Here is a 49,613-nt window from a genome sequence, read left to right as displayed (position 1 = left end):
CTGCTAGCGGCGGGCAAGCCAAAGAAACTCGTCCTCGGTGCCCTGATGCGCAAGATCCTGGCGATTGCCTACGGTGTACTGAAGTCCGGAAAGCCGTTCAATCCCGCACTTCACGCTTGACTTGCGAGACAGTATCTACATCAATCGGCCTTGATCTGCGCGACGCGGATGATGCGCTCCCAGGTGGCGCGCTCGGTGGTGCCCAGGGTGGCGAGTTCGGCCGGCGTCATCGCAATGGCCTTGGCGCCCTGCTCCTCCGCCTTGCGCCTGAACTCGGGCGTCTCCACCACCTGGCGCACCGCGGTCGACAGCTTGTTCTGCAGTTCGGCGCTCAGGCCGGCGGGCCCGTAGACGGCGAACCAGGAGGACGCCACCAGCGGCACGCCCATCTCGGTGGCCGTGGGCACGTCGGGCAGCGCCGGCAGGCGCGCCTTGCCCGTGACCATCAGCGCCTTGAGCTTGCCCGCGCGGATGTGCGGCAGCAGCGGCGGCGGCGTGGTGATGGTGAGGTCCACCGTGCCGGCGAGCAGGTCGGTGAGCGCCGGCCCCGTGCCACGGTACGGGATGTGCGTCATGTAGGTCTTGGTGAGGTCCTTCAGCAGCTCGGTGGTCACGTGCTGCAGCGCGCCGTTGCCGCTGGAGGCGTAGTTCACCTTGCCCGGATTCGCCTTCACGTAGGCCAGGAACTCCTTGAAGTTGTTCGCCGGGAAGCCGGGACGCACGACCATCACCTGCGGCGCGTCGATCAGGTGCCCGATCGGCTTGAGGTCCCTGGACGGGTCGAATCCGGCGACCGGTTGCAGCAGCGGCGTGATCGACTGGTAGCCGGAGTACTGAACCAGCAGCGTGTTGCCATCGGCCGGGGCGCGCGCGACCAGCTGGCCCGCGATGTTGCCGTTGCCGCCCGCGCGGTTGTCCACCACCACCGGCACGCCCAGGATCTTGCCCAGGGGCTCGGCCAGCATGCGCGCGGAGATGTCGGTGGTGCCGCCGGGCGCGGAGCCGACGATCAGCGTCACGGTGCGGCCGCCTTGCGCCAGCGCGGGAAAGGCCAGGGATGCGGCGCCGAGGGTGGCGGCGCTGACGAACTGTCTGCGGGAAAACTGCATGGTTGGTCTTGCGAAGTGGAATCAGGAAAGGGCAGCGGCGCGCAGCTCGTTGACCGCGGCGGGCACGGGATGCAGCTGCGTCGTCGGGCCCGCCTTGGCAACCTGGCCCGGCACCTCGTGGCCGACGATGGCGGGCAGCGCGCGCGCCACCTGCAGCAGCTTGTCGAGATCCACGCCGGTGTCGTAGCCCATGGCCTGCAGCATGTGCAGCGCGTCCTCGCTGCTGATGTTGCCGCTGGCGCCGGGCGCGTACGGGCAGCCGCCCAGGCCGCCGAGCGAGCCGTCGAAGCGGGTGATGCCTCTTTGCGCGGCGGCCAGCACGTTGGCCAGGCCCATGCCGCGCGTGTTGTGGAAGTGCAGCGTCAGCTGCAGGCCGGCAAAGCGCTGCTGCAAGGCATCGCACATGCGCGCGACCTGCGCCGGGTGCGCCATGCCGGTGGTGTCGCAGATGGTGAGGCCGCGCACGCCGAGATCGGCGAAACGCTGCGCCCACGCCAGCACCACTTCCTGCGGCACCTCGCCCTCCATGGGGCAGCCGAAGGCGGTGGACAGCGACACGTTGATGGGCGTGCGGCCGTCGACGAAGCGGATCACTTCCGACAGCGCCGCGAAGCTCTTCTCGCGCGGCATGCGCAGGTTCGCCAGGTTGTGCGTCTCGGAGGTGGACATGACGAGATTGAGTTCATCCGCCCGCGACTCCAGCGCGCGCTCCGCACCGCGCAGGTTGGGCACCAGCACCGTGTACTCCACGCCGGGGACGCGGCGGATGCGGCCCATCACCTCCTCGGCGTCCCGCAGCATGGGGATGGCCTTGGGCGAGGTGAAGGAGGTGACCTCGATCTTGGCGTAGCCGCACTCGCCGAGCGCGTCCACCAGCGCCACCTTGGCGTCGGTCGAGATGAACTCGGGTTCGATCTGGAAGCCGTCGCGGGTGACGACCTCGTTGAAGAAGATACGTGTCATGCCTGTCCCTTGATGACGCCGCGGCTCTTGAGCCCGGCGATCTGTTCCTCGGTAAGCCCGAGCTCGCGCATCACCGTGTCGGTGTCCTGGCCGATGCCGGGCGCATTGCGCCGGTGGCTGCCGGGGGTGCGCGAGAGCTTGGGGATGATGCCCGGCACGGTGAGCAGGTCACCGTCTTCCAGGCGCACCTGCTGCAGCATGCCGCGCGCCGCGTAGTGCGGGTCGGCTGCGATGTCGGCCACCGTGTAGATGCGACCGGCCGGCACGCCGGCGGCGTCGAGCGCGGCCAGCACTTCGTCGACCGTGCGCGTCTTCGTCCAGGCGCCGATGGCGGCGTCGATTTCCTCCACGCGCGCGACGCGGCCGGCGTTGTTCGCGAGCCCGGGGTCGTTGCCCAGGTCCTCGCGGCCGATGGTGGTCATGAGGCGCTTGTAGATGCTGTCGCCGTTGCCGGCGATGAGCGCGTAGCCGCCGTCGCTGCAGAGGTAGGCGTTGCTCGGCGCGATGCCCGGCAGCGCGCTGCCGCCCGGGCCGCGCACGGCGCCGAAGGCGCTGTATTCGGGCAGCAGGCTTTCCATGCAGTTGAACACGGCCTCGTACAGCGCCACGTCGATCACCTGCCCCTGGCCGGAGCGCTGCCGCTCCTGCAGGGCCAGCAGGATGCCGATGACACCGTGCAGTGCCGCCAGCGTGTCGCCGATGCTCACGCCCACGCGCACCGGCACCCGGCCCGGCTCGGCGGTGAGGTGGCGCAGGCCGCCCATCGCCTCACCCACCACGCCGAAGCCGGGGCGGTCGCGGTACGGGCCGGTCTGCCCATAGCCGCTGATGCGCAGCACGACCAGCCGGGGGTTGGCCGCGATCAGCTCCTGCGGATCCAGGCCCCAGCCCTCCAGCGCTCCGGGACGGAAATTCTCGATCAGCACGTCGGCCTCGCCGGCCAGCTTGCGCACGATCTCCTGCGCGTCCGGGTTCTTGAGGTCCAGCGCCACCGAGCGCTTGTTGCGCGACTGGACCTGCCACCAGACGGAGGTGCCGTTCCTGAGCAGGCGCCAGTTGCGCAGCGGGTCGCCCGCGACCGGCGGCTCGATCTTCACCACGTCGGCCCCGAAATCGGCGAGCGTCTTGGCGGCGAAGGGGCCCGCGATGAGCTGGCCCATCTCGATGACCTTCAGCCCCGCGAGGGGGCCGCTCTGTGTGCTTGTCTCCATGGGCGCGCAGTGTGCGCGCGGGTCGGCCGGGCGTCTATTGCTCTTTGCGGCGGCGAGCTTTCGCCTTTTGCGAAGGCTCGGCGGCGAGGAAGCGCACCAGTTCCTCCACGGCGGGATCCCGGCTGCCGGTACGCGTCGCGACCAGCAGCCGGCGCGTGGCCCAGGGGTCCGAGAGCGCGCGCCAGCGCAGCTTCATCGCGCCCACGATCGGCAGGGCCGCGGTCTTGGGCAGGATGGCGATGCCCAGGCCCGAGGCGACGAGGTGGCACACGGCGTCGAAGCTGCGCACCTGCATGCGCAGCTTCAGCGGCTTGCCGGCGGCGTGCGCGGCCTCCTGCTTCTTCTGCAGCAGTGCCGCGCCATCGCTGAGGCTGATCCAGTCTTCATCGAGCGCGCTGGCAAACGGCACCGCGCCGCGCCCGACCAGCGCGTGCCGCGCAGGCAGCACCAGCACCAGTTCGTCGTGGCGGAACAACTGGCAGTCCAGCCCCTGCGTCTCCACGCCTTCGACGAACACGCCGAGGTCGGCGCGTCCTTCCCGCAGCGCCGCCACGACCGCGGAGGAGACCTGCTCCTCCAGGTCGACCCGCACGTCCTCGCGCAGCTGCGCATGGCGTGCCAGCAGCGGCGGCAGGAACTCGTTGATCGCGGCGGTGCTTGCGCACAAACGCACATGTTTGGCGATGCCGGAGCGCAGGTCGGCCAGTTCGGCGGCCATCTGCTCGAGGTTCTGCAGCAGTCCGACCGCATGTCGGGCGAACACGCGGCCGGCGGCCGTGGGCAGGACGCCACGCCCGTGGCGCTCGAACAGCGGCTCGCCGACGGCGTCTTCCAGTTCCCGGATGCGGCGACTGGCCGCCGCCAGGGCCAGGTGCGCCTCCCGGGCGGCCGCGCTCAGGCTGCCGTGCTGCACGCAGTCCACGACGAGGCGGATCGACACCAGGTCGAAGCGGGCAAGGTTGGTGCGGGGCGCGCCGGTGCTCATGCGCGGATGGTAAGGGGGCGCTTACGCAAGCTCGACAATATTGCGCCTTTCTGACGGGACGGGCGCGCCGGCGCGCGCACGCGCGGATTCCTGCCACCATGCGAAGCGTGAGTGAACCCGCCCTGCCCCTGGCGCTGCTCGTCGAGGACGACGAGGCCATCGCCTTCGTCCTGCGTTTCCTGCTGGAGCGCCTGGGCTGCCGCGTGGTGTCCGCGAAGGATGGCGTCGAAGGAATGCAGGCCATCGAGTCCGGCGAGGTCACGCGCCTCGTGCTGCTGGACATGATGCTGCCGGTGCACGACGGCCTCACGCTGCTCGGTCGCCTGCGCAGCCTGCCCCGCTGGGAGGGCGTGCCGGTCGTGATGCTCACCGCCAAGGGCGACCAGGGCTTCGTCGACCGCGCCTACGCCGCGGGGGCCAACGACTTCGTCCGCAAGCCCTTCAATCCCACCGACCTGATGGAGCGGCTGAAGCCGCTGCTCGCCGCGGCCTAGCGGTACACCCTCACCTCGAATCCCTCGTCGGCCTCCGGCGCCTGGAAGAACGAGGAGATCGCTTCGAACTGTTCGGGCGTCAGGTGGTGCGAGCCTTCGGGCCGTTCCACGTTGCGCACGTCGATGCGCGCGAGACAGGTGTCGTCGGTGCTGTCGACCCAATGCAGCAGGTGGCGTGCACCCGCTTCCTCGCTCACCGACCGGAACCACGCCCGCGAGGCCCTGGTGTTGGCGGGAAAGTCCAGCACCACGTCACGGCCCGAACGAAGCAGATCCACCACCAGCGGCCCCACCACCGTCTTCAGGCGCTGCGAGCACCTGCGGTAGTCGTCGAAGGTGTGCATCTGCTCGCCGTACAGGCGCGCCAGCCAGACGTCCTCCGGGATCAGCGTCGCGCCCTCGGATTGTGCGACACGCTTCGCCAGCGTGCTCTTGCCGGCGCCGGCCTTGCCGCAGAAGAAGTGGAGGCATGCGTTCATGGGCGGATTGTGCGTACCCCGGCGCTAGGGAGAGACCAGGACGACGGCACCCTCGCCCGCCTCCAGCAACTCGATCGCCGCCGCCGCGGCCTTGCTGAGGTCGATGATGCGGTCACGCACGCGCGGGCCGCGGTCGTTGATGCGGACGTCCACCTCCATGCCGTTCTGGACGTTGCGCACGCGCACGAGGGTGCCGAAAGGCAAGGTGCGGTGCGCCGCCGTGAACGCGTTCATGTCGAAGCGCTCGCCGCTGGCCGTGCGCCGGCCGTGGAAGCCCGGTCCGTACCAGGAAGCCTTGCCGCGCGCGATTTCGGCGCCGGGCGCCTTCCACGGGACGGCCGCCTCCGGCGGTGGGCGGACGCGCTCCGGTGGGGTGGCGCATCCGGCCAGGACCGCCAGCGCCGCCAACATCAACCCGACACGACTGTTCATGGCCGGCATTGTAGAAAACCGGCCATCCCGGGTTCCGGCGCAATAATTCGCCCATCCCCCCCAGGTCCGGGAGCGCGCCATGAGTGTCACTGTCGCCGAACTGCAAGCTTTCGCGGAAGCATGGAACCGGCACGATGCCGATGCGCTCATGGCCTTCATGAGCGATGACTGCGTGTTCGAAGCCTCCGCGGGGCCTGAGGTTTGCGGATCGTCGGCCGTGGGCCGCGAAGCCGTCCGGGCCGCATTCTCGGAGGTGTGGAAGACCTATCCGGATGCGCAGTGGCGATCGCCGCGGCATTTCGTCTGCGGCGATCGCGGCGTGTCGGAATGGACGTTCACGGGGACCCGGGCGGACGGCAGCCGCGTCGAGGTCAACGGGTGCGACGTCTTCACGTTCCGGGGCGGCAAGATCGCGGTGAAGAACTCCTACCGCAAGAACAGGCCGCCGCTTCCCGCCAGGTGAGGACAGCCGCAACCCGCGACCGCGTCAGGGCGCCGCGCCCATCACCAGGCCTTCGATCTGGTGCTTCTGCACGATGGGCTCCAGCCGGTCCACGACGCGGCAGACCAGGTGCTCGCGCGCGATGCGGGGCAGCGACTCGTGGTAGTCGCGCGTGACCATCATGTCGTGCAGGGCGGCGTGGCCGGCGCCGGGCGCATCGACGCCGATCACCAGCACCGGACGGCAGATCGGCGACGGGTGCTCGGTGCCGCGGTGGATGGTCAAGGCCGAACGGCAGCTGATGTCTCCGGCTTGCGGATACTTGCGCACCGCCAGCGCGTTGTAGCGCGGGAACTCGCTCGCGGGCGGGAACATCCCGGCCTTCCAGTCCGCGCCCTGCTCCCATTGGGTGCCGTGCGCGACTTCCAGCGGCCCCATGTCCTGCGTGACGTCCACGCCGGTGACGTTGAAGGCCAGCGAGGTGATCCGCCGCCCTTCATAGGTCTGCGGCGGCGAGGGGAAGTCGCGGTGCCAGGGCTGGTACTGCGCGCCCTGGAAGGGCACGTCGAGCCCGATTTCCACGATCTGGTACCGCGGGCCCAGCACCGCTTCGCACATGCCGACCACCCAGGGATGGCTCACGAGGTCCGCGAAACCGCGGAAGGCCTGCGGATGCGCCTCCACGTACCAGCGCCGCGGCCCGCGGCCCACCGCGCCGCCGGGGCGCTGGATCGCCTCCCAGAAGGCGGTCATCATGTCCTCGCGCAGCGCTTCCACCCAGGCACGCGGGAAGGCGCCCTTGCACGCCGTGATGCCGTCCTCGTACAGCGCCCGCACGCCCGCATCCGTCGCCGGCACGGGCGGCCTGTCCTGCAATTCGTTCATGCGCGCGACGGTAGCAGCACCGGCGGCGCGACAGCCTCATCCGTTGCCGCATTTGGCGGCGCTTCGTGAAAATGCACCGCCACAGTGACGAGCCCGGCTCGGGCAGCCGGTCACGGCCGCGGCGCCGCGCCCTCCGCCTGCGTGTGCAGCCAGGCGATGAAGGCCGAGGTATCGCTCTTGCTGAAAACCTCGTCCGCGCCCAGCCTCTTGCAGTGCGCGGCGATCGCCGGGCTCGAATAGCTGCTGAAGACGGCGATCCGCCCATGCGGCGACTGCCGCCGTGCGTGCGCAATCACGCCGACGCCGGAGCCCTGGTCGAGGACGAGGTCGATGATGGCCAGGTCCCAGGCGCCGGGGTTGTCCTCCAGCCAGAGGGTGGCTTCGCCTTCCCCGGCCGCGGCGGCGACGATGCGCAGGCCTCCGACTGCCGCGCAGACGTCCTCCATCAGGTCACGCATGTTGTGAAGGTCTTCGACCAGGAATACACGAACTGCCACGGCGTACTCGCTGACTGCCTGTTTTTTGTGCATTTTCTGGTGGGTGACGGCTAGGACGTACGCCGTGTAGCGAAAAGGGATTCCAACTGACGGCCAGACCCGCGCTTTTCCCGGAGGGACTTGCCTGTCAGCCTACAAACGTCGCGCGACACCCGGACGCGACGGCGCAGCCAGGAGCGTCCGCGCGGACGGTACACTTTGCCGCGCCAGCCCAGGTCCTCACGCATGCCGCCCGCCAGACTCTCGCTCTTCGACTATCTCAAGGCACAAGAGGCCTTGATCGAGCACGAGAAGCGGCTCGCCGACATCGCCCAGCAGGTTGCCGCGGGCAAGTTGCCGGTGTCCGCGCTCGACCAGGAAAACCTGATGGTTCAAGCGCACCGTGAACTCGTCAAGGTGGTCCTGGAACGGGTGCTCGCGGACATGCGGCAGCCCTGAGAACGGGTGGTGCTCCGGGGATTTCCGCACCATTTCCTCAATCCGACGGCGTCTTCTGCACGGATCCCACCAGCGGCGTCTCCGCCGCGGGCCCCGTCTTCCCCGCCCGCGCGTTGAGCACCATCTCGCCCATCCAGTGCACCAGCAGCGAGGTGTAGTTCTGCTGCCAGGACTTCTCGGACAGTGCGTGGTCGGCCCCGGCGATGACGCGGTACGTCACCGACTGCGCCTCGGCGAAGGCCTTCTTGTAGTTCTGGATGGTGGGGTGCGGCACCAGGTCGTCATGCTCGGACTCGACGATCAGCACGTCGCCGCGAAACTTCGCGCAGGCGGCGAGCGCGCGGTTGGCCTGCGGGTCCAGGTCGCGGCGACGGTAGGCCTTCAGCCGCTCGCGGTCCAGCGAGTTCTTGGGCGCGTCCCACTCCGCGTCCTCGTAGAGAGCCGGCACGCGCAGCCCGAGCCAGCGGACTTGCCGCAGCGACGTCGCGATCGCCGCAAGGTAGCCGCCGTAGCTGCTGCCGACGATGGCCACGGCACCAGGATGGACCGCGGGGTGCGCGACCAGCACGTCGTAGGCCGCAAGCAGGTCGCGCAGGTTGTCTTCGCGCGTGACCTTGTCCCGGTCCGCGTGGTGGCGCACGTGGCCGCGCAGGTCGAACGTGAGGCAGATGCAGCCCATGGCCGCGATCTCGTGCGCCCGCGCGATGTACTGGTCCTGGCTGCCGTCCCAGCCGTGCACCAGCAGCACGCCAGGCACCAGCGTGTCGGGCCCGACCAGGGTGCCGGCAAGGTGCTTGCCGTCCACGGCGATGTCGAGGCTGTTCGCGCGCGTGGTCATGCGGCTTGCAACACCGTGTACTTGGCGAGGGGGCCCACCCGCGGATCGACACCGCGGTAGTGGACGGTGGCATCGGGCGGCGGATCGAAGCCTTCGCCGAACACCTCGCGGCACGAGGCCTGGACCACCTGGCACCGCGCGTCCGCCTGCAGGCGCTCCAGGCCGGCGAGCTCGGCGCCTGTGGCGCCGCCCACCCGCCAGGACTGCTCCAGCACCGCGGAACGGACCGCGCCGGCCGCGTCGCGCCCCAGCAGCACGTCGTAGTTGCTGCGGGACGCATAGAACTGCGGGTAGCAGGCGCGCACCGCGGCATCGTAGCGCTGCGCCTGCGCGATGGCGCGCGCGGTGTCCGGCCCCGGACCCGAGTCGACCAGCGCATCGAAGCCGCCCCGCACCACGGTCAGGTCGGAGCCGCCGTAGACGAGCAAGCCCCGGTTGTTGTGCGTGTTGTGCTGCACGCCGAAATAGCTGGCCGTGATGCCGGCCACGCGCACCTGACCGATGCTGAACGTACGCAGTTCCTCGAGGTTTTCCTCCAGCACGAGGCCGTGCGCCGCGAGCTCCTGCGGGTCCATGGCCGACAGTGCCTGCTGGACCTCGCGCTCGTCCCGGGCCACGGACTGGCCGCGGCTGCCGCTGGCACGCACGGGCTTGAGCCGCACCGGACCCTGGGCCAGCAGGCGCTGCCCCGCCGCGCGGGCGTCGTCGATGTCGAAGGCCGTGTAGCCCCGCAACACGCACCCTGCGAGCGCCTGGCTGAGGCCGATGCTCCACCCGGGCACGGCCGCTGCCTCGGCGCCGACGAGGCCGTGGCTGATCGCCTTCGTCGCCACGAATGCGTGCGGGACGACGCCGCCGAACAGGTCATCCGGCCCCGTGATCCCGAGCGCCTGCGCCTGCTGCGCCGTGAGCGTCTGGTGCGGGATGAAATACACGGGGCCGGAAGGCGGCGCGCTCCCCGTGTGGAAGCCCCCCGCCCTGGCGCCGCGCAATGCCGCGACCTGGCGCACGAAGGCCAGCAGCGTGCAGCTTTCGTGCTCGCTGAGTCGGGCAGGAGCGTCTGGCGCGAGCGCGAGCACCACGCCTGCGCTCCTGGTCTGCGCATGGGAAGGCACGGGCGCTTTCCTCGTCGGTTCGCCTCAGGATGGCGCCGCACGGCCGGGCCGGCTGTCGGACAATGCGCCAATCGGCCCACGGGAGAAAGCAAGTGAAATTCCTCTGCCTGGCCTATGGCGACGAAGCGGGGTGGAACGCGCTGAGCCAGTCCGAGAAGGACCGGCTCCTCGCCGCCGACAAGGTGATCCGGGACCGCGGCAACCTCGTGTCCGCGGTCCGGCAGGAAGTGCGCACCGTGCGCAACCGGGATCGGCTCGTCGTCACGGAAACTGCGTACGCGCAGCACGGGCTGCCCCTCGCCGGCTTCTCCGTGATCGAAGCCGCTTCGATGGACGAAGTGATCCAGCTCGTGGCGCAGACGCCTTGCGCGCGCGCCGGGGGCTGCATCGAGATCCGCGCGTTCTGGGATACCCAGGGCAGCTGACGTCGCGCACTGACGCAGATCAAGGCTCGCGCCGCCCGCGCGCAGCACCATCTCCCCACGCCCACCGCCGGCGCACGTGGAGATCCCCATGGACGAACCCCTCAGGCAGAAGATCCTGGCCCTGCTGGCCCAGCACCGGATCATGACCATCGCGACCCTGCGCCCCGACGGCTGGCCGCAGGCCACCACCGTAGGCTACGTCAGCGAAGGCCTGACGCTGTGGTTCCTGTGCGGCCGCGAAAGCCAGAAGGCCGCCAACCTCGCGCGCGACAACCGCGTGTCGCTCACCATCGACCACGACACGCCGGACCTGATGGCCATCACCGGGCTGTCGATGGCCGCGCGCGCGCACCGCGTCACCGACCGCGCCGAGGCCGAGATGGTGCTGCGCATGCTGCCGCTGAAGTACCCCGACGCGCCGCCCTCCACGGCGAACATGAAGCTGCCCGGCCCGGACGAAGTCGCGATCTTCCGGGTGCAGCCGGAGATCGTCTCGGTGCTGGATTACACGCGCGGCTTCGCGCATACCGACCTGGTGACCTGCTGAACGCGGGAAGGCAGCCAGCCTCCTACGCCAGCGGGATGTGCAGCAGCGTGGAGTTCTTCACCTCCTCCATCACCGCATAGGTGCGCGTCTCGCGCACGCCGGGCAGCTGCCACAGCACGGTCCCGGCGAAGGTCCGGTAGGCCTCCATGTCCGCCACGCGCGTCTTGAGCAGGTAGTCGAAACCGCCCGCGACCATGTGGCACTCCAGGATCTCGGGATGGACCTGCACGGCGGCGCGGAACTGCTCGAACACGTTGGGCGTGGTGCGATCCAGCAGCACCTCGACGAAGACCAGCATGCCGGCACCCAGCAGCCTGGGATCCAGGCGCGCCTCGTAGCCGACGATGTAGCCGTCGCGGGTGAGCCGCTGCACGCGCGCAAGCACGGCGGTGGGCGACAAGGCGACCGCTTCGGCCAGCTTCAGGTTGGAGATGCGGCCGTCGGCCTGCAATTGCTGCAGGATGCGGCGGTCGGTGCGATCGAGTTCTTCGAGGCTGGGCATTCTGCTAGTGATTTTCTCCGCGCAGACGGGAGAAAACGAAACAATATCCTAGCCAAATCGCGGACCATTGCGGATGTCACGTCCACAACGGCAGTCCATGAGCACCACCCTCGCACCGCCCCCGCGCATCTTCCAGGCCTTCCACGAACCCTCGGATGCCGCGGCGACGCCGCTGCGGCGCGCCATCACGCAAGCTACTCGCATCGCCGAGCCCGAGGCCGTCGCGAACGTGCTGGAAGGTGCGCGGCTGCCGCCCGCCGAGGCCGGGCGAAGCCAGGCGCGGGCGCTGCGGCTCGCGCAGAACCTGCGCACGCGCAAGGCGTCCGCCGGCCGCGCGGGCATCGTGCAGAACCTGCTGCAGCAGTACGCGCTGTCGTCGCAGGAAGGCGTTGCGCTCATGTGCCTGGCCGAAGCGCTGCTGCGCATTCCCGATGCCGCCACGCGGGACGCGCTGATCCGCGACAAGATCGCGCAGGGCGAGTGGAAGACGCACCTGGGCAAGAGCCCTTCCCTGTTCGTGAACGCGGCCACCTGGGGCCTGCTGATCACGGGCAAGCTGGTGGCGACCCACAGCGAGTCGGGGCTGTCGGCATCCATCGGCCGGCTGGTCAGCGTCGGCGGCGAGCCGCTGATCCGCAAGGGCGTGGACATGGCCATGCGCATGATGGGCGAGCAGTTCGTCACGGGCGAGACGATCGCCGAAGCGCTGGAGAACAGCCGGCCGCGCGAGCGCGAAGGCTTCCGCTACTCCTTCGACATGCTGGGCGAAGCGGCCATGACGGCGCAGGACGCGGCGCGCTATCTGCGCGACTACGAATCCGCCATCCACGCCATCGGCAAGGCATCGGCGGGCCGCGGCATCTTCGAGGGCCCCGGCATCTCCATCAAGCTGTCCGCCCTGCACCCGCGCTACGGCCGTGCCCAGTACGACCGCGTGATGGCGGAGCTGTACCCCGTGCTGGTGCGCCTGGGCGCGCTGGCCAAGCGCTACGACATCGGCCTGAACATCGACGCCGAGGAAGCCGAGCGGCTGGAACTCTCGCTGGACCTGCTGGAGAAACTCGCCTTCGAGCCGCAGCTGCAGGGCTGGATGGGCCTGGGCTTCGTGATCCAGGCCTACCAGAAGCGCTGCCCCTTCGTCATCGACTGGCTCGTCGATCTCGCGCAGCGCAGCCGGCGCCGCCTCATGATCCGGCTGGTCAAGGGCGCCTACTGGGACTCGGAGATCAAGCGCGCGCAGCTCGATGGCCAGGACGGCTACCCGGTGTACACGCGCAAGCCCTACACCGACGCGTCCTACCTCGCGTGCGCGCGCAAGCTGCTGGCGGCGCCCGAGGCGGTGTATCCGCAGTTCGCCACGCACAATGCCCATACGCTGGCGGCCATCCACGAGCTGGCGGGGCCGCAGCGCTACACGCCGCTGCAGTACGAGTTCCAGTGCCTGCACGGCATGGGCGAGCCCCTGTACGAGCAGGTGGTCGGCGACCCGGCGCAAGGCAAGCTGGGCCGGCCGTGCCGCATCTACGCGCCGGTGGGCACGCACGAGACCCTGCTCGCCTACCTGGTGCGGCGACTGCTGGAGAACGGGGCGAACACCTCCTTCGTGAACCGCATCGCGGACGCATCGCTGCCGCTCGAAGACCTGGTGCGCGATCCGGTGGACCTCATCGAATCGTTCGCGCGCAGCGAAGGAAAGGCGGGCCTGCCGCATCCGGCGATTGCCCTGCCGCGCGACATCTACGGCTCCACGCGACGCAACTCGCGCGGCCTCGACCTCACGAACGAGATCCAGCTGCGCGCGCTGGCCGGGCAGTTCCGGGCCGCCGCGCAGCAGCTGCCGCACGCCCCGCCGCTGCTGGCCGACGACACCGCGCCGGGAGAACTGCGCGCGGTGCGCAATCCCGCCTTGCACGCCGACCAGGTGGGCTGCTCACGCGGCACCACGCCGGCAGAGATCGAGCTGGCCCTGCAGCGCGCCGCCGAGGGTGCCCCGCGCTGGGCCGCGACGCCGCCGGCCGAGCGCGCGCGCCTGCTGGAAGCCGCCGCCGACCGGCTGGAGGCCGACATGCCGCGCCTCATGGCCATCCTCCTGCGCGAGGCCGGCAAGACGGCGGCGAACGCGGTGGCCGAAGTGCGCGAGGCCGTCGACTTCCTGCGCTACTACGGCCGCGAGATCCGCACGCATTTCGACAACGCCACGCACCGTCCCCTGGGCCCCGTGGTGTGCATCAGCCCCTGGAACTTCCCGCTGGCCATCTTCATGGGGCAGGTGACGGCAGCCCTTGCCGCGGGCAACGTGGTCCTGGCCAAGCCCTCGGAGCAGACGCCCCTCATCGCCGCCGAAGGCGTGCGGGCACTCTGGGCGGCCGGCGTGCCGCGCTTCGCCGTGCAGCTGCTGCCGGGCCGCGGCTCCGTCGTGGGCGCCCGGATGGTGGCGGACGCGCGCGTGCAAGGCGTGCTCTTCACGGGCTCGACCGAAGTGGCCCGCACGCTGCAGGCCAGCATCGCCGGGCGTGTGGACGCGAGCGGTCGCGCCATCCCGCTGGTCGCGGAGACCGGCGGCCAGAACGCCATGATCGTCGACTCCTCGGCCCTGCCGGAACAGGTGGTGGCCGACGTGCTGGCGTCCGCTTTCGACAGCGCCGGCCAGCGTTGTTCGGCGCTGCGCGTGCTGTGCGTGCAGGAAGAGGCGGCCGACCGCATCCTGGAGATGCTGCTCGGCGCGATGGCGGAACTGCGCGTGGGCAGTCCCGATCGCCTCAGCACCGACGTCGGTCCGGTGATCGACCAGGACGCCAAGGACACCCTGGACCGCCACATCGCCGCCATGCAGGCGCGGGGCCGGCGCGTCCACCAGCTCGCGCGGCGCAGCGAACACCCGCTGGAACTGGGCACCTTCGTGCTGCCGACGCTGGTCGAGATCGGCAGCATCTCCGAGCTGGAACGCGAGGTGTTCGGCCCCGTCCTGCACTTCGTGCGCTACCCGCGCGAAGAACTCGACGGGCTGCTGGCGCAGATCAACGGGACGGGCTACGGGCTCACGCTGGGCCTGCACACGCGCATCGACGAGACGATAGAGCGCGTCACCGCCGAAGTGCACGCCGGCAACGTGTACGTCAACCGGAACATGGTCGGGGCGGTGGTCGGCGTGCAGCCATTCGGCGGCGAAGGCCTCTCGGGGACCGGGCCGAAGGCCGGAGGTCCCTTGTACCTGTACCGGCTGCTGTCGCAGCGGCCGCCGGACGTGCTGGCGCGCGTGTTCCCCGAGGGGGTGGGCAGCGCCGTCGTGCTGCCCGGGCCGACCGGCGAGCGCAACGTCTACAGCATCGTCCCGCGGTCCAGCGTGCTGTGCCTCGCGGACAGCGACGAGGACCGCCTGCGGCAGCTTGCGGCGGTGCTCGCGGTGGGCAGCCGCGCCGTCTGGCCGGCGCAAGCGCAGGCGCTGCGCGACCGCCTGCCGCCCGCCGACCAGGCGCAAGTTGACCTGGCGAGCGACTGGACGGCGCCGGACGTCGCGTACGACGCCGTCCTGCTGCACGGCTCGGTGGAGCGGCTGGCCGAAGTGCAGCAGATCCTGTCGCGGCGCGAAGGCCCCGTCTTGAGCGTGGAACGCCTGGCACCCGGCGAATCGGCGGTGCCGCTGGAACGCCTGGTCGTCGAGCGCGCGCTCAGCATCAACACCGCCGCCGCCGGCGGCAATGCCTCGTTGATGACGATCGGCTGAGGGTCCCGCCTGCGGGGAGCAATGCGCGCGCAAGGCGCTCGCCGAGGCAGGGGATCAGTTCGCCAGCATGAAGCCGTCGAAGAAGGCCGCCAACTCCTGGTGCGCCGCGAGCGGCAGCACGTGCGCGATGTACTGGTCCGGCCGCACCACGACCAGCGCCCCCTGCGCGCGGTCGACACCACGCAGCTCGAAGATGTCCCGCTTGTTCTTCAGGTCGGGCGCGAACACCTTCTCGTAGTCGCGCAGCCCGTGCCGGCCCTTGCGGGGCAGCAGCAGCGCGGGCATCGCTCCGATGTCCAGTTCCGCGTGCGGCTGCTGGAAGATGGCCCGCAGGTCGAACACCGCATCGGGGTCCTGGCCGGCGCGCGTGTACCTGCGCACCGGCGACTCGGGCGCGTCCGCCAGGAACTTGCACAGCGCACGCAGCCCCTGCGGCTGCGAACCGGCGAAGGCATAGAGCCGCCAGCGGCCATCGGCCTTGCCCACGTGCCCCAGCTCCACCGGCTTCGCGTCCGCGACCCGCACCACCGGCGCCGAATGGAAGCGCGTGCCGACCACGAAGCCGCTCGCCAGTTGCTGGTGCTTCGCCTCGCCGGTGATCAGCGAAGGCTTGTAGTGCGTGCCCATGCCGGCCGTGAAGCGGCCGTGCCGCTCGAAGTACTTCTGGAACTCCTTGGGGTCCACGCCGTCGGTGTCGCCGCTGGCGGCCTGCCTGGCGCGGTCGCTGAACATCTTGGCCCACTCGCGGTCGAAGTCGATCAGCTCCTGCGCCACGACCTGCCGCTCGCTCGAATAGGTGTCCAGCAAGGCGGGGGCGGACTGGCCGCGCAGCACCGCGGCGAGCTTCCAGCCCAGGTTGAAGGTGTCCTGCATGGAAAAGTTCATGCCCTGCCCCGCCTTGGGGCTGTGCGTATGGCAGGCATCGCCGGCGATGAACACGCGCGGCATGCGCGTGCCCACGTCCTGGGCCGGCACCTCGTCGTACTTGTCGCAGATGCGCTGGCCGATCTCGTACACCGACCACCAGGGCACTTCCTTCACCTCCAGGGTGTGCGGGTGCAGGATGCGCTGCGCGGCAGCGACCAGGTGGTCCAGCGTGATGCCGCGGTTGGCCACGCGCTCCTCTTCGCCCAGCTTGTCCATCTCCACGTACAGGCGCACCAGGTAGCCGCCTTCGCGCGGGATGACCAGCAGGTTCCCGTGCGCGGACTGCACGGCGGACTTGTAGCGGATGTCCGGGAAGTCGGTCACCGCCAGCACGTCCATCACGCCCCAGGCCTGGTTGGCGGAGTCGCCCACCAGCTGGCGACCGATCGCCTTGCGCACCGCGCTGCGCGCACCATCGCAGCCCACCACGAAGCGCGCGCGTACCGTTTCCTGCCTGCCTTCGTGGGCGGGGTCCGTGCGTTCCATGCGCACGGTGACCGGGTAGTCGGAGGCGCCCCGTTCCACCGACACGTCCAGCAACCGGCGCGCGTAATGCGGCTCCAGCCGGCCGGGCGCGTTGCGCATGGTCTCCAGGTAGAAGTCGTGCACGCGTGCCTGGTTCAGCACGACGTGGGGGAACTCGGACAGGCCGTCCTCCGTGTCCTGCACCCGGCCATGCCGCACGATGGAGCCGGGCTGCTTCTCGTCGGGCTTCCAGAAGGTGACCTCGTTGATCCAGCAGGCCTCCTTCATCACGCGCTCGGCGAAGTTGAAGGCCTCGAACATCTCCATGGTCCTGCAGGCGATGCCGTCCGCCTGCCCCAGCTGCAAGGGCCCGTCCTTCTGCTCGACGATGCAGGTCGTGATGTCGGGGAATGCGGCGAGTTGCGCCGCGAGCGTGAGGCCGGCCGGGCCGCAGCCCACGATCAGCACGTCGACCTGGGGCGGGACGGCATCGGTGTGCGGCGTCGCTGACGCGGCGGCCTCGCACAGGTGGGGATCGCCGGGCCTGAAGCCGTCCAGGTGGAATTGCATCGCTACGCTCCTCGCGGTGGAATGATAAGTATACATATCAGTTGGACGGTGGCAAGCGCTTGGGCACGCGGTCATCAGGGTCACTGCCGCACGGAGCCCGGGCACACGGGCGGCAGCAGATCCGCGCCGGCAAGGCGCGGCACGACACTTGAGCCGCTGGCCGCTCCTGCGGCAAACTGCGCCGCATGACGCGATCCAGGCGCGGACGCTTCCTCCTGCGGACGACCCTCGTGCTGGCCGTGCTGCTGGCCGCCCTCGCCGCGGCGGGGTGGGCCGTGTTGTCCCAACCCCAGTTCGGCGCGCCCATGACCGGCGCTCGCCTGCAGCGGGCGCTCGCGAACCCCCAGTACAGGGACGGCCGCTTCGTCAACCTGGAACCCGAGACGCCCACCAGCACCGCATCCCTGGGCAACTACATCGTGCGGCAGTTCTCCGGCGACGAGGTGCGCGAGCCACCGGCGCCGCTGCCCGTGATGGCCGTCGACCCGGCGGCGCTGGCGGCACCGCCCGCGGCCAGCGGGTTGCGCGCGTTCTGGATCGGCCATGCCAGCACCTACGTGGAGATCGACGGCCTGCGCATGCTGCTGGACCCGGTCTTCGCCGAACGCGTCTCACCCTTGCCGGTCGGGCCACGGCGCTTCCATCCGCCGCCCGTCGCGCTGGCGGCCCTGCCGCGGATCGACGCCGTCCTCGTCTCGCACGATCACTACGACCACCTGGACATGGACACGGTGCGCCACCTCGCGCAGCGCGGGTCGCGCTTCTTCGTGCCGCTGGGCGTAGGCGCGCACCTGGAACGCTGGGGCGTGCCGGTTGCGCAGATCGAGGAACTGGAGTGGTGGCAGGAGCGCAGGCTGGGGAGCGTGCGCATCGTGTCCACGCCCACGCGCCACTACTCGGGCCGTGGCCTGGGCAACCGCAGTTCCACGCTCTGGTCCAGCTGGTCGGTCCTCGGCCCGCGGCACCGCTTCTTCTACAGCGGCGACACCGGTCATGCGAAAGTATTCCAGCAGATCGGCGCCCGCCTGGGCCCCTTCGACATGGCCTTCGTCAAGATCGGCGCCTACGGCCCCGGCCAGTCCTGGATCGACATCCACATGACGCCCGAGCAGGCCGTGCAGGTGCACCGCGACGTGCGTGCGCGGCGCATGTTTCCCGTGCACTGGTCCACCTTCAACCTGGCGTACCACGACTGGGACGAGCCCATCCGCCGCACCGTGTCGGAGGCGGCGCGCGCGGGCATCGAGCTGGTCACGCCGCGCCTGGGCGAATGGGTGGACGCGGACCGGCCGTTCCAGTCCACGCATTGGTGGGACACTGTGCGCCCACACAAGGAGTGACGATGGAAATGCGCAACCTGGGCCGCAGCGGCCTGAAGGTCCCGGCCCTGTGCCTGGGGGCCATGATGTTCGGCGACCAGGCGGACGAGCAGACCTCGCTGCGCATCATCGGCAAGGCGCGCGAGGCGGGCGTGAACTTCATCGACACCGCCGACGTCTACGCGAGCGGCCGGTCGGAGGAGATCGTCGGCCGCGCGATCCAGGCGGACCGCGACGCGTGGGTGCTTGCCACCAAAGGGGGTTCGCCGCGGCCCGGCCCCATCCCCTCCGGATCCTCGCGCCACTACCTGCTGCACGCGCTGGAACAGAGCCTGCGCCGCCTGGGCACGGACCACGTCGACCTGTACTACCTGCACCGCGACGACGCCACGGTGCCGCTGGAAGAAACCGTGCGCGCGATCGCGGACATGGTGCGCCAGGGCAAGATCCGCTACTTCGGCGTCTCGAATTTCCGCGCCTGGCGCATCGCCGAGGTCGTGCGGCTGTGCGACGAGGCGGGCATCGACCGGCCCGCCGCCTGCCAGCCGCAGTACAACGCCATGAACCGGATGCCCGAGTCGGAGCTGCTGCCGGCCTGCGGCTACTACGGCATCGGCGTGGTGCCGTACAGCCCGCTCGCGCGCGGCGTGCTGACGGCCAAGTACGCAAGCGTCGACCAGTTGCCCGAGGGCAGCCGTGCCGCGCGCAAGGACCGGCGCATCCTGCAGACGGAGCTGCGACCCGAGTCCATCGCGCTGGCGCAGAAGATCCAGGCGCATGCGCAGGCGCGCGGCAGCACGGCGTCGCACTTCGCGCTGAACTGGGTGTTGAACAACGCGCTGGTGAGTTCCGTCATCGCCGGTCCGCGCACGCCGGAACAGTGGGACGACTACCTCGCAGCGCTGGGTCAGCCCTTCACGGCCGAAGACGAAGCGCTGGTCGACGGCCTGGTGCCCCCCGGCCATCCGTCCACGCCCGGATTCACCGACCCGGTGTACCCCGTGACCGGCCGGGTGCCGCGCGGGCCCCGCGCCGGCTGAGCCCGATCAGTTCGTGCCCGGAGGCGCCGAGGCAACCGGCATTTCCAGGGGCGGCACGCCCCCCACCAGCGGCAGCCGGAACAGGAACTCGGAGCCCTTGCCGAGGCCCGGGCTCTTGGCCTGCACGGTGCCGCCGTGCAGCTCCACGATCTGCCGCACCAGCGCCAGGCCCACGCCGATGCCGCCCTGGCGCAGCTCCTTGCCCTCCGGCGCCTGGGAGAACAGCTCGAAGAGCCTGGGCAGGACCGGCGGGAAGATGCCGATGCCGGTGTCCTGCACCCGGCACAGCACCTCGTTGCCTTCGGCGCTCGCGGTCACCCACACCGAGCCGCCCTGCTTGTTGTACTTGATGGCGTTGTGCAGCAGGTTGGTGACCACCTGCCGGATGCGCGCCGCGTCCACGCGCACCATCAGCGGACCCGCGGGCATGATGACTTCGAGGGCGACGTCCTTGAGCGCCGCGCGGTCCCGCATGCCGGCGGTACAGTCCTTCAGGAGCTCGCGCAGGTCGAGCTCCTGCAGTTCCAGTTCCACCCGGCCCAGCTCCAGGCGGGCGATGTCCATCAGGTCGTCGGCCAGCCGCTTCAGGACCGAGACCTGGTCGCGCAACTGGTCGGACACCTTGCGCAGGCGGTCGTCCGTGGACAGGCGGGTGATGATCATCTGCAGGTTGCTCAGCACGGCCAGCGGATTGCGGATCTCGTGCCCCAGCGTGCGCAGGAAGGTGTGGGTCTGGTCGCGTGCGTCGCCGAGCTCCGCCACCTTGTTCTCCATGCGCTCCAGCTGCGTGCGCTGGTCCGTCACGTCGCGCAGGATCTTCACGAAGCCGAGGATCTGGCGGTCGGGGTCGCGCACCGCCGTGACCGTTCCCGTCACCCAGATGCGCGTGCCGTCCTTGCGCACGTGCCAGCGCGAGTCCTCGGAGTAGCGGTCTTCCGCCGCGACGTGCAGCTCGAACCCTGGATAGCCGCTGGTCTGGTCCTCGCCCGTGAAGATGAGGGCGACGTGGCGGCCGATCGCCTCCTCGGCGGCGTACCCGAGGATGCGCTCGGCCGCTCCGCGCCAGCCGGTGATCACGCCGGCCTTGTCCAGCACCAGGATGGCGTGGTCGCCGGCCTGCCTCGACCAGAGGTTGAGCAGCATGTCGGTCTCCGCCTCGCGAAGGCCGGATTGCGGGGGATTCGCGTCCATGACCACGATGCTAGAACGGCCGCAACTTTCCGTGTTGCGGCGACGGCCGCCCCGTCAGTCCGTCAACAGCCGCGCCTTGGCGGTGCGGCCCTTGATGCGCCCCTGGTTCAGCCGTGCGGCCACCTCGCCGGCAATGCTGCGCTCCACGGCCACGTAGGTGGCGAATTCGTTGATGTCGATCTTGCCGATCTGCTCGCGCGTGTAGCCCAGGTCCGCCGTCAGCGCGCCCAGCACGTCGCCGGGCCGGATCTTCTCCTTGCGCCCGCCCTGGATGTGGATGGTCGCCATCGCCGGCAGCAGGCGGCCGCCCGGTGCCGGCGTGAGTTCCGCCAGCGTGTGCCAGGCCGACTCGCGCCCCTGCAGCTGCTCGATGCGGCCCACCGAGCCCATCTCGTCCAGGCTCGCGAGGCTCAGCGCCAGGCCGGTTTCGCCGGCGCGGCCGGTGCGGCCGATGCGGTGCACGTGGATTTCCGGGTCGGGCGTCACGTCCACGTTGATCACCGCGCCCAGGCCGGCCACGTCCAGGCCGCGGGCGGCCACGTCGGTGGCCACCAGCACCGAGCAGCTGCCGTTGGCGAAGCGCACCAGCACCTGGTCGCGGTCGCGCTGCTCCAGGTCGCCGTGCAGCGCGAGCGCGCTGTAGCCCTGCGCCTGCAGCAGCTCGACCAGCTCGCGGCAGCGTGCCTTGGTGTTGCAGAAGGCCAGCGTGCTCGCCGGCCGGAAGTGGTCCAGCAGGCGCGCCACCGTGGGCAGCCGCTGCGATTCGCCCACCTCGTACCAGCGCTGCCGGATCTGCTCGCCCGCATGCTGGGCTTCGACCTTGACGGTGACCGGATCGCGCAGGAACTGCGCCGCGATCCTGGCGATGCCTTCGGGGTAGGTGGCCGAGAACAGCAGTGTCTGGCGCTCGCGCGGACACTGCCGCGCCACCTTGGCGATGTCGTCGACGAAGCCCATGTCCAGCATGCGGTCCGCTTCGTCGAGCACCAGGGTGTTGAGCGCCTCGAGCTGCAGGTTGCCGCGTTCGAGGTGATCGAGCACGCGGCCCGGCGTGCCGACGGCGACGTGGGCGCCGTACTCCAGGCTGGCGCTCTGCCCGCGCAGGGGCACGCCGCCCGCCAGCGTGATGACCTTGATGTTGTCCTCCGCGCGCGCCAGGCGCCGGATCTCGGTGGTGACCTGGTCGGCGAGCTCGCGCGTGGGGCACAGCACGAGGGCCTGCACGGCGAAGCGGCGCGCGTCCAGCCTGGCCAGCAGGGACAGCGCGAAGGCCGCGGTCTTGCCGCTGCCGGTCTTGGCCTGGGCGACCAGGTCCTTGCCCGCCAGGGCGCTCGGCAGGCTGGCGGCCTGGATCGCCGTCATCTCGCGGTAGCCGAGCCGGCGCAGGTTCTCCAGGGTGGCGGGAGGAAGGGAAAGCGTTTCGAAACTTGCGGTGGGTGCCTGGGACATGGCCGCATCATTCCACAGCGCTCCGGCGGACAATGCGTCCTCCACCGATTCCCCGAATACCCCGTGAGACCCTCCTCCCCCTGGCCCGGCAAGATCATGGCGCTGCTGCGCGCCGGCAACCCGGCCGCCGCGGTCGCGCAGATCCGCGTGGCGCCCACGGTCCGCGACCTGCGGGCGCTGGAAAAAGCGATCGCCGAGGCCCGGCTGGCCGGGCGCTGGCGCGACGTCGATGCGGCCATCGCCGAGAGCCTGCAGGCGCTTTCCGCGCCGAGGCTGCACCGGTCGCCATGACCGGACCGGGGAGCGTGAAAAGGCCGTCCGGGGCGAGCGTCCTCTGGAAGTACCTGCGGGCCCAGCGCCGGCTCGCGCTGGGCGCCCTGCTGCTGGCCGCTGCCAGCCAGGTGCTGGCACTGCTGGACCCGATCATCTTCGGCTGGCTGGTGGACGGCTACGCCAACCAGCGCGGCGTGAAGGCCGACGCCGACCTGGTGGACGGTGCCCTGCGGCTGCTGGCGCTCGCCCTGGGCGTGGCGCTGGCCTCCCGCGCCTGCAAGGCCATGCAGGACTACGTGACGCGCCTGGTGGTGCAGCGCATAGGCACCGAGATCTTCAACGACGGCCTGCGCCAGACGCTGCGGCTGAACTACCAGGAGTTCGAGCATGGCAGCAGCGGCGAGACGCTGGACCTGCTGCTGCGGGTGCGGCGCGACACCGAGCGCTTCATCAACACCTTCATCAACGTGCTGTTCGCGTCGGTGATCGGGCTGGCCTTCCTGCTCTGGTACGCGGTCACCAAGACCTGGCTGCTGGTGCCCGTGTTCCTCGTCGGCCTGCTCGTGCTCGGCGGCCTGTCCGGGCTTCTCAGCCGGCAGATCCGTTCGCAGCAGCGCGCGCTGAACCGCGAGACGACGCGCAACGCCGGCTTCATCACCGAAAGCCTGCGCAACGTGGCGCTGATCAAGAGCCTGGGCCTGACCTTCCGCGAGATCCGCCGGCTGGAAGCGCAGACGGAAGCGATCTTCGCGCTGGAGATGCGCAAGGTCAGGCGCATCCGCTGGCTGTCCTTCCTGCAGGGGGCGACGCTGAGCGTGCTCAAGCTGTCGGTGCTGTTCACGCTGCTGTGGCTCATCTTCCGCGACATGCTGTCCACGGGCGAGCTCATCGCCATGCAGTTCATCTCCGTCGGCATCCTGGCGCCGCTGCAGGAACTCGGCACCGTGATCCTGGCGTGGCGCGAAGCCAGTGCGTCGATGGCCAACTTCGCGGAGCTGATGGCCAAGCCGGTGGACCAGCGGCCCAAGGACGCCGTCCACATCGGCCCGATCGAGTCCCTGCGCTTCCAGGACGTCGTGTTCCGGCACCGCGGCGCCGAGGAGAACGCGCTGGACGGCGTGAGCTTCGCCGCGCGCCAGGGCGAGACCATCGCCTTCGTCGGCCCTTCGGGCTCGGGCAAGTCGACGCTGGTGAAGTTGCTGCTCGGGCTGTACCGGCAGTCCGCCGGCGAGGTGCTGTTCAACGAGGTCAGCACCCGGCGCCTGCGCTACAACGAGGCGCGCCGGCAGGTCGGCTACGTGACGCAGGAGACCACCCTGTTCGCCGGCACGGTGCGGGAGAACATGCTGTTCGTGCGCACCGATGCCAGCGACGCGCAGATCCTGCAGGCGATCGAGCAGGCCCAGGCGGCGCCCCTGCTGCAGCGGCTGCCGCAAGGCCTGGACACCGTGATCGGCGAATCCGGCATGCGCCTGTCGGGCGGCGAGCGCCAGCGCCTGTCGATCGCCCGTGCCCTGCTGCGCGAGCCCCGGCTGCTGGTCTTCGACGAGGCGACCTCGGCGCTGGATTCGCTGACCGAGCGCCACGTGACGGAGACGGTGCGGCGCATCTCGGAGCGCCGCACGCAGATCACGCTGCTGATCGCGCACCGCCTCTCGACGGTGCTGCATGCGGACACCATTTACGTACTGGAACGTGGCCGCATCGTGGAACAAGGCTCGCACGCCGAACTGGTGGCCCTCAAGGGCCTGTACTACGCGATGTGGCGCCAGCAGATCGGCGAGCGGCCGCTGCCCCTGGCGGCGGAGACGGAGGACGACGACGAAGCGGCGGAGCAGGACGGGCCGCTGGAAGAGGTGTCCTCCGTGGCGCCCACCGACCCCGTGCGCTAGCGGACGGCGGCGGTGAGGGAGGCCGTGAGCTGCCTGGCCGACTTCGCGCTGGCGGCCTTGCCGGTGATGGCCAGGGCCAGCGGATGGCGCAGCATGCGCTCGAACACGAGCCGCACTTCCTCGGCGCCGATGCTGTCGATCATCGCCACCGCATCTGCTGTCGGAACCACGGCGCCGCTGGCGAACAGTTCCTCGACCGCCTGCTCCATCGTCGCGTAGGTCCGCTCGGAGGCACGCACGCGCGACACCGTCAGCTGGTTCTTGGCCCGCTCCAGGTGGACGGGGTCGATGTTGGTCGCGTGTGCGCGCAGCAGCCCGCCGGTGGCGCCCATCAGCGCGTCGAGCTTGTCCGGCGTGGTGACCGCATGGACCACGAAGCTGCCCCACACGTCGCCGCTTTCCATCGTGGAATGCGCGGTATAGGCCAGGCCCATCTGCTCGCGGATGGTGTCCACGAAGGGAGCGGACATGCCGCCCCCGAACACGTTGGCGGCCAGCGATGCGGCCAGGCGCCAGCGTTGCTGCGGAATTTCGCCGGCGCTGTCCGGTGCGAGCGGATAGCCCATGTTCAGGAACACCTGGGACACCTGCGTGAAGCGCCGTGCCGTGGCGCTGCCGACGTACCTGGCCGGCGTGACGGGCCGGGCATCGTCCCCGCAGGCGCGCATGCCGGCGAAGAGTTCGGCCGCGAGCGCCAGCAGCGCCTGCACGTCGAAGTTCCCGGCCGCCGCGACGATGGTGTTTTCGGCGACGTAATGCGAGCGCACGTGGGCGACCAGGTCCTGCCGGGTGAAGCCCTCGATGTTCTTCACTGTGCCGATGACGGGCATGCCCATGGGGTGGTCGCCCCAGATCGCGCGGTCCAGCAGCTCGCTGGAGCTTTCCTCGGGGTCCTCCTCGTACTCGATCGCCTCCTGCCGGATCACCTCCAGCTCGCGCTTGAGCTCCTGCTCGGGGAAGGTGCTGTCCAGGACGATGTCCGCCGTCATGCGCAGGAACTGCTCCGCATGCCGGCCCAGCCCGGTCATGAAATAGCCGGTCATGTTCTTGCTGGTGAAGGCGTTCACGTCCGCCCCCAGCCGCTCGGCATCGAGGTTGATCTGCTGCACGGTGCGCGTGCTGGTTCCCTTGAAGGCCATGTGCTCCAGCACGTGGCTGATGCCGTTGCTCTCCGGCGTCTCGTCGCGCGAGCCGACGCGCAGGAACACGCCGACGCTCGCGCTCTGCACGTGCGGCATGGGGATGGCCAGCAGCCTGACGCCATTGGCCAGCGTGCGGAGGACGGGCGCGCCCGCCGCCAGCAACCCGGACTGCATCGGTCCCATGCTCACCGGCCTTCCTGCTGCTGCAGCCGGACGCCGACGCCGTAGAGCGCCAGCAGGCCCAGCACGTGCCCGATGGCGACGCCGGGCTCCCCTGCTTCGATGCGCCCGATCGTCTGCACGTGCACCCCCAGCCGCGCGGCCGCGGCGGCCTGGCCTTCGCCGGCGGCGGTGCGGGCGTGCCTGGCGGCCGCGCCCAGGTCCTTGATGGCTTGCAGGGCGGGGTCGGCGATGTCCGCCGAGATGCGCTTTCCTTGGGGCATGGGGGGATTGTGCCTAGCCTGCGGGAACGTCCAGGTGGCGCCGGTTCCACACGGCCCGCAGGCCCTCCACGGCGAGGAGGAAGATGGCCGACCAGATTGCGGCATAGGTGGCCCATTGCGCCGGCGCGATGCGCTCTCCCAGGAGCAGGGCCACCACCACCAGCAACACGGGCTCGACGTAGCTCAGGAGGCCGAACAGCGCCAGGTTGAGGCGGTGGCTGGCAAGGAACATGCAGGCCAGCCCGGCCGAACTGATGAAGCCGAGGCCGAGCACCAGCAGCCAGAGGACGGCGCCATGCGCATCCGGGGAGCGCTCATGGCCTCCCGCCGCCACGAAGGCGAGCCCCACCGGGATGTTCAGCGCCAGGTCGACCCACATCCCGCCGAGGTTGTTGGTCCGGAGCATGCGTCGCAGCACGAAGTACAGCGGATACCCCAGGCAGACGACGAACACCGGCCAGGAAACGCGGGGCGCGAACAGCAGCTCGTTGGCCACGCCGACCGCGGCCAGGCCACACGCCAGTGCCTGCAGGCGCGTGATCCTTTCCCGGAAGACGAAGCGGCCGGTGAGCACCATCGCCAGCGGCAGCAGGAAGTAGCCGAGCGACACGTCCAGCCCGTAGCCGTGGATGGGTGCCCACATGAACAGCCACAGCTGGATGCCGAGGAGGAAGGCGGAAAGCAGGAGCGCCGCCAGCAGCGCCGGCCGGCCACGCACCCTGCGCCAGATGGCGACCACGTCACCCCAATGGCGCGTCCAGGCAAGGTAGGCCCCCAGGAACGGCGCGGTCAGCAGGATGCGCCAGCCGTAGATCTGCTGCGCGTCGAGCGGCTCGAGCAGCGTGACGTAGAAGTACATCGACGCGAACAGCGCCGACGCGGCGAGCGAGTAGCCCACGCCTGCGCGGTGGTCGGGGGGGCCGCCCCTCATGCGCGCTTCAGGACGCGCGCGTCCTGCGCGTGGCAGGCGCACCCGTGCAGCGCCGCAGCGCTCGACTCACCGATCTTCATCCCAACCCTTTTGCTCGACCCTGTCCCTGCTCCAGCAGTTTCCAATGCTTCCTCGTTTGCCAAAGCCCTACGCCCTGTCCGCGCACTCCTGCCCCCGGATGCCGGCACTGTCGGGCGCGCGGATGGGGTGAATCGTCGCACGGATGAGGAAATGTCCTCCGGGAATCCCTGTACCCCGGCGATGCAGGACGCGTGGCAGTGTGCGAGGTGGCAATCCCGCCGTGCAAACAAGGACGCCACGATGAACACCACCAAGAGACTGCTTCTCGCTGCGGCTGCGACCCTCGCCCTCGGCGCATGCTCGAACATGATGGGGGCCATGGGCATGGGCGGCACGCGCCTGGGCGGCACGCTGACGGGCGCGCAGGAAGTTCCGCCGGCGAATACCGCGGGCACCGGGACGCTCGATGCGACCTTCGACAAGGGCACGCGCCGGCTCGCCTACACGGTCACCTACAGCGGCCTGAGCGGACCGGCGACAGGGGCGCACTTCCACGGCCCCGCCGCGCCGGGCACGAACGCCGGCGTGGTGGTGCCCTTCGCCAATGCGGCCAGCCCGATCAAGGGCGAGGCCACGCTGACCGAGGCGCAAGCCGCGGACCTGCTGGCCGGCCGCTGGTACGTCAACGTGCACACCGCCGCGCACCCGGGCGGCGAAATCCGCGCCCAGGTCGTATCGCGCTGAACAGGCCGGCGACGTCGCGCGTGGCGCCGTCGGGCGAACAGGTGCGGGCAGTGCGTTCGGGGCCACGGACGCCTCGCCCGCGCGGCGGTGAGCGAAAGCGCGTGGCACAGGGAACTTCCGCCAGGCGCTAAGCTCAGCCATTGAACCCCTGTTCGCCACGCATGCCCGGACCCCTCCTTCCCACCCGCCGCCGCTTCGTTTCCTTCGCCGCCGCTGCTTCGGTCCTCGCCGCGCTGTCGGCCACCACCCGAAGCGCCTTCGCCGCAACGGGCGCCCGACCGGGCCGCATGCCCGTGATCTTCGTCGGCCACGGCAGCCCCATGAATGCCATCTCCGACAACGCGTTCACGCGCCGGCTGCGCACCTGGGGGGCCGAACTTCCGCGGCCGGCCGCGATCCTCGCGGTGTCAGCGCATTGGCAAACCCCGGGGTCGACCCTGGTCGACGTCCAGCCGCAGCCGCCGACGATCCACGACTTCGGCGGGTTTCCCCAGGCCCTGCACGACATGCGCTATCCGGCGCCGGGCGCGCCGGCCGTGGCAAGACGCGCGCTCGAAGCAGTGGCGCCGCTGCGTGCGCGCGCCGCAGACGACTGGGGCCTCGACCACGGCACCTGGACGGTGCTGCATCACCTGTTCCCGGGCGCCGACGTGCCGGTCTTCCAGATGTCGATCGACTACGACCGGCCGGCCGACTTCCACTACGCGCTGGGACGCCGGCTCGCGCGCCTGCGGGACGACGGCGTCCTGATCATGGGCAGCGGCAACGTGGTCCACAACCTGCGGGCGACGCAGCGCGGCGCGCCGGAAGCGCAGCGCGCGACCGCCGGCTGGGCGCAGTCCTTCGACGACGCGCTGCGGCTGGCGCTGGAAGTTCGCGACGACAAGGCGCTCGTGGCCTACGAGCGCCTCGACGCGGGCGCACGCATGGCGGTCCCGACCCCCGACCACTACTGGCCGTTCCTCTATGCGCTGGGCGCCTCGGACCGTTCCGACGCGCTGAAGACCGCGTACGCCTCGTTCCAGTCCGGCACGCTCAGCATGCGCTGCGTGCAGTTCGGCTAGTTCGCCGGCGCCGGATCCCACGCCTTGGGGCTACGCAACCCCGTGCTTCCGCGCCCGCGACGTGACACCGATGCGCTGTGCGGCTACTGCTTCTTGTAGCCGATCGCGGCGATGAGGCGCCCCCAGCCCGCGTTCGCGTCGCGGATGGTGTCCGTGAACTCCGCCGGACCCGCCCACCGCGGCTCCACGCCGCCCGTGCGGAATTCGCCCTGCACCTGCGGCATCGCCATCACCGTCCGTGTTGCCTCGGCGATCTGCGCCACCACCGCCGGCGGCATCTGCGCCGGCCCGAGCAGGCCCAGCGAGGTGTCGATGTCCATGCCCTGGATGCCGAGCTCCGACATCGTCCTGAGCTCCGGGAACAGCTCGCTGCGCCGCGGCGCGACCACGCCGAGCAAGCGCACCTCGCCCGAACGCGCAAGCGCCTGGGCGGCGGAGGACGAGGCGAACTGCAGGTGCACGCGGCCGGCGAGGAAGTCCTTCGCCACGTCGCTCGCGCCCTTGTAGGGCACGTGGACGATGTCGATGCCCGCCTGGCGGGCCAGCATCTGGCCGAAGACATGCGCCGACGTGCCAATGCCCTGCGACACGTAGTTCAGTTCGCCCGGGTTCTTCTTCGCATAGGCCACCATCTCGGCGAAGGTGGTCGCCGGAATCGACTTGTGCAGGACCAGCACGGTGGGCCCGAGGGCGCACTGCGCCACGGGGGTGAAGTCGCGCAGCGGTTCGTACTTCACGGCCAGCATGGTGTGCGGCAGTTGCACGATGGTCGACGCAGGCGTGTACATCAGCGTGTGGCCGTCGGGCGCGGATCGCACGAGTTCGTTCGCCCCGATCATGGTGCCGGCGCCGGCGCGGTTGTCGACGACGACCGGCACGCCCAGCAAGGGCGCCAGGTGCTGCCCCAGCAGCCGCGCCTGCAGGTCGGTCCCACCGCCGGCCGGATAGCCGACGATCAGCCGGACCGGCCTGCCGGCCACCGGAAACGCCAGCGCCGGCAGCGCCAGCGACAAGGCGGACGCCGCCACGAACTGCCTGCGGTTCAACCCCCGATTTCCCATCGTCCCTCTCCCGGTTTTCGCCTCAATCGATCGTCATGCCCGTTTCGCGGATCAGCGAGCTCCAGCGGGCACGCTCCGCGGCCAGCTTGGCCTTGTACTCCGCCGGCGTGCCGCCGATCGGCTCCAGCCCCATCTGGTGCAGGCGCTGCACCACCGCCGGAACGGCCAGCGCTTCGGTGAACGCCACGGCGAGTTCGTTGACGGCGGCCGCCGGCGTCCCGCCCTTGGCGAACAGCCCGAAGGAAGTGACGGCAATGAAGCTCGGGTAGCCCAGCTCGACGAAGGTCGGGATGTCCGGCGCCAGCGGCGAGCGCGCTTCGCTCGCGACCGCCAGGATGCGCAGCTTGCCCGCCCGGTGGTCGGCCAGGTAGTCCGGCATGATCGACGCGCTGGCCGGGATCTGGTTGCCCAGCAGGTCGGCCAGCAGCGGCGACCCGCCCTTGTAAGGCACGTGCTGCACGTCGACGTTGAGCGTCTTGCGGATCTGGTAGACCAGCAGCGATGCCAGCCCGGCGGGGCTCGGCGTGCCGATGGAACGCGCGCTGGGGTCCTTGCGGATGTGCGCGATGTACTCGGCGAAATTCGACAGCCCCGACGCGCTGTTGACCGTGATGGCATGCGGGGCGGCCGCGGCGTTGCACACCGGGGTGAGGTCCTGGTCCGAGTCGAAGGCCGGCTTCTTGGTGAACAGCGGCAGCAGCGAGATGGCGGAACTCGGCGCCATCAGCACCGCCGAACCATCGGCGTCGAAGGTGCGCAGGTAGTTCACCGCCACCGCGCCGCCGCCACCCGGCTTGGACTCGACCACCACCGTTCGGTTCAGCCTGGCGCGCACCTGCTCGCCGAGCACGCGTGCCAGCACGTCGGAAGACGTGCCGGGAGGCACGGTCAGCACGATGGTCAGCCGCTTCGCCTGTGCCGGGGCGATGGCGGGAAAGCCGGCGATCGTTGCCGCGCCGAGGGCGGCGACCAGCCGCCGGCGACGTGGGTTGATGACCGAGGGGGACAGCGGCGCGTGCATGGAAGACTCCAGGTTCGGGTGCTCGTGGATCACGGTTCGCCGTGTTTCGTCAGGGCCAGCTGGCGGGCGCCGAATTCATGCACCTTCTCCGGCCGCAAGGTGCGGTACACGGGCGCGACGGTGCGGTCCTCGTCGACCAGGGTGATCCGGTCGATCTCCAGCAGGTCTTCGGCCGTGAAGCGGATGTCCAGCGCGCGCACGTTCGCCTGCAGCATCGCCGGCGTGTCGGCGCCCGCGATCACGGTGAACATCGCCGGCCGGTTCAGCATCCAGGCCAGCGCCATCTGCGCCAGCGTCCAGCCACGTGCGCGGGCGAAGGCCGCCAGCTTTTCCTGCACGTCCCAGTTGCGCTCGGTCTGCCAGGCCGACGTCGACGGGCTGGTCGCGGCGCGCGTCCCCGCGGGCACCGGTGCGCCGCGCTGGTAGGCCTCGGCGAGCATGCCGCCGGCGAGCGGAAAGTAAGACGTCATGCCGATGCCGTACTTCACGCAGAAGGGCTCCAGCCGGCGCTCGGCATCGCGATACAGCAGGTTGTAGAAATCCTGCGTGGAAACGAAGCGGGCCAGTCCCTCGTTCTTCGCGATGAAGACGGCTTCGCACAGCTCCCATTCGAACAGGTTCGAGGCACCGATGTAGCGGACCTTGCCGGCGCGCACCAGGTCGTCCAGGGCGCGCAGCGTCTCCTCGATCGGCGTCCTGCGGTCCGGCCAGTGCAGCTGGTACAGATCGATGTAGTCGGTCTTCAGCCGCCGCAGGCTGCCTTCGCAGGCGCGCACGATGGAGATGCGCGAGGCGCCGACGTCGTTGGGTCCGTCGGCCATGCGGTTGCCGAACTTCGTGGCGATGAGGGCGTCGCGCCTGCGCCCGCCCTCCAGCGCGGCGCCCAGCATCTCTTCCGACTTGCCGATGCCATAGCTGTTGGCGGTGTCGAAGTAGTTGATGCCCAGGTCCATCGCGGCGTGCACGACATCCTGGGCGCGTGCCGCGTCCAGGAAGGTGCCGAAGGGGTAGCAGCCCACTCCGATGGCGGATGCGCGCAGGCCCGAGGAACCCACGTTGCGGTACTGCATCCCGTGGGTAGTTGGCCTGGCCGTGAGGCCGATGGCCGTGACGCGGCCGTCGGTGCCGGCTTGCCGGGGATCGTTCAATGGTGTCTCCATGCGTGCGGTCTTGCGCCGCGCCCTGTTGGGGGTGCCCCATGGTGGCGGCGGCGACTGGCTGGCGTCAATTGAAAAAATGGCGGCGGCGGTGAACCTGCGGTTAACCCGGGCGGTTTTTGCGTAGCATCGGCGCATGGGCATGAACCTGCGGCAGATGGAGGTGTTCCGGGCGGTGATGCTCTCGGGCGGGGTCAACAGCGCGGCCACGCTGCTGCACGTCTCGCCGCCGGCCATCAGCAAGGTGCTGGCGCAGGCCGCCAGGGTCAGCGGCCTGGTGCTCTTCGAGCGCGTGGGCGGCCGGCTCATTCCCACGCCGGAGGCCCAGCAGTTGTACGAGCAGATCGACAAGCTGTGGCAGGGCGTGGAAGCCGTGCGGGACACCAGCCGTGAGCTGGCCGAGCCGCAACGCGCCACGCTGCGCGTGGTGTGCACCGCCAGCCTCGCGCCCTTCCTGGTGTCGCGCACGGTGGCGCAGCTGTACACGCGGATTCCCAGGCTGCAGTGCCGCGTGCGCGTGGTGGCGCCGGATGTGGCCAACCAGCAGCTGCTGCAGCGAGAGTCGCACCTGGGCATCGTGCTCGGACCGCACGATCATCCCAACCTGGCCACGGTCAAGAGCTACAGCTGCGGGCTGGCTTGCGTGATGCGCAGCGACCATGCGCTCGCGCGCAAGAAGCGGGTGGCGCCCGCCGATCTCGTCGGCGAACGCGTGATCTCGTCGCCGGAGGCCACGCCCTTCGGGCAGACGCTCCGGCGGGCCTTCGGCAGCGACGGCGCCTCGATGCACCAGGACCTCGACTGCACCAGTTCCACCACCGCCTGCTGGTTCGCGCAGGCGGGCGTCGGGGTGGCCGTGGTCGACCAGGCGTCCATCGCGGGCGGCCTGCTGGCCGGCCTGGAGGTGCGCCCCTTCCAGTCCAACGAAAAACTGGAAGTGCGGGTCATCCGCAACCGCTACCGGCCGATGTCGGTCACCGAGCGCGCCTTCACGGACATTCTCGACAAGGTCTGGCGCGGCCTGAAATTCGGTTGAGGCCTAGCTGTGGAGTGTCAAGAGGTTCTTTCGAGGAATCGAAAGACGAGACACGGGAGGCATCAGGCTGATGCCGTGGTGGGGCCGGTGCCAGTTGTAGAAGTGAGTCCAGGCGGGCAAGGCCTGGCGGCGCTGCTCTGAGTTCTCGTAGGCCCGACCGTAGGCCCATTCGCGCAGTGCCGATTGGATGAACCGCTCGGCCTTGCCATTAGTCTGAGGGCGGTAGGCCCGGGTGAATTTCTGGGTGATGCCCAGCTCCAGGCAAGCCTCAGAGAACAGCGCCGAGTGGAACGACATCCCGTTGTCGGTGAGCACGCGCTGGATTGGCACCCCCCAGTTATTGAACTGGCACACGGCTGCGCGCAAGAAGGCCGCGGCACTGTGCCGACTCTCGTCCGGATAGACCTCGGTGAAGGCCGTACGGCTATGGTCGTCCACGGCCACGAACACATAGTCCCAGCCGATCCGGCGGGCGCGCTGCGTACGGTTGCCGGTAATTCTGTGGCCCACCTTGTCAAAGCGTCCGAGTTTCTTGATGTCGATGTGCAGCAGCTCCCCGGGATGTTCACGCTCGTAGCGTTGCACGGGTTCGCAAGGGCCCAGATCGCTCAGGCGTGACAACCCGGCGCGGCGCAGCACTCGGCTGACCGTAGCCTTGGACACGCCCATGTAAGAGGCGATGCGCGCTTGCAGGAACAGCTTGCGGCGCAACTCCACGATTGCCAGAGCCACGTGCGGCGCGATCGAGCGGGGAGACTTCTCGGGCCTGGACGACTTGTCCAGCAAGCCGGCCGCGCCGTCGGCCAGATAGCGGCCCAGCCACTTGCGCGCAGTCACGGCGCTGACGCCATGCTTGGCAGCAGCCTCTGAGGCAGAAAAGCCGCTCTCGGCGATGTCTTGAACCATCTCCAGGCGACGAAGGTACGTCAATCGGGCATTCTTATGGGTGTTCATCCGGTTTGGAAAGTTGAGTTCACTGGGGGTTTGGCGATTCCCAGTCTCTCAAAACCTCTCCGGGTGAACACCCGCAAGAACCTATTGAACCTTCACAGCTAGGGCAATCCGGCCAGCACCTTGTCCAGCGTGATCGGGAAGTCGCGCACGCGCACCCCGCAGGCGTTGTAGATGGCGTTGGCGACCGCGCCGGCGGCGCCGCTGATGCCCAGCTCGCCCAGGCCCTTGATCTTCAGCGGGTTGGCCTTGTCGTCGACCTCGGGCAGCAGCACGGCTTCGATCGCCGGGATGTCGGCGTGCACCGGCACGTGGTATTCCGCGAGGTCGTGGTTGGCGAAGAAGCCGTGGCGCGCGTCCAGCGCGGCCTCCTCGTGCAAGGCCGTGCCCACGCCCCAGATCATCCCGCCCAGCAGCTGCGAGCGGGCGGTCTTCGCGTTCAGGATCCGCCCGGCGGCGAACACGCCGAGCATGCGGCGCAGGCGCACCTCGCCGCTTTCGGTGTCCACCGTCACTTCGGCGAAGAAAGCGCCATAGGACATCTGCCGGTACTGCTTTTCCATCGTGCCGGGCTCGATCTCGCCTTCGGCCTCGATGCCCTGCGCGCCCGCCAGCCTGGCCAGCGTGGCGCTCTTGCCGCCCCCACGCACATGGCCATCGGCGAACTCGGCCTGTTCCGGCGCGATGCCCGCGGACTGCGCCAGCTTGCGGCGCAGGTTCTCGCAGGCCTCGAACAGGGCCGAGCCGGCGCTGGCCGCACCGAAGGAGCCACCCGAGCCGGCGGTCGCCGGGAAGTCGCTGTCGCCCAGTTCGACGCGCACCTTCTCCACGGGCAGCCCCATCATCTCGGCGGCGACCTGGGTGAACACGGTGTAGCTGCCCGTGCCGATGTCGGTCATGGACATGCGCGCCACCAGCACGCCGTCGCCGCCCAGGGTGACCTTGCATTTCGACTTCTGCAGCTTGTTCGAGCGCGAGGCGGACGCCATGCCCAGGCCGACGAGGAAGCGGCCTTCGCGCACTTGCGCCGGCTGCGGCTTGCGGGCCTCCCAGCCGAAGCAGCGCGCGCCTTCGCGCAGGCAGGCGACGAGCTGCCGGCTGGAATACGGCACGTGTTTTTCCGGGTCTTCGGAGGCTTCGTTGGCGATGCGCAGCTGCACCGGGTCCATGCCGAGCTTCTCGGCCAGTTCGTCCATCGCGCATTCCAGCACCGGCATGCCCACCGCCTCGCCCGGCGAGCGGCAGGAGTCGGCCACCGGCAGGTCCAGCTTCACGCGGCGCTGGCGCGTCATGCGGTGCGGCGCCGCGTACAGGGACCGCGTGGACGTGCAGACCGGCTCGAGGTAGTCGTCCAGGCGGGCCGAATGGCACCAGGCCTCGTGGCCGATCGCCTGCAGCCTGCCGTCCTGGTCGGCACCCAGCCGCACGCGCTGCACCGTGTCGGGCCGGTGGCTGGTGACGTGGAACATCTGCTGGCGCGTGAGCGCGGTCTTCACGGGCCGCCGCAGCGCCCGGGAGGCGAGCACCGCCAGGATCACGTCCGCCCAGACCGGCAGCTTGCCGCCGAAGCCGCCGCCGATGTAGCGGCTGAAGACGCGCACGTCCTCCACCGGGATCTGCAAGGTGTGCGCGATGCGCTTCTGCGCGCTTTCCAGCATCTGCGTCGAGCAGTGCACGACGACGCGCTCGCCTTCCCACCAGGCCAGCGCCGCATGCGGCTCCATCTGCGCGTGGATGTGCACGGGCGTCGTGTACTGCACGTCCACCTGCACCGCAGAGGCGGCGAAACCCGTTTCGAAGTCACCTTCCTGGCTGTCCGGCTCCTTGCCTTCGTCCTCGGGGGGCTTCTCGGCCTGCTCCAGGTGGTCGGACATCCGGTACTGGCCGGGCATGGACTCGTACTGCACCTGCACCAGCAGGCTGGCGGCCCGTGCCTGCTCCAGGGTCGCGGCCACCACGAATGCCACGGGCTGGCCGTAGTGCGGCACCACCGCATCGCCCAGCACGGGATGCGGGCGATCGAAGCGCTGGCTTTCTTCCAGGCTGAACGCCGCCTGGGCCGGCGCGTTCAGGTGCGTCATCACGTGGACGACGCCGGGCGCGCGCTCGGCCTGCGTGGTGGAGACCGACACGACGCGGCCGCAGCCGATCGCCGCTTCCACGATGTAGCCGTAGAGGGGCTGCTGCGGGGCCTCCTGCACTTCGTAGGCATAGGGCGCCGTGCCGCAGACTTTCTGCGGGCCGTCGACGCGGTCCAGGTCCAGGCCGATCAGGCCCTGCCGGTTGGCGTCGAGCGCGTTCGGCGGGGCCGGCTGGTTCATCTGCATCCTGGGTCCCCTCAGGCCGCCGCTTCGGCCAGCACGCCGGCGAGCACGCGCCGCGCCAGCGGGATCTTGAAGTCGTTGTCGCCCTGGCCGCGCGCGCCCTGCAGCGCCGCGTCGGCGGCGTCGCGGGCGGCGTCGGCCGCCGTGCGGTTCGCGAGCGCCTGCTCCGCCGCGTCCACGCGCCACGGTTTGTGGGCCAGGCCGCCGAAGGCGATGCGGCCGCTGCGCACCGTGCCGCCGGCACCCTCCACGATCGCCGCCACGGACACCAGCGCGAACGCATAGGACGCGCGGTCGCGCACCTTGCGGTACACCTGTCGTCCGGGCGGCGGCGGCGGCAGCACCACCGAGGTGATCAGCTCGCCATGGGCCAGGTTGGTGTCGACGTTGGGGGTGTCGCCGGGCAGGCGATGGAAGTCGGCGATGGGGATCACGCGCCGGCCGCCCTGCCCGTCGACCGTCTCGACCTCGGCATCCAGCACCCGCATGGCCACGGCCATGTCGGAAGGATGGGTGGCGATGCAGTGTTCGCTGGCACCCAGCACCGCGTGGTTGCGCGTGAAGCCGCCGATCGCGGAGCAACCCGAGCCGGGCGTGCGCTTGTTGCACGGCTTGCTGGGGTCGTAGAAGTAGTAGCAGCGCGTGCGCTGCAGCAGGTTGCCGCCGGTGGTGGCCTTGTTGCGCAACTGGCCCGAGGCACCGGCCAGCAGCGCGCGGCTGAGGACCGGATAACGGCTGCGCACCCGCGCATCGGCGGCCAGGTCGCTGTTGCGCACCAGCGTGCCTATGCGCAAGCCGCCTTCGGGCGTGTCCTCGATGCGGTCGAGCCCGAGGCGATTGACGTCGACCAGGTGCAGCGGCGCCTCGACCTGGATCTTCATGAGGTCCAGCAGGTTGGTGCCGCCGGCAATGAACTTCGCCGTCGGTTGCTGCGCGACGGCGCGCGCGGCTTCCTCCACGCCGCCCGCGCGCTCGTAGGTGAAAGGCTTCATGACGCCTGCCCCACTTCGCGGATGGCGTCGACGATGTTCGGGTAGGCGCTGCAGCGGCACAGGTTGCCGCTCATGCGCTCGCGGATCTCCTCGTCGCTCAGGGCCGGGGCGCCTTCGAGGTCCGCCGTCACGTGGCTGGGCATGCCGGCGCGCAGTTCCTGCAGCATGCCGGCGGCGGAGCAGATCTGCCCGGGCGTGCAATAGCCGCACTGGAAGCCATCGTGCCTGACGAAGGCGCGCTGCAGCGGATGCATGCGCCCGGGCGCGCCCAGGCCCTCGATGGTGGTGACTTCTTCGCCGTCGTGCATGACGGCCAGGGTCAGGCAGCTGTTGATGCGCCGTCCGCCCACCAGCACCGTGCAGGCGCCGCACTGGCCGTGGTCGCAGCCCTTCTTGGTGCCGGTGAGCCGCAGCTGCTCGCGCAGCGCGTCGAGCAGCGTGGTGCGGGTGTCGACCTGCAGCTCGCGAGCCTTGCCGTTGATGCTGAGGCGGACAGGCAGCACCTGCTCCGCCGGGGCGGGCAGCAGCAGCGCAGCGCCACCCGCGGCGTCCCCTTCGGGACGATCTTTTTCTGCCATGGACTCTCCCGATGGAGCGCCCAGTCTAGGGAGCCGTCATGCGACAGCGGCGCGCGATTGGCGCAGCGGGCTGTGGGCGCGGTCCTACGTTGCGCGGGGGTCAGCGGTGGGGTGCGCGGCCGGTGAGCGCGCGCGAACCCCCCGCTGCCGTCAATGCGCCTCGTCCCAGTTCGCCCCCACCCCGAACTCCGCCAGCAGCGGCACGCGCAGCTCCGCGACGCCGGCCATCATGCGCGGGATCTCCGTGCGGGCCCATTCGACCTCGTCCTGCGGCACTTCGAACACCAGTTCGTCGTGCACCTGCATGACCATCCTCGTGCGCCGGTTCTCGCGGTCCAGGCGCTGCTGCACCTGGACCATGGACAGCTTGATCAGGTCCGCCGCCGTGCCCTGCATGGGCGCGTTGATGGCCTGACGCTCGGCGCTGCCGCGGCGCGGGCCGTTGGGCGAGTTGATCTCGGGCAGGTACAGGCGGCGGCCGAACACCGTCTCGACGTAGCCGCGGCTCTTGGCCGACAGCCGCGTCTCGTCCATGTACTGCTTCACGCCGGGATAGCGCTGGAAGTAGCGGTCGATGTAGCTCTTGGCCGCGGCGGTCTCGATGCCCAGGTTGCGCGCCAGGCCGAAGCTGCTCATGCCGTAGATCAGGCCGAAGTTGATCACCTTGGCATAGCGGCGCTGCTCGCTGGAGACCTCGTCCACCGGCACCCCGAACACCTCGGAGGCCGTGGCGCGGTGCACGTCGATGTTTTCACGGAAGGCGCGCAGCAGCGCTTCGTCCTCGCTGATGTGCGCCATGATGCGCAGCTCGATCTGCGAGTAGTCCGCGCTCGCGATGCGGCACCCCGGCGGCGCCACGAAGGCCTCGCGGATGCGGCGGCCTTCGGTCGTGCGGATGGGGATGTTCTGCAGGTTGGGTTCGTTGCTGGAAAGGCGCCCCGTCACGGCCACCGCCTGCGCGTAATGCGTGTGCACGCGCCCCGTGCGCGGATGCGTCATCTGGGGCAGCTTGTCCGTGTACGTGCCCTTGAGCTTGGACAGCCCGCGGTGCTCCAGGATCTTGGCCGGCAGCGGATAGTCCTCGGCGAGCTTCTCCAGCACTTCCTCGTCCGTGCTGGGGGCGCCGCTGGCGGTCTTCTTGACCACCGGCAGGCCCAGCTTGCCGAAGAATATCTCGCCGATCTGCTTGGGGCTGCCCAGGTTGAAGGGCTGGCCGGCGAGTTCGTGGGCCTCGCGTTCCAGCTGCAGGATGCGGTTGCCCATCTCGTTGCTCTGCTGCGCGAGCGCCTGCGCGTCGATCAGCACGCCGTTGCGCTCGATGCGGAACAGCACCTCGCTGCACTCGATCTCGAGGTCGTAGATGAAGCGCAGGTTGCTGTCCGCCTCCAGCTTGGGCCACAGCGCCAGGTGCACGTCCAGCGTCTGGTCGGAGTCCTCGCAGGAATATTCAGCCGCCTTGTCCACCGGCACCTGGTTGAAGCCGATCTGGCTGGCGCCCTTGCCGGCGATGGTCTCGTAGTCGATGCCGGTGCGGCCCAGGTGGCGTTCGGCGAGGCTCGCGAGGCCGTGCGGCTTGTGCACTTCCAGCACGTAGCTCTCCAGCATGGTGTCGTGCACGTAGCCACGCACCTCGATGCCGTGGTTGGCGAACACGTGGCGGTCGTACTTCACGTGCTGGCCCAGCTTCTTCTTCTCCGCGTTTTCCAGCCAGGGCTTCAGGCGCGCGAGCACCTCGTCGCGCGGCAGCTGGTCGGGCGCCCCCTGGTAGTCGTGGGTGAGCGGGATGTAGCAGGCCAGGCCCGGCTCGGTGCTGAAGGACAGGCCCACGATGCTCGCCAGCATCTCGTCGAGGGAATCGGTCTCGGTGTCGAGCGCGACGAGCGCCGCCGCGTCGATGCGGGCCAGCCAGGTGTCGAAGTCGGCCCAGGTGAAGATCGTCTCGTAGTGCAGCGTCGTCGCCTGCGACAGGCCGGACAGGTCAGGTTCCTCGAACTCGCCGCGGGCGGCCGGCGCCGGACGGGCCCGTGCGGACTTCTGGTGCTCCTCCAGCAGTTCCGGCGGGACGGCGTGCTCCTCGAGCTGCTTGACCAGGCCCTTGAAGCCATAGCGCTCGTAGAAGGCCTTGAGCTTCTCGACGTCCTGGCCGCCGATGACGATGTCCTCCAGCTCGGGGAAGCCGGGGATGTGGTCCTTCAGGTCGCAGTTGGTCCGGATGGTCAGGAGATGCCGGCCCTTGGGCAGCCAGTCCAGCGCCTTGCGCAGGTTCTCGCCCACCGCGCCCTTGACCTCGTGGGCGCGTTCGACCAGCGCGTCCAGCGAGCCGAATTCCTTGAGCAGCTTCACGGCGGTCTTGGGACCCACCTTGTCGACGCCGGGGACGTTGTCCACCGCGTCGCCGACCAGCGTCTGGTAATCCACCATCAGGCGCGGCGGCACGCCGAACTCCACCTCCACGCCGGCCAGGTCCCGGCGGCGGTCGTTCATGGTGTCGATCACGGTGACGTGCTCGTTCACCAGCTGCGACAGGTCCTTGTCGCCGCTGGAGATGACGGTCGCGAGTCCGCGCTCGGTGGCCATGCAGGCCAGGGTGCCGATCACGTCGTCGGCTTCCACGCCCGGCACGTGCAGCACCTTCCAGCCCAGGAGCCGCACCACCTCGTGGATCGCCTCGATCTGCGAGCGCAGGTCGTCCGGCATGGGCGAGCGCGTGGCCTTGTAGTCGGGATAGAAATCGTCGCGGAAGGTCTTGCCGGGCGCGTCGAACACGCAGGCCGCGTAGTCCGCGCGGATGTCGCGGCGCAGCTTCTGCATCATGTTGATCATGCCGCGGATGGCGCCGGTGGCGGGGCTCGTGGGGTCGCCGGGGACGGCCCGCAGGTCGGGCATCGCGTGGTAGGCCCGGTACAGGTAGCTGGAGCCGTCCACCAGCAGGAGGACCTTGGGTTGGGGTTGGGGGACTGCGTCCGTCTCGCTCATGGGGCGATTGTGCCTTCGTGGGGAACTGCGGGGTTCGCGTCCGCTCACCTGCCGGCGCGGACCGCGCCGCCGCCCGGCCCTGGCGGCGTGGGCGCGCCGCCACCCTACAATCGGAACATGCGAAAGTTCCTGGTCCTGATCTGCCTGGCGGCCACGCTGCCCGCCGTCGCGCAAACCACCATCGAGCGCGGCGAGAAGCTCGATCCGCGCAAGAACCAGAAGATCGAGCAGATCCGCACCGAGGACGAGGGCAATCGCATCGACGAGGTGCGCGTGGGCGGCCAGACGCAGAGCGTGACGGTCAAGCCCAAGAACGGTGCACCGGCCTACGAGCTGCAGCCCAACGACCAGGCCCGCAGCCGCCCTTCGGACGGCCGCGACGGTTTCGCGGAGCGCAAGCAGCGCGTCTGGAACGTCCTGGGCTTCTGACACATGGCCGTCTTCACCGAAGTCTCGCAGGACGAGGCCATCGCCCTGCTGCGCGCGCTGAACCTGGGCGAGCTGCGCGAGCTGCGCGGCATCCAGAGCGGCATCGAGAACACCAACTACTTCGTCACGGCGGAAGACGTGCTCGGCAAGCGCGAGTTCGTGCTGACGCTGTTCGAGCGCCTGACCTTCGAGCAGCTGCCCTTCTACCTGCACCTGATGAAGCACCTGGCGCAGCACGGCATCCCCGTGCCCGACCCGGCGGCGGACGGCAACGGCGACATCCTGCACACCCTGTGCGGCAAGCCGGCGGCGCTGGTGAACAAGCTGGAAGGCCGGCACGAACTCGCGCCGGGCCCGGAGCACTGCGCGCAGGTCGGCGCCATGCTCGCCCGCATGCACCTGGCCGCGCGCGACTACGGCCGCCGCCAGCCCAACCTGCGCGGCCTGGCCTGGTGGAACGAGACGGTGCCCGTGGTGCTGCCCTTCGTGAGCCCCGAGCAGGCGGCGCTGCTGCGCAGCGAGCTGGCGTTCCAGAACCACGTCGCCGCGGGCACCGCCTTCGCCGCGCTGCCCCGGGGCCCCATCCACGCCGACCTGTTCCGCGACAACGTGATGTTCGAGGACGGCCGGCTCACCGGCTTCTTCGACTTCTATTTCGCGGGCGTGGACAGCTGGCTGTTCGACCTGGCCGTGTGCCTGAACGACTGGGCGATCGACCTGCCCACGGGCGCGCACGACCCCGAACGGGCTCGCGCCTTCGTGGAGGCGTACGCGGCGGTGCGGCCGCTCTCCGCCGCGGAGCGCCAGCTGCTGCCGGCCATGTTGCGCGCGGGAGCGCTGCGCTTCTGGATCTCGCGGCTGTGGGACTTCCACCTGCCGCGCGAGGCCTCGCTGCTCAAGCCGCACGACCCCACCCACTTCGAACGCGTGCTGCGCCAGCGGGTGCTGCACCCGGTCACCGCGGCCTCCTTGTGAGCGGCTCGTTACAGGCGCCCGCCGCATTGCCGTGAAACTGAACATCGTTCCCGCGCGTACCGGCATCCAGTGGGTGACGCTGGGCGTGCGTACCTTTTTCAAGCAGCCCCTCGCCCTGACGGGGCTGTTCTTCATGTACATGGCGGTGGTGCTGGTGATCTCGCAACTGCCCCTGGTCGGGCCGGTGCTCGGCGCCATGCTGGTGCCGGCGGCGACGCTTGGCCTGATGGCCGCGACCTCCGAGGCCGCGAGCGGGCGCTTTCCGATGCCGACGGTCCTGGTCAGCGCCTTCCGCGCCGGCCGCCAGCGCGCCCGCGCCATGCTGGTGCTGGGCGGCATCTACACCGCGGGGTCGCTGGTGGCGAGCGTGCTGGGCTCCCTGCTCGCGGGCGACCCGGCGGCAAGCGCGGTGGACACCCAGGTGCCCCAGATGGATGCGCGCACCCTGCTCGTGCTGCTGCTGCACACGCCGCTGGTGGTGCTGTTCTGGCATGCGCCGGCGCTGGTGCACTGGCACGGCGTGTCGCCGGCCAAGAGCCTGTTCTTCAGCGCCGTTGCGTGCCTGCGCAACTTCAGCGCCTTCCTGGTCTACAGCCTGGCCTGGCTGGCCGTCTTCCTCGCCGTCGGCTTCTTCGTCAGCACCGTCGGCATGATGCTGGGCGGCGTGGCGGTGGCGCGCAGCATCATGATGCCCACGGTGCTGGTGCTGGTGGCGATGTTCTCCACCTCGCTGTACTTCACCTTCCGCGACAGCTTCCACGCCGATGACGAGGCGAAGCCGGACGCGCCGAACGCCGGAGGAGAACGCACGCCATGACCCAGCACACCCTGCAAGGACGCAGCGAGGACGAGCTGCTCTGGTTCCGGCGCCGTGGCTTCCTGCAGGCCGCCGCCGCCTGGACGGCGCTCGGCGGCTACGGCGCCGCCTTGGCGCAGCAACGCAGCAACATCGTGGACCTGCGCGGCGACGCCTTCATCAACGGGGTGAAGCTGCGCCAGGAGCAGTTCGTGCAGACCGGAGACCGCGTGGAGACCGGGCCCGACAGCTCGATGGTCTTCGTGATGGGCAATTCCTCCTTCCTCGTGCGGCAGAACTCGCAGCTGGTGCTCGAGCGCGGCAACACGCTGTCGGCGGTGAGGGTGCTGCGCTTGCTGACCGGTGCCATCCTGAGCGTCTGGCGCAAGGGCGACAACCGGCAGATCGTCATGCCGACGCTGACGGCGGGCATCCGCGGCACCGGCGTGTACACCGAGGTCCGCGCGGACGGCCGCAGCTACCTGTGCAACTGCTACGGCACGGTGGAGCTGAGCAACGGACGGGAGCGCACGGTCTCGCGCGCGGACTACCACCAGTCGTTCTGGGGCGAGGTGGCCCCGCGCGACGGCCGCCTGCTGACGCCCGCCAACGCGATCAACCACACCGACGAGGAAGTGGAGATGGTGGCCGCCCTGATCAGCCAGCCCACGCGCTGGCAGGAGCTGGGGCGCAAGGGCGTGAAGGACGGGGCCGGGTACATGGACCAGGGGCATCCGCCGCATCCGCTGGCGCGGTAGCGTGCGCGCGGTGGGGCTCGCTGGCGCTCACCGCTCCCGCCTCAATTCTTCGCCTTGTACTCCGCGATCGCCTTCGCCAGGTCCTGGTACTCCTCGCACGCGGTGCCGCCGCAGATGCGCTCCAGCGCCACGAGATGCAGTTCCGCCTCGGGCAGGCGCTTGTCCACCAGGTAGGCCTCGCCCAGGTACTCGTGCGCGCCCTTGTGGTTCGGGTCGAGGTTGAGGGCGGTCTTGTAGTGCTGGTAGGCGCGGGCCATGTCGGGCGACTCGCGCTTGCGGTAGGTGTAGCCCAGGAGGTTGTGCGCGTCGGCACTGCGCGGTGCCTCGCGCACGGCGACTGTCAGCTCACGCTCCGCGGTCTTCCAGTCCTGCGCCGCCACCGCGGTGCGGGCCTTCTCCAGCCGCTCCTGCGCCGTGGGTTGCTGGGTACGCGCCGTCGCCGGCCCGGGCATCGCCCCGGGCGTGTCCGCCGCCGTTGCGGACAGCGCGGCGAGCGACAGGAAGGCGAGCAGCGGGAGCTTCATGGCGGTCCTCCGAAGGTGCCGGCAAGTGTCGGCGCCGCCGCCCGCAGCGTCAAACCATCCCTGTAAGCCTACGTCACGGGCGTGAGCTTGGCCACCGCCAGCGCCAGCCACTTCTGCCCGTGGCGCGGGAAGTTGATGTGCGCCCGCGCGTCCTGGCCCGATCCTTCGAGCGTGAGCACCGTGCCTTCGCCGAACTTGGCGTGGAAGACCTTCATGCCCGCCTTCAGCCCGTGCGCGGGCTCGGCCTTCTGTTGCGGCACCGGCGGGCTGGCGAAGGTCTCGCCGCGCCCGTAGCCGGTCGCCATCGAATTGCCCGCGCGCGAGGTGGGATAGCCCATGCCGAAGCCGAAGGCCGATCCGCCGAAGCTCTGGTTCTTCGGCGTGAGCCACTTGAGGGCGCCCTCGGGCAGTTCCTCGAAGAAGCGGCTCTTGACGTTGTAGCGCGTCTGCCCGTGCAGCAGGCGCGTCTGCGAATAACTGAGGTACAGCCGCTTGCGCGCACGCGTGATCGCGACGTACATGAGGCGCCGCTCCTCCTCCAGCCCCTCGTAGTCGGCCAGCGAACGTTCGCTGGGAAACAGGCCCTCCTCCAGGCCGGTGACGAACACGCAGTCGAACTCCAGGCCCTTGGCCGCGTGCACCGTCATGAGCTGCACGGCGTCCTGGCCGGCCTGCGCCTGGTTGTCGCCCGACTCGAGCGCGGCGTGCGTGAGGAAGGCCGCCAGCGGCGACAGCGTCTCGCCCGTTTCCGCGTCCGGCGGCACGTAGTCGGGCGCGGGCTCGTTCACCTCGGGCAGGCTCGGATCCAGTCCCTGGCTCGCCGGCGACTGCCGCAGCACATTGGCGCCCAGTTCGTCGATGGGCAGCGCCACGGCATCGCGGCCGAAGCCTTCCTGCGTGACGAAGCTCTCCGCGGCGTTGACCAGTTCCTCCAGGTTCTCGATGCGGTCGCTGCCGTCGCGTTCGGCGCGGTAGTGCTCGACGAGACCGCTTCGCTGCAGCATCACCTCGATGATCTCGCGCAGGGTCAGCCCCTCGGTCTCGGCGCGCATCGCGTCGATCTTCTGGACGAAGGCGGCGAGATTGGCGCCGGCCTTGCCGGTGGTGGCCTTCACCGCGTCGTGCAGCGAAGAGCCGGCCGCGCGCGCGGCGTCCTGCAACTGTTCGACCGAGCGCGCGCCGATGCCGCGTGCCGGGAAATTCACCACGCGGATGAAGCTGGTGTCGTCGTTCGGGTTCTCCAGCAGGCGCAGGTAGGACAGCGCGTGCTTGATCTCGGCGCGCTCGAAGAAGCGCAGGCCGCCGTACACGCGGTAGGGCACGGCTGCGTTGAACAGCGAGGTCTCGATCACGCGCGACTGCGCGTTGCTGCGATACAGCACCGCCACCTCGTGGCGCGGCACGTCTTCGCGGTACAGGTTGCGGATCTCCTCGACCATCCACTGCGCCTCCGCCATGTCGGTGGGGGCCTCGTACACGCGCACCGGCTCGCCGGGGCCCTGGTCGGTGCGCAGGTTCTTGCCCAGGCGGGTCTTGTTGTGCGCGATCAGCGCGTTGGCGGAGTCCAGGATGTTGCTGAAGCTGCGGTAGTTCTGCTCCAGCTTGATCTGGTGGCGCACGTTGAACTCGCGCACGAAGTCCGCCATGTTGCCCACGCGGGCGCCGCGGAAGGCGTAGATGCTCTGGTCGTCGTCGCCGACGGCGAACACCGCGTTGCCCTCGCCCGCGAACATCTTCAGCCACGCGTACTGCAGCTTGTTGGTGTCCTGGAACTCGTCGACCAGGATGTGGTGGAAGCGCCGGCGGTAGTGCTCGCGGATCGCGTCGTTGTCGCGCAGCAGCTCGTAGCTGCGCAGCATGAGTTCGGCGAAGTCGACGACGCCTTCGCGCTGGCACTGCTCCTCGTACAGCTGGTAGATCTCCACCTTGCGGCGGTCGTCCTCCGTGCGCACCTCCACCATGTTGGCGCGCAGGCCCTCCTCCTTCGCGCCGGCGATGAACCACTGCGTTTCCTTGGCGGGGAAGCGCTCCTCGTCCACGTTGTGCTGCTTCATCAGCCGCTTGATGGACGAGAGCTGGTCCTGCGTGTCCAGGATCTGGAAGGTGGCCGGCAGGTTGGCGATGCGCCAGTGCGCGCGCAGGAAGCGGTTGCACAGGCCGTGGAAGGTGCCGATCCACATGCCGCGCACGTTCACCGGCAGCATGGAGGTCAGGCGCGTCATCATCTCCTTGGCCGCCTTGTTGGTGAACGTGACGGCCATGACGTTGCCCGGCCCGATCTGGCCGGTGGACATCAGCCAGGCGATGCGGGTGGTCAGCACGCGGGTCTTGCCGGACCCGGCGCCGGCAAGGATGAGCGCGTGCTCGGGAGGCAGGGTGACGGCGGCCTTCTGCTCGGGGTTGAGGTGCTGCAGCAGCGGCGAGTCGACGGCGACTTCTGGGAACATGTGGCATTGTAGAAAGGCCGCCAAGAACCCATGGGCCGCCGCCCCATCCCGACAGCCGTGCCAGCCCGCATCCTCGCTTTTTTCCTGCTCGCGCTGCCCTGCGCAGCGCGAGCGCTTTGCACCAGCGACGGCGTGGCGCAGCCGGCCGCCCTGCTGGAGCGCTTCGTCAGCGCCGATTGCGCGGATTGCTGGCGCGACCGCGCCACGCCTGAGCCGGCCGCCGGCAGCGTTGCGATCGACTGGGTGGTGCCGGGCGACCGTGGCGAGGACGCGCCGCTGGCCGCCGTGGCGCTGGAGGAAGCCGGCGAACGCCTGGTCGCCCTGGGCCGCGCCGCGCCGGCGCGCAGCGATGCGGTCTTCGCGCGGCGCCAGGGTGCGGCCCTGCCCCTGCGCCTGGCGCAGGGCGACGCGTTCAACGACTACGTCGGCACCTCGATGGAGCTGAAGTCCGGCGGGCGCGGCCCTTGGCAGGCTTGGCTGCTGCTCGTCGAGCACCTGCCGGCGGGCACCCAAGGCAGCCCCGTGGAGCGGCACCTGGTGCGCAACGTGTTCCGGCCGGACTGGAGCCAGGCGGCCGGCCGGCGGTCCGAGGACCGCGCGATGCAGATCCACGAGGGGGCCAGGCCCGAGCGCCTGAGCTTGCTCGCCGTGCTGGCCGATTCACGTGGACGTATCAGGGCTATCAGCCGCACCGCATGTTCCCGCTAGAACCTCCGACGTAGAATCGCTCACCGGGCCCAAGCATATGTGGCCCGGTTTGCGTTGCGGAGCTGCGCCTCCGTTGCAACGCACCGGTCCCCAGTCCAAGCGTCCACCTGTTCGACAACAGACCTCCGGAGCCTGGAACCATGGAAATCTTCGACTACGACAACGTCCTGCTGCTGCCGCGCAAGTGCCGCGTGGAAAGCCGCTCGGAATGCGACCCCTCCCTCGAGTTCGGCGGCCGCCGCTTCAAGCTGCCGGTCGTGCCGGCCAACATGAAGACCGTGCTGGACGAGAAGGTCGCGCTGTGGCTGGCGAAGAACGGCTACTTCTACGTGATGCATCGCTTCGACCTGGACAACGTGCGCTTCGTCCGCCGCATGAAGGAAGCCGGTGCCTTCTCCTCGATCTCGGTGGGCGTGAAGCAGGCCGACTACGAAACGGTGGACAAGCTCGCCGCCGAAGGCCTGGTGCCGGAGTACGTCACCATCGACATCGCGCACGGCCACGCCGACACGGTGAAGAACATGATCTTCCACCTGAAGGACAAGCTGCCCGCGTCCTTCGTGATCGCCGGCAACGTCGGCACGCCCGAGGCGATCATCGACCTGGAGAACTGGGGTGCCGACGCGACCAAGGTCGGCATCGGCCCGGGCAAGGTCTGCATCACGCGCATGAAGACCGGCTTCGGCACCGGTGGCTGGCAGCTGTCGGCGCTGAAGTGGTGCGCCCGCGTGGCCACCAAGCCGATCATCGCCGACGGCGGCATCCGCGAGCACGGCGACATTGCCAAGAGCATCCGCTTCGGCGCGACCATGGTCATGATCGGCTCCATGCTGGCCGGCCACGAGGAATCGCCCGGGTCGACCGTGGAGGTCGACGGCCGCCTGTTCAAGGAGTACTACGGCAGCGCGTCCGACTTCAACAAGGGCGAATACAAGCACGTCGAGGGCAAGCGCATCCTCGAGCCGGTCAAGGGCAAGCTCGCCGACACGCTGCGCGAGATGCAGGAAGACCTGCAGAGCTCGATCAGCTATGCCGGCGGGACGAAGCTGGCGGACATCAGGAAGGTGAACTACGTCATCCTCGGCGGCGACAACGCCGGGGAGCATTTGTTGATGTGAGTGCGGAGAGGCCCGCGCAGGCGGGGGGGGGTTGCAAAAGGGCGCCGGTGGCGCCCTTTTTTGTGCGCGGTGGGGTTCGCCGGCGCTCAGGCCCGCAGCAGATCCAGCGCCAGCTGGTGCACCCTGTGCTCCGGCTCCACCAGCGCGTCCAGCACCGTGAAGTGGTTGCGGCCCGGCACCAGCTCGCACACTGGCACGCGGCGCAGGCCCCACGCCTCCTGGATCAACCGGTTCTGCCGGTGGTATTCGGCGCTTTCCGCGCCGCCTGCCACGGAGTACAGCGTTCCCTGGCGCGGCGCGGGCAGGCGCGCGGGGCTGGCCTGCTGCACCTGTTCCGGCGTCAGCTGCAGCGTGTCCTGCAGGAAAGGGGTCTGCATGATCGGGTCGAGGTCATGCAGCGCCGAGAGGGCCAGCGCGCCGGACACGGTGTCGCGCGGCAAGGCCTGGTCGAGCTGCGTCCACAGGCAGGCCAGCATCATGGCGGCCAGCTGCCCCCCAGCGGAGTGGCCGGCGACGACGATGCGGCGGCGGTCCCCGCCGTAGCGGGCGATGTGGTGCCAGGTCCAGGCGACCGCGCGGGCCACCTGCAGCGTGATCTGGGGAACGGTGACGGCCGGCGCCAGCGCGTAGTTCGGGATCACGACGCAGGCACCGTCGCGCGTGAAGGCCGGTGCCACGAAGGAATGGTCGCTCTTGTCCAGCGAGCGCCAGTAGCCGCCGTGCACGAACAGCAGCACGGGCGCATCGCCGTGCGGCGCCGGAAAGACGTCCAGCCGCTCGCTGGGCCCCGCGCCATAGGCGATGTCCAGTTCGCAAGGGCCTTGCGCCCGCGCCTGGGCGGAGTCGTCCGCCCACCGCGCCAGGATCTCCAGGTGTTCCGGCACCAGCGCCCGGTTGTTGTACATGGCCTCGTGCCACCGCCCGTCCCGCTTCTTCTCCATGTCTACCTCAGCAGTTCGCAACAGTTTGACACATGTTGTCACACGTAGTCGGTGAGGTTTTTGGCGCTTCGTCCGATGTGTTCTGTATACAGTGTACCGAATGCCTGCCCAACTCCTCCAGCTCGAAGCGGCCCCGGATCTCGTCGACCGGGTCTACCGCAGCCTCCTCGATGCGATCTCCGGGGGCTCCCTCGCTCCCGGGCAGCGCCTCACGCAGGAAGACATTGCACAACAGCTGGCAGTGTCACGCCAACCGGTGCTGCA

47 protein-coding genes and 1 pseudogene (1 of these 48 running past the window's edge) are annotated in these 49,613 nt (G+C 69.8%); 20 read left to right on the top strand and 28 right to left on the bottom strand.

Annotated elements, in window-relative coordinates:
* Positions 1-140: 140 nt before the first annotated feature.
* From AC3EGR_RS18595 to AC3EGR_RS18580, 4 genes are read right to left on the bottom strand one after another with little or no spacing between them, the layout of a single operon-like run.
* A complete protein-coding gene (locus AC3EGR_RS18595; protein WP_488548001.1) occupies positions 141-1,109 on the bottom strand; it encodes a Bug family tripartite tricarboxylate transporter substrate binding protein in 969 nt (322 codons plus the stop codon).
* A gap of 21 nt (positions 1,110-1,130) precedes the next feature.
* A complete protein-coding gene (locus tag AC3EGR_RS18590; RefSeq protein ID WP_488548000.1) occupies positions 1,131-2,072 on the bottom strand; it encodes a hydroxymethylglutaryl-CoA lyase in 942 nt (313 codons plus the stop codon).
* Positions 2,069-3,283: a CaiB/BaiF CoA transferase family protein gene (locus AC3EGR_RS18585; RefSeq protein ID WP_488547999.1), complete on the bottom strand. Its 1,215-nt coding sequence runs from the start codon at positions 3,281-3,283 to the stop codon at positions 2,069-2,071. The genes AC3EGR_RS18590 and AC3EGR_RS18585 overlap by 4 nt, the downstream gene beginning before the upstream one ends.
* A gap of 34 nt (positions 3,284-3,317) precedes the next feature.
* Positions 3,318-4,268, bottom strand: coding sequence for a LysR family transcriptional regulator (locus AC3EGR_RS18580; RefSeq protein WP_488547998.1), 951 nt, complete (start codon positions 4,266-4,268; stop codon positions 3,318-3,320).
* Positions 4,269-4,375: 107 nt separating this feature from the next.
* Here AC3EGR_RS18580 and AC3EGR_RS18575 point away from each other — a divergent pair, with 107 nt between their 5' ends.
* On the top strand, positions 4,376-4,762 hold the full coding sequence (locus tag AC3EGR_RS18575; RefSeq protein ID WP_488547997.1) for a response regulator: 387 nt from the start codon (positions 4,376-4,378) through the stop codon (positions 4,760-4,762).
* On the opposite strand, the gene AC3EGR_RS18570 is transcribed toward AC3EGR_RS18575, so the two are convergent.
* Positions 4,759-5,241, bottom strand: a complete 483-nt coding sequence (locus AC3EGR_RS18570; protein WP_488547996.1) for a P-loop nucleotide/nucleoside kinase family protein — start codon at positions 5,239-5,241, stop codon at positions 4,759-4,761. The genes AC3EGR_RS18575 and AC3EGR_RS18570 overlap by 4 nt on opposite strands.
* 24 nt (positions 5,242-5,265) lie before the next feature.
* A pseudogene (locus tag AC3EGR_RS18565) lies at positions 5,266-5,541 on the bottom strand (septal ring lytic transglycosylase RlpA family protein); the annotation flags it as partial.
* 211 nt (positions 5,542-5,752) lie between these two features.
* On the opposite strand from AC3EGR_RS18565, the gene AC3EGR_RS18560 reads away from it, so the two are divergent.
* On the top strand, positions 5,753-6,136 hold the full coding sequence (locus AC3EGR_RS18560) for a nuclear transport factor 2 family protein (protein ID WP_488547995.1): 384 nt from the start codon (positions 5,753-5,755) through the stop codon (positions 6,134-6,136).
* Positions 6,137-6,160: 24 nt separating this feature from the next.
* Here AC3EGR_RS18560 and AC3EGR_RS18555 read toward each other — a convergent pair whose 3' ends face one another.
* Both AC3EGR_RS18555 and AC3EGR_RS18550 read right to left on the bottom strand, forming a co-directional pair.
* Positions 6,161-7,000, bottom strand: coding sequence for a phytanoyl-CoA dioxygenase family protein (locus tag AC3EGR_RS18555; RefSeq protein ID WP_488547994.1), 840 nt, complete (start codon positions 6,998-7,000; stop codon positions 6,161-6,163).
* A 110-nt stretch (positions 7,001-7,110) separates the two neighbouring features.
* Positions 7,111-7,497: a response regulator gene (locus tag AC3EGR_RS18550; protein ID WP_488547993.1), complete on the bottom strand. Its 387-nt coding sequence runs from the start codon at positions 7,495-7,497 to the stop codon at positions 7,111-7,113.
* Between the two features lie 225 nt (positions 7,498-7,722).
* Here AC3EGR_RS18550 and AC3EGR_RS18545 point away from each other — a divergent pair, with 225 nt between their 5' ends.
* The gene (locus AC3EGR_RS18545) at positions 7,723-7,935 is read left to right on the top strand and encodes a hypothetical protein (RefSeq protein ID WP_488547992.1); all 213 of its coding nucleotides are present in this window, start codon (positions 7,723-7,725) and stop codon (positions 7,933-7,935) included.
* Between the two features lie 37 nt (positions 7,936-7,972).
* Here the strand turns inward: AC3EGR_RS18545 and AC3EGR_RS18540 are convergent, their stop codons facing one another.
* A complete protein-coding gene (locus tag AC3EGR_RS18540) occupies positions 7,973-8,773 on the bottom strand; it encodes an alpha/beta hydrolase family protein (RefSeq protein WP_488547991.1) in 801 nt (266 codons plus the stop codon).
* Positions 8,770-9,888: a DUF3182 family protein gene (locus AC3EGR_RS18535; RefSeq protein ID WP_488547990.1), complete on the bottom strand. Its 1,119-nt coding sequence runs from the start codon at positions 9,886-9,888 to the stop codon at positions 8,770-8,772. Before AC3EGR_RS18535 ends, AC3EGR_RS18540 begins: the two co-directional genes overlap by 4 nt.
* 92 nt (positions 9,889-9,980) lie before the next feature.
* Between AC3EGR_RS18535 and AC3EGR_RS18530 the strand changes: the two genes are divergently transcribed.
* Together AC3EGR_RS18530 and AC3EGR_RS18525 are read left to right on the top strand one after the other, a co-directional pair.
* Positions 9,981-10,313 carry a YciI family protein gene (locus AC3EGR_RS18530; RefSeq protein ID WP_488547989.1) on the top strand — a complete coding sequence of 111 codons (333 nt, stop codon included), beginning with the start codon at positions 9,981-9,983 and terminating at the stop codon, positions 10,311-10,313.
* A gap of 88 nt (positions 10,314-10,401) precedes the next feature.
* The gene (locus AC3EGR_RS18525; protein WP_488547988.1) at positions 10,402-10,860 is read left to right on the top strand and encodes a pyridoxamine 5'-phosphate oxidase family protein; all 459 of its coding nucleotides are present in this window, start codon (positions 10,402-10,404) and stop codon (positions 10,858-10,860) included.
* 22 nt (positions 10,861-10,882) lie between these two features.
* Here the strand turns inward: AC3EGR_RS18525 and AC3EGR_RS18520 are convergent, their stop codons facing one another.
* A complete protein-coding gene (locus tag AC3EGR_RS18520) occupies positions 10,883-11,362 on the bottom strand; it encodes an Lrp/AsnC ligand binding domain-containing protein (protein WP_488547987.1) in 480 nt (159 codons plus the stop codon).
* A 97-nt stretch (positions 11,363-11,459) separates the two neighbouring features.
* Here AC3EGR_RS18520 and putA point away from each other — a divergent pair, with 97 nt between their 5' ends.
* Positions 11,460-15,086, top strand: coding sequence for a trifunctional transcriptional regulator/proline dehydrogenase/L-glutamate gamma-semialdehyde dehydrogenase (gene putA / locus AC3EGR_RS18515; protein WP_488547986.1), 3,627 nt, complete (start codon positions 11,460-11,462; stop codon positions 15,084-15,086).
* 54 nt (positions 15,087-15,140) lie between these two features.
* Here the strand turns inward: putA and AC3EGR_RS18510 are convergent, their stop codons facing one another.
* Positions 15,141-17,048 carry an FAD-binding monooxygenase gene (locus AC3EGR_RS18510; RefSeq protein ID WP_488547985.1) on the bottom strand — a complete coding sequence of 636 codons (1,908 nt, stop codon included), beginning with the start codon at positions 17,046-17,048 and terminating at the stop codon, positions 15,141-15,143.
* A gap of 185 nt (positions 17,049-17,233) precedes the next feature.
* On the opposite strand from AC3EGR_RS18510, the gene AC3EGR_RS18505 reads away from it, so the two are divergent.
* Complete coding sequence (locus tag AC3EGR_RS18505) at positions 17,234-18,388, top strand: MBL fold metallo-hydrolase (protein ID WP_488547984.1); 1,155 nt, start codon at positions 17,234-17,236, stop codon at positions 18,386-18,388.
* A gap of 2 nt (positions 18,389-18,390) precedes the next feature.
* The gene (locus tag AC3EGR_RS18500) at positions 18,391-19,407 is read left to right on the top strand and encodes an aldo/keto reductase (protein ID WP_488547983.1); all 1,017 of its coding nucleotides are present in this window, start codon (positions 18,391-18,393) and stop codon (positions 19,405-19,407) included.
* A 6-nt stretch (positions 19,408-19,413) separates the two neighbouring features.
* Here the strand turns inward: AC3EGR_RS18500 and AC3EGR_RS18495 are convergent, their stop codons facing one another.
* Together AC3EGR_RS18495 and dbpA are read right to left on the bottom strand one after the other, a co-directional pair.
* Positions 19,414-20,598 (bottom strand): PAS domain-containing sensor histidine kinase, encoded by a 1,185-nt coding sequence (locus AC3EGR_RS18495; RefSeq protein WP_488547982.1) that lies wholly within the window; start codon positions 20,596-20,598, stop codon positions 19,414-19,416.
* A gap of 54 nt (positions 20,599-20,652) precedes the next feature.
* On the bottom strand, positions 20,653-22,047 hold the full coding sequence (gene dbpA, locus AC3EGR_RS18490) for an ATP-dependent RNA helicase DbpA (protein ID WP_488547981.1): 1,395 nt from the start codon (positions 22,045-22,047) through the stop codon (positions 20,653-20,655).
* 63 nt (positions 22,048-22,110) lie between these two features.
* Between dbpA and AC3EGR_RS18485 the strand changes: the two genes are divergently transcribed.
* Both AC3EGR_RS18485 and AC3EGR_RS18480 read left to right on the top strand, forming a co-directional pair.
* The gene (locus AC3EGR_RS18485; protein WP_488547980.1) at positions 22,111-22,338 is read left to right on the top strand and encodes a hypothetical protein; all 228 of its coding nucleotides are present in this window, start codon (positions 22,111-22,113) and stop codon (positions 22,336-22,338) included.
* Positions 22,335-24,212: an ABC transporter ATP-binding protein gene (locus tag AC3EGR_RS18480; protein ID WP_488547979.1), complete on the top strand. Its 1,878-nt coding sequence runs from the start codon at positions 22,335-22,337 to the stop codon at positions 24,210-24,212. Before AC3EGR_RS18485 ends, AC3EGR_RS18480 begins: the two co-directional genes overlap by 4 nt.
* On the opposite strand, the gene AC3EGR_RS18475 is transcribed toward AC3EGR_RS18480, so the two are convergent.
* From AC3EGR_RS18475 to rarD, 3 genes are read right to left on the bottom strand one after another with little or no spacing between them, the layout of a single operon-like run.
* A complete protein-coding gene (locus AC3EGR_RS18475; protein ID WP_488547978.1) occupies positions 24,209-25,528 on the bottom strand; it encodes a M16 family metallopeptidase in 1,320 nt (439 codons plus the stop codon). The two genes, AC3EGR_RS18480 and AC3EGR_RS18475, sit on opposite strands and share 4 nt — an antisense overlap.
* Before the next feature lie 11 nt (positions 25,529-25,539).
* Positions 25,540-25,797: a helix-turn-helix domain-containing protein gene (locus AC3EGR_RS18470; protein ID WP_488547977.1), complete on the bottom strand. Its 258-nt coding sequence runs from the start codon at positions 25,795-25,797 to the stop codon at positions 25,540-25,542.
* A 13-nt stretch (positions 25,798-25,810) separates the two neighbouring features.
* Entirely contained in the window at positions 25,811-26,728 is a 918-nt protein-coding gene (gene rarD, locus AC3EGR_RS18465; RefSeq protein WP_488547976.1) for an EamA family transporter RarD, read from the bottom strand.
* A 321-nt stretch (positions 26,729-27,049) separates the two neighbouring features.
* On the opposite strand from rarD, the gene AC3EGR_RS18460 reads away from it, so the two are divergent.
* Positions 27,050-27,493 carry a CHRD domain-containing protein gene (locus AC3EGR_RS18460; RefSeq protein ID WP_488547975.1) on the top strand — a complete coding sequence of 148 codons (444 nt, stop codon included), beginning with the start codon at positions 27,050-27,052 and terminating at the stop codon, positions 27,491-27,493.
* Positions 27,494-27,654: 161 nt separating this feature from the next.
* Positions 27,655-28,557 (top strand): 4,5-DOPA-extradiol-dioxygenase, encoded by a 903-nt coding sequence (gene ygiD, locus AC3EGR_RS18455; RefSeq protein WP_488547974.1) that lies wholly within the window; start codon positions 27,655-27,657, stop codon positions 28,555-28,557.
* Positions 28,558-28,640: 83 nt separating this feature from the next.
* Here ygiD and AC3EGR_RS18450 read toward each other — a convergent pair whose 3' ends face one another.
* Genes AC3EGR_RS18450 through AC3EGR_RS18440 form a run of 3 tightly spaced genes read right to left on the bottom strand, consistent with a single transcriptional unit; the run spans position 28,641 to position 31,787 of the window.
* Positions 28,641-29,603 (bottom strand): Bug family tripartite tricarboxylate transporter substrate binding protein, encoded by a 963-nt coding sequence (locus tag AC3EGR_RS18450; protein WP_488547973.1) that lies wholly within the window; start codon positions 29,601-29,603, stop codon positions 28,641-28,643.
* Positions 29,604-29,640: 37 nt separating this feature from the next.
* Entirely contained in the window at positions 29,641-30,672 is a 1,032-nt protein-coding gene (locus AC3EGR_RS18445) for a Bug family tripartite tricarboxylate transporter substrate binding protein (protein ID WP_488547972.1), read from the bottom strand.
* Positions 30,669-31,787, bottom strand: a complete 1,119-nt coding sequence (locus AC3EGR_RS18440; RefSeq protein ID WP_488547971.1) for an aldo/keto reductase — start codon at positions 31,785-31,787, stop codon at positions 30,669-30,671. The genes AC3EGR_RS18445 and AC3EGR_RS18440 overlap by 4 nt, the downstream gene beginning before the upstream one ends.
* A gap of 145 nt (positions 31,788-31,932) precedes the next feature.
* Here AC3EGR_RS18440 and AC3EGR_RS18435 point away from each other — a divergent pair, with 145 nt between their 5' ends.
* Entirely contained in the window at positions 31,933-32,832 is a 900-nt protein-coding gene (locus AC3EGR_RS18435; protein WP_488547970.1) for a LysR family transcriptional regulator, read from the top strand.
* Positions 32,833-32,835: 3 nt separating this feature from the next.
* Here the strand turns inward: AC3EGR_RS18435 and AC3EGR_RS18430 are convergent, their stop codons facing one another.
* The 5 genes from AC3EGR_RS18430 to polA all read right to left on the bottom strand — a co-directional run bounded on the left by AC3EGR_RS18430 (position 32,836) and on the right by polA (position 40,653).
* Positions 32,836-33,786, bottom strand: coding sequence for an IS481 family transposase (locus tag AC3EGR_RS18430; protein ID WP_488547969.1), 951 nt, complete (start codon positions 33,784-33,786; stop codon positions 32,836-32,838).
* A gap of 98 nt (positions 33,787-33,884) precedes the next feature.
* Positions 33,885-36,110 carry a molybdopterin cofactor-binding domain-containing protein gene (locus AC3EGR_RS18425; RefSeq protein WP_488547968.1) on the bottom strand — a complete coding sequence of 742 codons (2,226 nt, stop codon included), beginning with the start codon at positions 36,108-36,110 and terminating at the stop codon, positions 33,885-33,887.
* A gap of 11 nt (positions 36,111-36,121) precedes the next feature.
* On the bottom strand, positions 36,122-37,099 hold the full coding sequence (locus AC3EGR_RS18420) for an FAD binding domain-containing protein (protein ID WP_488547967.1): 978 nt from the start codon (positions 37,097-37,099) through the stop codon (positions 36,122-36,124).
* Positions 37,096-37,677, bottom strand: a complete 582-nt coding sequence (locus tag AC3EGR_RS18415; protein ID WP_488547966.1) for a 2Fe-2S iron-sulfur cluster-binding protein — start codon at positions 37,675-37,677, stop codon at positions 37,096-37,098. The genes AC3EGR_RS18420 and AC3EGR_RS18415 overlap by 4 nt, the downstream gene beginning before the upstream one ends.
* 150 nt (positions 37,678-37,827) lie before the next feature.
* Positions 37,828-40,653 carry a DNA polymerase I gene (gene polA, locus AC3EGR_RS18410; RefSeq protein ID WP_488547965.1) on the bottom strand — a complete coding sequence of 942 codons (2,826 nt, stop codon included), beginning with the start codon at positions 40,651-40,653 and terminating at the stop codon, positions 37,828-37,830.
* Between the two features lie 117 nt (positions 40,654-40,770).
* Between polA and AC3EGR_RS18405 the strand changes: the two genes are divergently transcribed.
* Genes AC3EGR_RS18405 through AC3EGR_RS18390 form a run of 4 tightly spaced genes read left to right on the top strand, consistent with a single transcriptional unit; the run spans position 40,771 to position 43,611 of the window.
* Positions 40,771-41,082 (top strand): hypothetical protein, encoded by a 312-nt coding sequence (locus AC3EGR_RS18405; protein WP_488547964.1) that lies wholly within the window; start codon positions 40,771-40,773, stop codon positions 41,080-41,082.
* Positions 41,083-41,085: 3 nt separating this feature from the next.
* Positions 41,086-42,057 (top strand): homoserine kinase, encoded by a 972-nt coding sequence (locus tag AC3EGR_RS18400; RefSeq protein WP_488547963.1) that lies wholly within the window; start codon positions 41,086-41,088, stop codon positions 42,055-42,057.
* 31 nt (positions 42,058-42,088) lie between these two features.
* Positions 42,089-42,874 carry a BPSS1780 family membrane protein gene (locus AC3EGR_RS18395; protein WP_488547962.1) on the top strand — a complete coding sequence of 262 codons (786 nt, stop codon included), beginning with the start codon at positions 42,089-42,091 and terminating at the stop codon, positions 42,872-42,874.
* A complete protein-coding gene (locus AC3EGR_RS18390) occupies positions 42,871-43,611 on the top strand; it encodes a FecR domain-containing protein (protein ID WP_488547961.1) in 741 nt (246 codons plus the stop codon). The genes AC3EGR_RS18395 and AC3EGR_RS18390 overlap by 4 nt, the downstream gene beginning before the upstream one ends.
* A gap of 41 nt (positions 43,612-43,652) precedes the next feature.
* On the opposite strand, the gene AC3EGR_RS18385 is transcribed toward AC3EGR_RS18390, so the two are convergent.
* Both AC3EGR_RS18385 and AC3EGR_RS18380 read right to left on the bottom strand, forming a co-directional pair.
* Positions 43,653-44,135 carry a tetratricopeptide repeat protein gene (locus tag AC3EGR_RS18385; protein WP_488547960.1) on the bottom strand — a complete coding sequence of 161 codons (483 nt, stop codon included), beginning with the start codon at positions 44,133-44,135 and terminating at the stop codon, positions 43,653-43,655.
* Between the two features lie 68 nt (positions 44,136-44,203).
* Positions 44,204-46,582: a UvrD-helicase domain-containing protein gene (locus AC3EGR_RS18380; protein ID WP_488547959.1), complete on the bottom strand. Its 2,379-nt coding sequence runs from the start codon at positions 46,580-46,582 to the stop codon at positions 44,204-44,206.
* 30 nt (positions 46,583-46,612) lie between these two features.
* On the opposite strand from AC3EGR_RS18380, the gene AC3EGR_RS18375 reads away from it, so the two are divergent.
* Positions 46,613-47,290 (top strand): hypothetical protein, encoded by a 678-nt coding sequence (locus AC3EGR_RS18375; RefSeq protein WP_488547958.1) that lies wholly within the window; start codon positions 46,613-46,615, stop codon positions 47,288-47,290.
* A 140-nt stretch (positions 47,291-47,430) separates the two neighbouring features.
* Positions 47,431-48,408: a GMP reductase gene (locus tag AC3EGR_RS18370; RefSeq protein WP_488547957.1), complete on the top strand. Its 978-nt coding sequence runs from the start codon at positions 47,431-47,433 to the stop codon at positions 48,406-48,408.
* Between the two features lie 86 nt (positions 48,409-48,494).
* Here AC3EGR_RS18370 and AC3EGR_RS18365 read toward each other — a convergent pair whose 3' ends face one another.
* Positions 48,495-49,349 (bottom strand): alpha/beta hydrolase, encoded by an 855-nt coding sequence (locus tag AC3EGR_RS18365; RefSeq protein ID WP_488547956.1) that lies wholly within the window; start codon positions 49,347-49,349, stop codon positions 48,495-48,497.
* 100 nt (positions 49,350-49,449) lie between these two features.
* On the opposite strand from AC3EGR_RS18365, the gene AC3EGR_RS18360 reads away from it, so the two are divergent.
* Positions 49,450-49,613, top strand: the beginning of a protein-coding gene (locus AC3EGR_RS18360; RefSeq protein WP_488547955.1) for a GntR family transcriptional regulator. 535 nt of this gene lie beyond the right edge of the window; the window shows 164 of its 699 coding nt (coding positions 1-164); it begins with the start codon at positions 49,450-49,452; its stop codon lies off the right edge, out of view.

The sequence above is a fragment of the Ramlibacter sp. G4-7 genome (genome assembly GCF_057784995.1).
This window is presented reverse-complemented; position numbering and strand designations above follow the sequence as displayed.

Bases quoted from the DNA above. Each gene is read 5' to 3' on its own strand.
- AC3EGR_RS18595 (WP_488548001.1), bottom strand. From the start codon at position 1,109: ATGCAGTTTTCCCGCAGACAGTTCGTCAGCGCCGCCACCCTCGGCGCC.
- AC3EGR_RS18590 (WP_488548000.1), bottom strand. From the start codon at position 2,072: ATGACACGTATCTTCTTCAACGAGGTCGTCACCCGCGACGGCTTCCAG.
- AC3EGR_RS18585 (WP_488547999.1), bottom strand. From the start codon at position 3,283: ATGGAGACAAGCACACAGAGCGGCCCCCTCGCGGGGCTGAAGGTCATC.
- AC3EGR_RS18580 (WP_488547998.1), bottom strand. From the start codon at position 4,268: ATGAGCACCGGCGCGCCCCGCACCAACCTTGCCCGCTTCGACCTGGTG.
- AC3EGR_RS18570 (WP_488547996.1), bottom strand. From the start codon at position 5,241: ATGAACGCATGCCTCCACTTCTTCTGCGGCAAGGCCGGCGCCGGCAAG.
- AC3EGR_RS18560 (WP_488547995.1), top strand. From the start codon at position 5,753: ATGAGTGTCACTGTCGCCGAACTGCAAGCTTTCGCGGAAGCATGGAAC.
- AC3EGR_RS18555 (WP_488547994.1), bottom strand. From the start codon at position 7,000: ATGAACGAATTGCAGGACAGGCCGCCCGTGCCGGCGACGGATGCGGGC.
- AC3EGR_RS18545 (WP_488547992.1), top strand. From the start codon at position 7,723: ATGCCGCCCGCCAGACTCTCGCTCTTCGACTATCTCAAGGCACAAGAG.
- AC3EGR_RS18540 (WP_488547991.1), bottom strand. From the start codon at position 8,773: ATGACCACGCGCGCGAACAGCCTCGACATCGCCGTGGACGGCAAGCAC.
- AC3EGR_RS18525 (WP_488547988.1), top strand. From the start codon at position 10,402: ATGGACGAACCCCTCAGGCAGAAGATCCTGGCCCTGCTGGCCCAGCAC.
- AC3EGR_RS18520 (WP_488547987.1), bottom strand. From the start codon at position 11,362: ATGCCCAGCCTCGAAGAACTCGATCGCACCGACCGCCGCATCCTGCAG.
- putA (WP_488547986.1), top strand. From the start codon at position 11,460: ATGAGCACCACCCTCGCACCGCCCCCGCGCATCTTCCAGGCCTTCCAC.
- AC3EGR_RS18510 (WP_488547985.1), bottom strand. From the start codon at position 17,048: ATGCAATTCCACCTGGACGGCTTCAGGCCCGGCGATCCCCACCTGTGC.
- AC3EGR_RS18505 (WP_488547984.1), top strand. From the start codon at position 17,234: ATGACGCGATCCAGGCGCGGACGCTTCCTCCTGCGGACGACCCTCGTG.
- AC3EGR_RS18500 (WP_488547983.1), top strand. From the start codon at position 18,391: ATGGAAATGCGCAACCTGGGCCGCAGCGGCCTGAAGGTCCCGGCCCTG.
- AC3EGR_RS18495 (WP_488547982.1), bottom strand. From the start codon at position 20,598: ATGGACGCGAATCCCCCGCAATCCGGCCTTCGCGAGGCGGAGACCGAC.
- dbpA (WP_488547981.1), bottom strand. From the start codon at position 22,047: ATGTCCCAGGCACCCACCGCAAGTTTCGAAACGCTTTCCCTTCCTCCC.
- AC3EGR_RS18480 (WP_488547979.1), top strand. From the start codon at position 22,335: ATGACCGGACCGGGGAGCGTGAAAAGGCCGTCCGGGGCGAGCGTCCTC.
- AC3EGR_RS18475 (WP_488547978.1), bottom strand. From the start codon at position 25,528: ATGCAGTCCGGGTTGCTGGCGGCGGGCGCGCCCGTCCTCCGCACGCTG.
- AC3EGR_RS18470 (WP_488547977.1), bottom strand. From the start codon at position 25,797: ATGCCCCAAGGAAAGCGCATCTCGGCGGACATCGCCGACCCCGCCCTG.
- rarD (WP_488547976.1), bottom strand. From the start codon at position 26,728: ATGAGGGGCGGCCCCCCCGACCACCGCGCAGGCGTGGGCTACTCGCTC.
- AC3EGR_RS18460 (WP_488547975.1), top strand. From the start codon at position 27,050: ATGAACACCACCAAGAGACTGCTTCTCGCTGCGGCTGCGACCCTCGCC.
- ygiD (WP_488547974.1), top strand. From the start codon at position 27,655: ATGCCCGGACCCCTCCTTCCCACCCGCCGCCGCTTCGTTTCCTTCGCC.
- AC3EGR_RS18435 (WP_488547970.1), top strand. From the start codon at position 31,933: ATGGGCATGAACCTGCGGCAGATGGAGGTGTTCCGGGCGGTGATGCTC.
- AC3EGR_RS18430 (WP_488547969.1), bottom strand. From the start codon at position 33,786: ATGAACACCCATAAGAATGCCCGATTGACGTACCTTCGTCGCCTGGAG.
- AC3EGR_RS18425 (WP_488547968.1), bottom strand. From the start codon at position 36,110: ATGCAGATGAACCAGCCGGCCCCGCCGAACGCGCTCGACGCCAACCGG.
- AC3EGR_RS18420 (WP_488547967.1), bottom strand. From the start codon at position 37,099: ATGAAGCCTTTCACCTACGAGCGCGCGGGCGGCGTGGAGGAAGCCGCG.
- AC3EGR_RS18415 (WP_488547966.1), bottom strand. From the start codon at position 37,677: ATGGCAGAAAAAGATCGTCCCGAAGGGGACGCCGCGGGTGGCGCTGCG.
- polA (WP_488547965.1), bottom strand. From the start codon at position 40,653: ATGAGCGAGACGGACGCAGTCCCCCAACCCCAACCCAAGGTCCTCCTG.
- AC3EGR_RS18405 (WP_488547964.1), top strand. From the start codon at position 40,771: ATGCGAAAGTTCCTGGTCCTGATCTGCCTGGCGGCCACGCTGCCCGCC.
- AC3EGR_RS18400 (WP_488547963.1), top strand. From the start codon at position 41,086: ATGGCCGTCTTCACCGAAGTCTCGCAGGACGAGGCCATCGCCCTGCTG.
- AC3EGR_RS18390 (WP_488547961.1), top strand. From the start codon at position 42,871: ATGACCCAGCACACCCTGCAAGGACGCAGCGAGGACGAGCTGCTCTGG.
- AC3EGR_RS18385 (WP_488547960.1), bottom strand. From the start codon at position 44,135: ATGAAGCTCCCGCTGCTCGCCTTCCTGTCGCTCGCCGCGCTGTCCGCA.
- AC3EGR_RS18380 (WP_488547959.1), bottom strand. From the start codon at position 46,582: ATGTTCCCAGAAGTCGCCGTCGACTCGCCGCTGCTGCAGCACCTCAAC.
- AC3EGR_RS18375 (WP_488547958.1), top strand. From the start codon at position 46,613: ATGGGCCGCCGCCCCATCCCGACAGCCGTGCCAGCCCGCATCCTCGCT.
- AC3EGR_RS18370 (WP_488547957.1), top strand. From the start codon at position 47,431: ATGGAAATCTTCGACTACGACAACGTCCTGCTGCTGCCGCGCAAGTGC.
- AC3EGR_RS18365 (WP_488547956.1), bottom strand. From the start codon at position 49,349: ATGGAGAAGAAGCGGGACGGGCGGTGGCACGAGGCCATGTACAACAAC.